42 protein-coding genes, 1 tRNA gene and 1 pseudogene (1 of these 44 running past the window's edge) are annotated in these 57671 nt (G+C 69.0%); 20 read left to right on the top strand and 24 right to left on the bottom strand.

Annotation, left to right across the window (positions count from 1 at the left end; translation table 11 throughout):
- From AB0I79_RS45805 to AB0I79_RS45765, 9 genes are all read left to right on the top strand, one after another.
- Positions 1–1053, top strand: the 3' portion of a protein-coding gene (locus AB0I79_RS45805; protein WP_357887388.1) for a nitroreductase family protein. It extends 324 nt beyond the left edge of the window; 1053 of the gene's 1377 nt are visible here — the last part of the coding sequence; the start codon falls outside the window, past its left edge; the stop codon is at positions 1051–1053.
- Between the two features lie 46 nt (positions 1054–1099).
- Positions 1100–3019: a TOMM precursor leader peptide-binding protein gene (locus AB0I79_RS45800; protein ID WP_357887385.1), complete on the top strand. Its 1920-nt coding sequence runs from the start codon at positions 1100–1102 to the stop codon at positions 3017–3019.
- Positions 3016–4932 carry a TOMM precursor leader peptide-binding protein gene (locus AB0I79_RS45795; RefSeq protein WP_357887382.1) on the top strand — a complete coding sequence of 639 codons (1917 nt, stop codon included), beginning with the start codon at positions 3016–3018 and terminating at the stop codon, positions 4930–4932. Before AB0I79_RS45800 ends, AB0I79_RS45795 begins: the two co-directional genes overlap by 4 nt.
- 110 nt (positions 4933–5042) lie before the next feature.
- Positions 5043–5228, top strand: coding sequence for a hypothetical protein (locus tag AB0I79_RS45790; protein WP_357887379.1), 186 nt, complete (start codon positions 5043–5045; stop codon positions 5226–5228).
- Between the two features lie 92 nt (positions 5229–5320).
- On the top strand, positions 5321–6676 hold the full coding sequence (locus tag AB0I79_RS45785) for a glycosyltransferase family 2 protein (RefSeq protein WP_357887376.1): 1356 nt from the start codon (positions 5321–5323) through the stop codon (positions 6674–6676).
- Positions 6667–7665: an ATP-binding cassette domain-containing protein gene (locus AB0I79_RS45780; RefSeq protein WP_357887373.1), complete on the top strand. Its 999-nt coding sequence runs from the start codon at positions 6667–6669 to the stop codon at positions 7663–7665. The genes AB0I79_RS45785 and AB0I79_RS45780 overlap by 10 nt, the downstream gene beginning before the upstream one ends.
- An 8-nt stretch (positions 7666–7673) precedes the next feature.
- Entirely contained in the window at positions 7674–8456 is a 783-nt protein-coding gene (locus AB0I79_RS45775) for an ABC-2 family transporter protein (RefSeq protein ID WP_357887370.1), read from the top strand.
- Positions 8457–8547: 91 nt separating this feature from the next.
- Positions 8548–9255, top strand: a complete 708-nt coding sequence (locus AB0I79_RS45770) for an ABC-2 family transporter protein (RefSeq protein ID WP_357887367.1) — start codon at positions 8548–8550, stop codon at positions 9253–9255.
- Positions 9256–9364: 109 nt separating this feature from the next.
- A complete protein-coding gene (locus AB0I79_RS45765; protein ID WP_357887364.1) occupies positions 9365–11275 on the top strand; it encodes an AfsR/SARP family transcriptional regulator in 1911 nt (636 codons plus the stop codon).
- On the opposite strand, the gene AB0I79_RS45760 is transcribed toward AB0I79_RS45765, so the two are convergent.
- A complete protein-coding gene (locus AB0I79_RS45760) occupies positions 11229–12596 on the bottom strand; it encodes a glycosyltransferase (protein WP_357887361.1) in 1368 nt (455 codons plus the stop codon). The genes AB0I79_RS45765 and AB0I79_RS45760 overlap by 47 nt on opposite strands.
- A 135-nt stretch (positions 12597–12731) precedes the next feature.
- Between AB0I79_RS45760 and AB0I79_RS45755 the strand changes: the two genes are divergently transcribed.
- On the top strand, positions 12732–13673 hold the full coding sequence (locus AB0I79_RS45755) for a class I SAM-dependent methyltransferase (RefSeq protein WP_357887358.1): 942 nt from the start codon (positions 12732–12734) through the stop codon (positions 13671–13673).
- 87 nt (positions 13674–13760) lie between these two features.
- Here AB0I79_RS45755 and AB0I79_RS45750 read toward each other — a convergent pair whose 3' ends face one another.
- The 4 genes from AB0I79_RS45750 to AB0I79_RS45735 are packed head-to-tail and all read right to left on the bottom strand — an operon-like array spanning position 13761 to position 18379.
- Positions 13761–14936: a DegT/DnrJ/EryC1/StrS family aminotransferase gene (locus tag AB0I79_RS45750; protein WP_357887355.1), complete on the bottom strand. Its 1176-nt coding sequence runs from the start codon at positions 14934–14936 to the stop codon at positions 13761–13763.
- Between the two features lie 40 nt (positions 14937–14976).
- Positions 14977–15720: an amidohydrolase family protein gene (locus AB0I79_RS45745; RefSeq protein ID WP_357887352.1), complete on the bottom strand. Its 744-nt coding sequence runs from the start codon at positions 15718–15720 to the stop codon at positions 14977–14979.
- Entirely contained in the window at positions 15717–16385 is a 669-nt protein-coding gene (locus AB0I79_RS45740) for an amidohydrolase family protein (RefSeq protein ID WP_357887349.1), read from the bottom strand. Before AB0I79_RS45740 ends, AB0I79_RS45745 begins: the two co-directional genes overlap by 4 nt.
- Positions 16385–18379, bottom strand: coding sequence for a hypothetical protein (locus tag AB0I79_RS45735; protein WP_357887346.1), 1995 nt, complete (start codon positions 18377–18379; stop codon positions 16385–16387). The genes AB0I79_RS45740 and AB0I79_RS45735 overlap by 1 nt, the downstream gene beginning before the upstream one ends.
- Before the next feature lie 82 nt (positions 18380–18461).
- Here AB0I79_RS45735 and AB0I79_RS45730 point away from each other — a divergent pair, with 82 nt between their 5' ends.
- The 3 genes from AB0I79_RS45730 to AB0I79_RS45720 are packed head-to-tail and all read left to right on the top strand — an operon-like array spanning position 18462 to position 21896.
- Positions 18462–19187, top strand: coding sequence for a hypothetical protein (locus AB0I79_RS45730; RefSeq protein WP_357887343.1), 726 nt, complete (start codon positions 18462–18464; stop codon positions 19185–19187).
- Complete coding sequence (locus AB0I79_RS45725; protein WP_357887340.1) at positions 19184–19912, top strand: amidohydrolase family protein; 729 nt, start codon at positions 19184–19186, stop codon at positions 19910–19912. Before AB0I79_RS45730 ends, AB0I79_RS45725 begins: the two co-directional genes overlap by 4 nt.
- A gap of 43 nt (positions 19913–19955) precedes the next feature.
- Positions 19956–21896 carry a hypothetical protein gene (locus AB0I79_RS45720; protein ID WP_357887337.1) on the top strand — a complete coding sequence of 647 codons (1941 nt, stop codon included), beginning with the start codon at positions 19956–19958 and terminating at the stop codon, positions 21894–21896.
- A gap of 1 nt (position 21897) precedes the next feature.
- Here the strand turns inward: AB0I79_RS45720 and AB0I79_RS45715 are convergent, their stop codons facing one another.
- The 5 genes from AB0I79_RS45715 to AB0I79_RS45695 form a co-directional block, all read right to left on the bottom strand.
- Positions 21898–22791 (bottom strand): dihydrodipicolinate synthase family protein, encoded by an 894-nt coding sequence (locus AB0I79_RS45715; RefSeq protein WP_357887334.1) that lies wholly within the window; start codon positions 22789–22791, stop codon positions 21898–21900.
- A 58-nt stretch (positions 22792–22849) separates the two neighbouring features.
- Entirely contained in the window at positions 22850–23713 is an 864-nt protein-coding gene (locus AB0I79_RS45710) for a carbohydrate ABC transporter permease (protein WP_357887331.1), read from the bottom strand.
- The gene (locus AB0I79_RS45705) at positions 23710–24576 is read right to left on the bottom strand and encodes a sugar ABC transporter permease (RefSeq protein ID WP_357887328.1); all 867 of its coding nucleotides are present in this window, start codon (positions 24574–24576) and stop codon (positions 23710–23712) included. The genes AB0I79_RS45710 and AB0I79_RS45705 overlap by 4 nt, the downstream gene beginning before the upstream one ends.
- Before the next feature lie 56 nt (positions 24577–24632).
- The gene (locus AB0I79_RS45700) at positions 24633–25880 is read right to left on the bottom strand and encodes a sugar ABC transporter substrate-binding protein (RefSeq protein ID WP_357887325.1); all 1248 of its coding nucleotides are present in this window, start codon (positions 25878–25880) and stop codon (positions 24633–24635) included.
- 86 nt (positions 25881–25966) lie between these two features.
- Complete coding sequence (locus AB0I79_RS45695; protein WP_357887322.1) at positions 25967–27127, bottom strand: DegT/DnrJ/EryC1/StrS family aminotransferase; 1161 nt, start codon at positions 27125–27127, stop codon at positions 25967–25969.
- Positions 27128–27174: 47 nt separating this feature from the next.
- Between AB0I79_RS45695 and AB0I79_RS45690 the strand changes: the two genes are divergently transcribed.
- On the top strand, positions 27175–28380 hold the full coding sequence (locus AB0I79_RS45690; RefSeq protein ID WP_357887319.1) for a hypothetical protein: 1206 nt from the start codon (positions 27175–27177) through the stop codon (positions 28378–28380).
- Between the two features lie 19 nt (positions 28381–28399).
- Here AB0I79_RS45690 and AB0I79_RS45685 read toward each other — a convergent pair whose 3' ends face one another.
- The 3 genes from AB0I79_RS45685 to AB0I79_RS45675 all read right to left on the bottom strand — a co-directional run bounded on the left by AB0I79_RS45685 (position 28400) and on the right by AB0I79_RS45675 (position 31576).
- Positions 28400–29470: a dihydrodipicolinate synthase family protein gene (locus AB0I79_RS45685; RefSeq protein WP_357887316.1), complete on the bottom strand. Its 1071-nt coding sequence runs from the start codon at positions 29468–29470 to the stop codon at positions 28400–28402.
- Between the two features lie 66 nt (positions 29471–29536).
- Positions 29537–30547, bottom strand: a complete 1011-nt coding sequence (locus AB0I79_RS45680; protein WP_357887313.1) for an NAD-dependent epimerase/dehydratase family protein — start codon at positions 30545–30547, stop codon at positions 29537–29539.
- Positions 30548–30691: 144 nt separating this feature from the next.
- The gene (locus tag AB0I79_RS45675) at positions 30692–31576 is read right to left on the bottom strand and encodes a Gfo/Idh/MocA family oxidoreductase (RefSeq protein ID WP_357887310.1); all 885 of its coding nucleotides are present in this window, start codon (positions 31574–31576) and stop codon (positions 30692–30694) included.
- Positions 31577–31853: 277 nt separating this feature from the next.
- Between AB0I79_RS45675 and AB0I79_RS45670 the strand changes: the two genes are divergently transcribed.
- Together AB0I79_RS45670 and AB0I79_RS45665 are read left to right on the top strand one after the other, a co-directional pair.
- The gene (locus AB0I79_RS45670) at positions 31854–32840 is read left to right on the top strand and encodes a hypothetical protein (protein WP_357887307.1); all 987 of its coding nucleotides are present in this window, start codon (positions 31854–31856) and stop codon (positions 32838–32840) included.
- 77 nt (positions 32841–32917) lie between these two features.
- Positions 32918–33574: pseudogene (locus tag AB0I79_RS45665) on the top strand (LysR family transcriptional regulator); the annotation flags it as partial.
- 302 nt (positions 33575–33876) lie between these two features.
- Here AB0I79_RS45665 and AB0I79_RS45660 read toward each other — a convergent pair.
- From AB0I79_RS45660 to AB0I79_RS45615, 10 genes are all read right to left on the bottom strand, one after another.
- Positions 33877–35346, bottom strand: coding sequence for an SDR family oxidoreductase (locus AB0I79_RS45660; protein WP_357887304.1), 1470 nt, complete (start codon positions 35344–35346; stop codon positions 33877–33879).
- Positions 35347–35471: 125 nt separating this feature from the next.
- Positions 35472–35783, bottom strand: coding sequence for a MazG-like family protein (locus AB0I79_RS45655; RefSeq protein ID WP_357887301.1), 312 nt, complete (start codon positions 35781–35783; stop codon positions 35472–35474).
- Between the two features lie 40 nt (positions 35784–35823).
- Positions 35824–37569, bottom strand: coding sequence for an ABC transporter ATP-binding protein (locus AB0I79_RS45650; protein ID WP_357887298.1), 1746 nt, complete (start codon positions 37567–37569; stop codon positions 35824–35826).
- Positions 37570–37649: 80 nt separating this feature from the next.
- A complete protein-coding gene (locus AB0I79_RS45645) occupies positions 37650–39449 on the bottom strand; it encodes an ABC transporter ATP-binding protein (RefSeq protein WP_357887295.1) in 1800 nt (599 codons plus the stop codon).
- 5 nt (positions 39450–39454) lie between these two features.
- A complete protein-coding gene (locus AB0I79_RS45640; protein ID WP_357887292.1) occupies positions 39455–41077 on the bottom strand; it encodes a glycosyl hydrolase family 28-related protein in 1623 nt (540 codons plus the stop codon).
- A complete protein-coding gene (locus tag AB0I79_RS45635) occupies positions 41074–42054 on the bottom strand; it encodes a hypothetical protein (RefSeq protein WP_357887289.1) in 981 nt (326 codons plus the stop codon). The genes AB0I79_RS45640 and AB0I79_RS45635 overlap by 4 nt, the downstream gene beginning before the upstream one ends.
- Before the next feature lie 168 nt (positions 42055–42222).
- Positions 42223–43146, bottom strand: coding sequence for a glycosyltransferase family 4 protein (locus tag AB0I79_RS45630; protein ID WP_357887288.1), 924 nt, complete (start codon positions 43144–43146; stop codon positions 42223–42225).
- Positions 43147–43302: 156 nt separating this feature from the next.
- Positions 43303–44010 (bottom strand): sulfotransferase family protein, encoded by a 708-nt coding sequence (locus AB0I79_RS45625; protein WP_357887285.1) that lies wholly within the window; start codon positions 44008–44010, stop codon positions 43303–43305.
- A gap of 24 nt (positions 44011–44034) precedes the next feature.
- Positions 44035–44829, bottom strand: coding sequence for a thymidylate synthase (locus AB0I79_RS45620; RefSeq protein ID WP_357887282.1), 795 nt, complete (start codon positions 44827–44829; stop codon positions 44035–44037).
- 321 nt (positions 44830–45150) lie between these two features.
- Positions 45151–45546: a hypothetical protein gene (locus AB0I79_RS45615; protein WP_357887279.1), complete on the bottom strand. Its 396-nt coding sequence runs from the start codon at positions 45544–45546 to the stop codon at positions 45151–45153.
- 1559 nt (positions 45547–47105) lie between these two features.
- On the opposite strand from AB0I79_RS45615, the gene AB0I79_RS45610 reads away from it, so the two are divergent.
- Positions 47106–47393 carry a tetratricopeptide repeat protein gene (locus AB0I79_RS45610; RefSeq protein WP_357887276.1) on the top strand — a complete coding sequence of 96 codons (288 nt, stop codon included), beginning with the start codon at positions 47106–47108 and terminating at the stop codon, positions 47391–47393.
- Positions 47394–47397: 4 nt separating this feature from the next.
- On the opposite strand, the gene AB0I79_RS45605 is transcribed toward AB0I79_RS45610, so the two are convergent.
- Entirely contained in the window at positions 47398–48288 is an 891-nt protein-coding gene (locus AB0I79_RS45605; RefSeq protein WP_357887273.1) for a hypothetical protein, read from the bottom strand.
- Between the two features lie 140 nt (positions 48289–48428).
- Between AB0I79_RS45605 and AB0I79_RS45600 the strand changes: the two genes are divergently transcribed.
- The 3 genes from AB0I79_RS45600 to AB0I79_RS45590 all read left to right on the top strand — a co-directional run bounded on the left by AB0I79_RS45600 (position 48429) and on the right by AB0I79_RS45590 (position 56700).
- On the top strand, positions 48429–54599 hold the full coding sequence (locus AB0I79_RS45600; protein WP_357887270.1) for a VWD domain-containing protein: 6171 nt from the start codon (positions 48429–48431) through the stop codon (positions 54597–54599).
- Positions 54600–55643: 1044 nt separating this feature from the next.
- Positions 55644–55712 (top strand) — tRNA-Arg (locus AB0I79_RS45595).
- 67 nt (positions 55713–55779) lie between these two features.
- Entirely contained in the window at positions 55780–56700 is a 921-nt protein-coding gene (locus tag AB0I79_RS45590) for a hypothetical protein (RefSeq protein WP_357887267.1), read from the top strand.
- Positions 56701–57671 lie beyond the last annotated feature (971 nt).

The following is a 57671-nucleotide window of genomic DNA, read 5'->3' as shown; positions in this document are numbered from 1 at the left end:
GCAGCGCCCTTGCCCGGCGGGAAACCCAGCTACCTGCTTGCGTGCCGGGTATGGAAGAACTCGGCGAAGTACGGGCCCGTGGGCTACCGGCTGGGTTGCCTGGACCTCGGTGCGCTCACCGGCCAGCTACTCGCCTTGGACGCCGCCGGCGACACGGTGAACTTCTTCTTCGACCAGGATGCGATCGACAGCGCTCTCGGCTTGGACTCCACGGTGCTCTCTGTGTACGCCATCCTTTCCGAGCCGCCCGATGGACGTGACTGGACCCGATGGATGGAGAACCGTGCGTGGGCAAGGCCCTGCCCGGCCGATCGCCTCCACGCCGATCAAGAGCTAGCCCGCCTCGCGGATCCGAAGGTACGGGAACTGCATCAGCTGGCGGGAATCGCCGAGCACTCCGGCCCCCTCCCGCCGGCCCAGAACGCTGTGCCTACGCAGGCGGCCGTCGCCCTGCCCGATGCGCCCCCGGTCGACGTGCTGGCCGAGGCATTTCACCGGCGCTCGGCAACCGCCTTCGTCCCTTGTCCCATCCGGCCGGACCAACTCGCCGCGGTGCTGGCACAGGCGGCCGCGGACATCCCGACGGATGTCATGGCCGCGACCGGTGAGGAGGCGGCACTCTCGCTCTACTGCGTGGTGAACAGAGTGACCGGGCTCGAGCCTGGCGCCTATCGCTACGATCCAGCGACGCACATTCTGATGCCTTGCGCCACCGTGGACGCGCCTGAGCGGCTTGCTGCGGCCATGTATGACCCGACGGAGCTCACGCCGATCGGCGCGGTTCACGTGTTCGTGGCAGGGCCGTTGGAAGGCGAGGCCAGATCGGTCGGGCCTCGCTGGTACCGAGTGCTCCACCTCCTGGCGGGTGTGATCGTCCAGCGCCTCTGCCTGGCCGCGCATCCCGTCGGGCTCGGGGCGAGGCCGATCCTGGGCTTCGACGCCCCCGCCGTGGATGCCCTTCTGGCCATGCCGTCCGACCACAACTCGTTGGTGCAAGTCGTGCTCGGTACGGCCGGAACCGGCTCCGGATTCTTGGAGCTGGAGCTCTGGTGACCGAGCCGAGCATGCCGACCGGAACCCCCCCTTCCAGGAGAACCTCATGACGAATCCGAGACCACGGCTGCGCGACGACTGCTGGTACGTGCCTGTGGAGGACGGGCTCTACCTGCGTACGCATACACACAGCCTGCGGTTGCAGGGCGGCGGTCTTCACTCGCTGCTGGAACGCCTTGCGCCACTCCTGGACGGCACGCGGAGCGTCGCCGAGCTCGTGGCCGGGCTACCACCGCGACCGGCCCAAGTGGTGACACAACTGACGCAGGAACTGCTCCGCCATGGGCTGGCCCGCGACGCGGCCACCGAGCTGCCTCATGAGCTGGAGCCATGGGAAGTGCGCCGCTACGCGAAGGAGATCGCGTTCGCCGAGGGCATGGGCGGCTCGGGAGCCCATCGATTCGAGCGCTTCCGCCTCGGCAAGGTTCTCCTCGTCGGCGCCGGCGGCACGATGACCGCCCTGGTCCGGAGCATCCTTCGGATCGGGGTGCGACACCCCGCCGTCTGGACCACCTCAGAGGTCCCCACCGAGACGGATCTCTACCAGACCATCCTTGCCGAACGCCGGGAGGACGATCCCGCCCAGCAGTTGACGATGGTGTCGGAGCCGGATCCCGGCTCCGACCTGCATAGGTTCGAGGCGGAGTTCGCTGGTTACGATGCCATCCTCCATTGCAGCGACAGGCCGATGCTGGGCAGAGCAGCGATCATCGCCCGGGCGGCCCGGTCCGCCGGCATCCCGTCGTTGCACGCTCTGCCGATCGCGGGCGCAGCCTGGGTCGGGCCGTCCGGGCCTGATACCGCGGGCGGCTGCATGGAATGCGCCGTACGCCGCGCCCGGGGTGCCGTATCCCGCGATCATGCTGAATGGGCGGCGCTGGACCTCTCTGACCGGCCGGACGCGGCCGAGCCCTATCTGTCGGGACCGCTGATCGGCATGGTCGCCGCCACGCTCGCGATGGGCTATTTCCGGCTCGTCGTTGACACCGAGGAGACCGCCGCCCGGATCACAGTGATCGATCTGGCGACCGCAACCGCGCAGGAGCATCGGCTGTATCCGCATCCGTCCTGCCGAGCCTGTGCGCCCCCCGAGCTGCCGCCGGTGGCGGACCGGATATCTCACCTGTCGGTTCGCCCCGCTGTGACGGCGGAAGTGCTCTTCCGGCGCGCAGCGGACCTGCTGGACCGGCGGTTCGGACCCCTGATCGAGGTGGGCGAGGCTGATCGAACGCAGGTTCCGCTCGCCGCAGTGGCTGCGACGGTGGCTGATCCGGCTGCCCTGGCGTCTGGACCGCTGGTCGCCATCGCGGTCGCCCCGGATCGGGCCCGTGCACGTCAGCGCGCTCTGCTCGGGGGACTCGAACTCGCTGCGCGCTGTGAACCGCCGGCGTGCGACGAACCGATGGAGGTCGCCGGCGGGTTCACCTGGAACGAGGCGGTCGGGCGGGCCTTACTGCGATGCCACGGACGGCGGCCGCTGGGTGACTGGCTGCCTTTGGACGCCGGCACCGCCGTACCGATGGAGCGGCCCGAGGAGAAGGGCTGGCGAAGGATCGAGCCGGATGAACCTGATACCGCGACCCGAAATCTCCTGAATTCCGCCGAGCTGCTGGGGACTCCGCTGGAGGTGTGGCTGCGTGCTGGACCGATAGCGGAGATCGCGGTACGGGCCGTGAACGGAGAACACCTGGTTCGCGGTTGCGCGTTGACGGTGTCCGCCGCGCTGGAAGCCGGGGTAGAAGGCGCCATCGCTGCGATCGTCGGCCATCCGATCTCCGAGGTGGCGATCCCGCAGGACCTGGGTGACGACGAGTGGGACAGACGCCTGGAACCCCTGCTGCGGCGCCTGGCGGAGGGTGGCCGCCAGGTTCTGGTGACACCCGTCGACAGATGCCAGGAGATCAATGACGTGCTGCCGTTCCTGGCGGCGGTCGCAGTCGTCCCCGGTCCGAGGAGAGCTCGATGACTGCAGGTCAGCCGCCGGCCGCTCGATGCAACGGCCCCCTGGCCCAGGCCATCGGAGCCGCCACGCTCGGCGAGCCGCTCGAGACCGTTGTCGCGGACGAACCCGGCGACGGCCTCACCGCGGAGGACATCGCTTCAGCCGCCCGCCGCGGCCGGCCGGTGCTCGTGGTCCGCGCCGCTCTTGGACAGGTCACGATCGGCCCGCTCGTCACGCCGGGAGAACCAGGGTGCGACACCTGCCGCGGGCGTCGCGAGGAGACCGCTCTTGCCGCCGCGCCCGAAGGGCAGCGCGACCTGTGTGAGGCAGTGTCGTCCGGCGCGATCCGCCTGACCCCGCCGCCGTTGACCGCTTCGACGCTGGAGGCCATCGCCGCCCTTGTCGCCGGGGAATGCGCCGCGCTGCGTGACGGCGCCACGCCGCGTACCTCTCAGGCAGTGCTGGAGTTGGACACCCGTACCCTTGCGGTACGGCGGCGCCGCTTCCTGCCGGATCCCCTGTGCCCGGACTGCGGCAACCTTCCCGACAACACGCCCGCGGACGGGACGCTGGTCCTTCCGCCCTCCCCCAAGCCGTCACGGACTTCCTACCGGGTTCGCGATCTGGTCGCCGAACATGAACAGCTCCTGGACGTCTATGTCGACTCCAGGTACGGGCTGATCCCGAGAGTGCCGTCCGGCGAGGCCGGGCCCTTGGCGGTGGCACAAGCGGTCGCCGGCCGTCCGGGGTTCCCTTCCGCGGCCGACGGATACGGGAGAACATCGAGCCACACCGCCAGCGCGGTGGTCGCGATAGCGGAAGCGCTGGAGAGGATGGGGGGACTGAACCCGCGCTCCCGCAAGGTCAGTGTCCGCGCTTCGTTCGACGAACTCGGCCCGGAGCGAGCCCTGGACCCTGTGCGGCTGGGACTGCCGGACCGGCCGGTGGCGGACCCGTGCACGCCGGATTTCGCCTACCGGTCCGACCTGCGACTGGGCTGGGTCTACGCCTACTCCTTCGCGCGTGGAGGGCCCCTGTTGGTGCCTGCGAGCGTCGCCTATTACGGCGAAGGGTGCGAGCACATCGTGTTCGAATGCTCCAACGGTTGTGCGCTCGGGGGAAGCTTGGCAGAGGCCATCCTGCACGGCGTCTTCGAGGTCGCCGAGCGAGACGCCTTCCTGATCACCTGGTACGCCCGTCTTCCACTGCCCAGGGTCGATCCTCGTACCTCGGCCGATCCCGTCAACCGACTGCTGGTGAACCAGATAGAAAGCGACAGCGGGTGCCGGCTGCACGTCTTCGACGCCACGATGCCGGAAGGTCTGCCCGCCATGATGGTGGCGCTGGTCGACGAGGAAGACCGGCCAGGCGTGCCAAAGGCGTACTTCAGCGCGGGCGCGCATCTGGACCCGGAGCAGGCGCTGCGCGGTGGGTTGTCGGAACTGGCGAGCACCTACCGGGCGGCCGCGGAGGAACTGCGTAGAGACCCTGAACGTGCGGAGAAGATGGCGGCTGATCCCGAGTTGGTCCGGACGATGGAGGACCACGCGATCGCCTACGCCTCACCCCTGGCGTGGCCGCGTCTCGAGTTCCTGTTCACGGGCTCGGGCATGCGGCACATGGCAGAGGCCTTCCCGCTCGATGCCCGGCACAGGCCTGCCGACGATCTACGCACTGACCTTGACCAGGTAGTGGACCGTTACCTGGCAGAAGGACTCGATGTGCTGGTGGTGGATCAGACGTCAAGCGAGCATCGTGCCGCTGACCTCCACTGCGTCAAGGTCATCATTCCCGGAACGCTGCCGATGACCTTCGGCCACCGTCACCGGCGCGCCAACGGGCTGCCACGGTTGCGGACGGCTCCGGTACGGCTCGGCTACCGGAGCCAGCCGTTGCCCGAAGCCGAAATCAATGCCTACCCGCACCCTTTCCCCTGAGTGTTAAGCCAACGATAACCACAGTGGATCAGCGAAAGCGTAGTTCGTACGGTCATTTCATGATTCGTGGCCTTCGTCGGTCACGAACAGTCGGGAATGGAGAAGAGATCATGACCATGGCGACCACCGTGCTCGACGTGTCGGACCTTGCTCTGGACGTCATCCGGGTGATCGAGGCACCCACCGCCCTGGAGGCGAACGACATGGCTCAGGCCGGAAGAGGCGGCGGCTGCGGCGGCTGCCAGACCACATGCTGCGGGTGCGGCTGCATCGTCAGCTGCCGGTGCCGCTCGTGAGGTAGGGCACGAAGGCCGCCGGGCGCGAGCCGCACAAGATGCGGCTCGCGCCCGGCTACCACCCGAGGCATCCGGCGATAGGAGAACCAACGATGGCGGCACCGGACGGCAACGACATCGAACTCAGCGTGATCATCCCAACCCACCGCGACCCCGAATGTCTTGAACTCGTGCTCCGCTCCCTCACCCGCCAGACCCTGGCGCCCGAGCGGTTCGAGGTGATCGTGGTTCGGGACGGCGACCATCCAGGATATGAGACCGTCGTGGAGGCAGGCAAACCGCTGGACCTGCAGCTGATCACGCTGCCTGAGCGGCGAGGCCGGTCCGCGGTCCGCAACCACGGCATCGCGCGTGCCCGCGGCCGGGTCATGCTGTTCCTGGACGCCGATTCCCACGCCTCACCGGAACTTCTCCAGCGTCATCTTGGCCATCACTCGGACGGCCCCCGGGTCGTGGTAGGCCGACGGTTGGAGATGGGTCCTCCGCAATTGCACGCCATCCTGCGCAGCGAGACGTCTGTGGACGATGTCGTGGACCCGCTCTGCGACGACACGCGCTTTCCCGGCGGCGACTCCCAGATCCCGATGGCGCTCCGGGTGCCTTGGATGATCGCCTGGGCCGCCAACGTGTCGGTCCCCCGAGCCCTGGTGGTGGCGGTCGACGGATTCGACGAGGCGTTCGGCACCACGTGGGGGTGGGAGGATCCTGAACTTTTCTACCGGATTTACGTGGAGCTGGACAGGGATGCGGAGGCTTTCACCTATGATCATGCGGCCCTCTGTCATCATTTGCCGCACTATCGGCGGCTAGGTGATTGGTACAGGGACTATGCGGACAACCTGTCCCGGGTTCAGCGCAAGCATCCGCACCTGGAATGGGAACTCACCGGATGGGGACCGGCCGCCGAAACCGCGCGCCTGCTCGGCCATTACCGAAAGGTGGTCACGCGGATCGCGGAGTCCGGTGCCGGCCGGACCGCGCCTGTGCTGCCCTGGATCAGCACCAGGCTCGAAGCCCTTGGCGCGACACGCGTGGTGTGGATGGGGAGCGGCACGGAGAACCTGCCGACCGGAGAGGGGACGGTGACGTTCGACTTCAGCCGTCCGCCATCAGCAACCAACTTCCATCTTCTCGGCGTCGCCATGCCGCTGGAGGACGCCGGCTTCGACGCGGTGGTGAACGTGGATGTCTGGCAGCATCTTGGCCGGCCGGAGTTCTACCACCTCGTGGACGAGTCTGTCCGGGTGGCGGGGACCTTGTTCCTGGTCATCGCCGATGCGCAGCCGGACGGCCGTGAGGCCGCCATGGAGAAGCTGGTCTTCCTCGCCCGCGGACTCGGCAACCACTTCCACACCGAACTGCTGGCTGGGGATGACGAACCGGGGCCCATGGCGCTGCGACTCCAGCCGGCAGTCGAGACGGCCGCCGGTGAAGCCGGATGGCGCTGATCGAGGCGCACGGCCTGACCAAGGTGTTCCGCCTCGCGGACAAATCTCCTGGCCTCACTGGTTCCCTGCGCCACCTGATCCGGCCGCGTTACCAGGAACATGCCGCGGTCAGGGACGTGGATCTGCGAATCGAGGCCGGCGAAGCGGTCGCCTACGTCGGGCCGAACGGGGCCGGGAAGTCGACGACCGTGAAGCTCCTCAGCGGCATCGTCGTTCCCACAGCGGGTGAGGTGCTGGTGGCCGGATGCGTACCACACCGGCAGCGGCGCGCCAACGCGCGCAGGATAGGGGTGCTCTTCGGACAGCGTTCGCAGTTGTGGTGGGACTTACCGGTTCGCGACTCCCTGGAGCTGCTGCGAGACATCTACGGCGTGCCTGAGCGGCTCTACCGCGCCCAGCTCGACAAATTCGATGCCTCATTCGCCCTCGGGGAACTCCTGCCGGTGATGGCACGCAAGCTCTCTCTCGGGCAGCGGATGCGCGCCGATCTCGCCGCGGCGTTGCTGCACGATCCGGCTGTGCTCTACCTGGACGAACCGACGATCGGTCTGGACATCACCGCGAAGGACCAGGTGCGCACCATGCTGAGGCGCCTGTGTGAGCAGGGTACGACCATCCTGCTCACCACCCACGACCTCGCCGACATCGAGGACTTGTGCCAGCGGATCGTCATCATCGATGCGGGCTCGATCGTCTTCGACGGGCCCATCGCCACGATCAAGGACTTGCTGGCCACGGACAGGACCGTTCATTTCGCACTCGCCGGCGCGGCGCCACCTGACCTCGTACGGTCGCTGCCGGGCGTCAGGGCGAGCCAAGGCGGCTCATCCCGCCACTTGTCGGTCACCTTCGACCGGCTGACGTTCACGGCCGGTCAGGTGACCAAGGCGGTGGCCGCGCAGGCGGACATCGTCGACATGTGGATCGACGAGCCCAGGATCGAGGACGTCGTACGCAGGATCTACGCACGCGATTACGAACTCCGATGAAGGGGTACGTGAGCCTCGCGCGCAACTCATGGAGATCGCTGCGCGTCTATCGGATGAACTTCCTGCTCATCCTGCTCGGAACCGTCGTGCAGGCAGTTGCGATGCTGGCGGTCTGGCAGGCGTTGCTGAGCGAGGCAAGCCCCTCCCGGCTCGCGGGTTTCACCTGGCATGAGATGAAGGGATACCTGTTGGTGGCATTCGCCGCCAACGCCTTGGTCTCGGGGTACACCGACCTGCTGCTGGCAGGCCGGGTGCTCTCCGGCATGGTCGCGCTCGACCTGACCAAGCCGGTGGACTTCCAGCTGGCGCGCTGGGCCGAGACCCTCGGTTTCCTGGGCGTGGAACTCCTGGCGGTCGGTTCCATCGGCGTGATGATGATCTCCGTGGTCGCCCCGGTGCCCCTGCCGACCGGCTGGCAGGGGCTGCTGTTCGTGGCCAGCCTGTGCGCGGTGGTGCCGCTCAAGTTCGGCATCGTCTATCTGACCGGCGTCGCCTGCTTCTGGACGCAGAACTACCAGGGTGTCAGCTGGGCCCGGGCAGGGATCGCCGGGGTTCTGTCCGGATCGCTGATACCTGTCGAGCTCTATCCGGCCTGGTTGCAATCTCTGTGCCAGATGTCCCCCTTTCCGAGCATGGTCTCCACACCCGCACTGATTTTCGTCGGCCGGGTCAGGGATGGGGAGGCGGCTCTCCTGTTCTGCTGGCAGGTCGTCTGGATCGCCGCCTTGTGGCTCATCGGACGGGTGGCCTGGTCACGGGGGCTGCGGCAGATCACGGTTCATGGGGGATGAGATGAGGTCGACGCGCCGGCTGCTGTGGCTGTACAGGCGATGTTTGGGGGTGCACCTGCGAGCCGTCCTCGAGTACAGGACTGACGCGATCTTGCTGGCCGCCGCGGCCGTCCTCACCCAGCTTGCCGGTTTGATCTTTCTGCTCACCGTGTTCTCGCACCTTCCCGTGCTGGCCGGATGGAAGCAATGGGAGGTCGTCTGCGTCTATGCCATGGTGATCAGCGCCGAAGGTGTCTGTTCCCTGTTGTTCGAGGGAACATGGCACTTGGCTTCGATGATCAACGGTGGTGAGCTCGACTACTTGCTGGTGCGGCCGATGCCTGTCGTCCTTCAGGTGATGAGTTCCGCCGTGGGGATGAACGGGCTCGGTAACCTCACGATGGGCGTTGTCCTGCTGAGTGCCGGCCTGGCCCATGTGGACACCAACTGGACAGGTCTTACGGTCATATGGGCGCTGATCCTCTTCGTGAGCGCCATTCTGGTCAGGCTGGGCATCAATCTGGCTGCCGGCGCAGCCTCCTTCTGGCTGTTGAGCCCATCGAGCGCCTTGGCCTATGCGACGCAGGCGCTCGGTGACCTTGCCCGCTATCCGATCAGCGTCTACGGACCCGACCTGCGCATCGTCTTGACGATCGTGCCGGTCGCATTCGTGGGGTTCTTTCCAGCCGCTCACCTTTTCGACCGAGGGCCGCACGGATGGCTGGGCGCGCTGACGCCGGTGGTGGCGATGGCCTGCTTGCTGATCGGCGGGCTGGCGTTCAGGGCAGGCGTGAGACGGTACGAGAGCACCGGGCACTGATCCTGTGAGCGAACCTGCCCGGTGAGCCGGACATACCGCCGCCATACCCGCGCTCGCTAACCTCGCCCTTGCTCCCCGAAGTCGTCGGGATAGCAAAGGGGAAACGCGGATGGAGTTCGTCATTCTGGGTGGTGTCGAAGCCCGGGTAGGGGGCAGACGCGTCGACCTCCACGCCAGGCAGCGGGGCGTGCTGGCGATTCTTCTCGTGGAGGCCGGCCGGAGGGTGACGGTGGACGATCTGGTCGACCGTCTCTGGGACGGTGCACCCCCACGAGCCTCCCGGGAGACCATCTACACCTATCTCTCCCGTTTACGTCACCTGTTGGGCGGTGTCCCCATCGTCCGTACAGGTGGCGGGTATGTGCTCGACATCGAGCCGACAGCGGTGGACATGCACCGGTTTCAGCACCTGGTGTCCGAGGCCAGAGCTGCGGACGACGCGGGGGCGTCCATCGGGCTGTGGAACCGGGCGCTGGCGCTGTGGCGCGGCGAGCCTTTCAAGGACCTGGATCTGCCGTGGCTGAACGGGGTCAGAGACACACTCGTCAACCAGCACCTGTCCGCGTTCCTCGATCGCAACGACCTGTGGCTGCGCCGCGGCGACCATGATCGTCTCCTGCCCGAGCTGGCGACCGCGGCAGCCGCACACCCGCTGAACGAACGGCTGGCCGGGCAGTTGATGCTGGCTCTCTACCGGTCCGGTCGGCAGGCAGATGCCCTTGCGCACTACACCCGATTACGCCAACGACTGGTCGAACAGCTCGGGTGCGATCCCAGCCCTGCTCTGCAGCACCTGCATCGCCGCCTGCTCGGCGCCGACAGCAGCCTTGCGCCGCCGGACGAGGCGATGTCGCCGCAGATGCTGTCGTCGGGCACGCACGTAGTGCCGGCGAACCTGCCCCTTGACCCGCCCGGATTCGTGGGTCGTCGCAACGAAATGGACCTGCTGGACCGGCTGCTCGCTGTACAGGCTCCGGTTGTCGCAGTGTCCGGCTCTGGCGGGGTGGGAAAGACGACGCTTGCCGTCCACTGGGCGCATCAGAATCGCGACGCTTTCCCCGATGGGCAGCTCTACCTGGACCTGCGTGGTTTCGATCCGGCGAGTCCGGCGCTCGATCCGTCGCAAGCCCTTCAGGCCCTGCTCGAGCTGCTGGGTGTTCCGGCCGAGCGGATCCCGACGAGCGTGGAGGCCCGGATGGGCCATTACCGTAGCAGGCTGGCCGGCAAGCGAGTGCTGGTGCTGCTGGACAACGCCCGCGACGCTGCTCAGGTGCGGCCGCTGTTGCCGAGCCGGTCAGGCAGCATGGCAGTGGTGACCAGCCGCAGCACCCTGACCGGATTGATCGTCGCCGAGGGAGCCCGGCCCGTGTCGCTGGATGTGCTCGATGAGGATGAGGCGCGCCAATTGCTGGCCGCCCGGCTCGGTGCCGAACGCCTTTCGAGCGAACCGAGGGCCGTGACGGAGATCCTGGCTGCCTGCGCGGGGCTGCCGTTGGCGTTGGCCATCGCGGCCGCCCGAGCCGCCACAAGTCCTGGGTTCCCCCTGCTCGCGATCGCCCGCGACCTGGCTGACACCCCGCGGCAGCTGGACACCCTGGCGACTCAGGACCTCACGACGGACATCCGCGCGGTCTTCTCCGCGTCCTACCAGGCGTTGCGCCCGCAGACAGCGCGACTGTTCCGAATCTTGGGACTGTGCCCAGGGCCGGACATCAGCCTGGACGCCGCAGCCTGCATGGCGGCAATGCCCGTGGAGCGCGTCGCCCGATTGTGCGCAGAATTGGCCGAAGCGCGGCTGCTCGCCGAGTCCGTACCGGGCCGGTACACCTTGCCTTACCTTGCCCGCTCCTATGCCGGTGAGCTGGCGCGGAGCGTGGATTCCGAGCCGGAGCTCCACGCAGTGAGAGCACGGATGATCGGCTACTACACCAGTATCGAGCACGGTGCCGCACCGCAGCATTCGGTGATGGCGGTCATCGGCACCGGATCAGCAACGCACCCGTTTCGCTGCGGTCAGTGATGACGGAGACGTGTGACCGCAGCGCACGCAGGAAGTACTCCAGGTCTCGATCGTCTGCGGCCGGGTCACCGTCGATCTCGATCCGGCGGTCGCCGGGTTGGGCCGTGCGGATGAGCAACAGCTCATCAGCGATCCGTAGGGCCTCGCTCACATGGGCGCAGAAGTCCTGCCAGTGGAGCAGACGCCAAAGATCCACATTGATGACGAGGTCGAAGGCCCGTTCGGGGTAACCCGTGGATAGACCGAGCACATGCTCATTCGACCGTGATGGCGGAGCGCCGTGGTCCACCGTGATCGTGCCTGATGGCAACGGAAGGTCGGCGGTCCCCAGCCCGGCGTACAGGACACGCGGGGTCGGCCAGGTGGACAGCAATTCTTCCACGCGGCGCCAGGTGGACTCGTCGGTGCGACCAGCCCCGGAGGCAGTGAATTGAGCCACTCGCTGCCGGTAGAGGCGGATCTGGTAGGCGGATATATCGGGCAGGTCGACACTCGGTTCAACCTCGAAATGAGCATGTTTCCGGCGAAAGTAGGGCTCGTTCCCCAGGAATTGGCCGATTTCCGAGCCCCGGTTGCGATAGTGCGGCAGATGGTACGCGACCATCGACTCGTCGTAGACGAAGGCATCTGGTAGACGGCCCATGCGCACATAGACGCGGTAGAACAGGTCGATGTCCTCCAGCCCCCACTGGAGACCGAACTGCTCGTCGAAACCTCCCACCGAGGTCACGAGCGCCCGCGGCACGGAGACGTTCGTGTACGCGTACAGCCAGGGGGTCTCCATGGCCAGCCGCACAGCCTCAGCCGGCAACCCGGCGGGGAACCTCATGTCGAAGCAGTGCCGGCCGCGTTCTTCCGCCGAGATCGCCTCGCCACGCATCAGTCGTCCAGCGAACCCCAGCGAGGTGATCTCGAGCCGAGAGCCCAGCGCCGCCCGTGGGCCGGGCGCGTCCTTGTGGAAGCGCCAGTGGCTTTCCAGCAGGCCAGGCTCTGCATAGCAGTCGCCGTCGAGGAAGAGCAGGACGTTGCCGTGAGCCAGGTTCACTGCATGGTTCCGGGTTGCGCTGCGACCCGCGCGGCCGGGAAGTGTCTCGAAGCGGAATCCGAGCTCCAAGGCCCTTTCGGCGGCCGCCTCGTAGGACACCTCACTGGGATCCTCCACCACCACGACCTCGAACGCTTCCTCGGGCAAGGTCTGGCGAGCGAGCGACTCCAAGACCGGTTCCAGGCAATGGGCCTGACGGTGCGTGGGGATCACAACGCTGAGATCGGGCCCGGGCCTCTGTCTCCCGTTCTGCATCACTTCGCCCACTCCTCGCATGCCGCCTCCTCGCGCCGTACGATGCGAGGCTGACCAACGCGGCTTGGGCAAGCCTTGGGCAAACCTAAACACCCTGGTCGGAGGGGTACGGCCGACATGGCCCGGGCGAGGGGACCGCCGATATCCTCGGGCGGCATGTTCTCCATCCACCGCCACCACAGACTTGTGGAACGCCTCACGCGGGCGCATGAGCCAGTAGCGCAAGCGGGACCGTTCACACTTCACTGGCTCAATCCGCCAGGAGGTGCCGATCGTGACATCGAGCCCGAATTGATGGTGGTCCACGATCTTCACCTGTCAGAGATCGACAACAATGTCGGCAAACACATTCGGCACTCGCTGATCCCGATGTTGGCCAGCACGCGGCATAGGTTCGGGATGGATCTGCCTGTGTGGGGCGTCTGGGAAAAGGAACCCCACGCGCTCTTCAACCAACTCATGACGATCACGCTCTACTCCGTGCACGCCGACCCTTACACCTGCTCGCGCTGGTTCTACCGGAACACCCTGAAGGCCCTGCGTGAGCCGCCCGGCGATATCGATCCGACGGACTTCATCCAACCGTTCAGCGTGATTTATCGACGAGTGCGCGAACTGCGGCTTGGAGAATCGCTACTGGATGCCGGAACGTGTCACGGATTCCTGCCGCTGCTGCTCAGCGCAGATCTGCCTGCCACCGGTCATCCAAGCCCCCAACTGGTCGGTCTGGACATCGAGGAATTCTTCATCCAGGCGGCGAGGAAGTACGCCGAGGACCAGGGCATTTCGGGCGCAGATTTCCTGGCGGCTGACCTGTTCGACCCGCGAGTCGAATTCCTGCCTCGCTTCGATACCGTTACCGCCATTCACCTGCTTGAACATCTCGACAGCGACACAGCCGCTCGCGCCCTCGACGTGCTGTGGAAGCGCACAGCACAACGGCTGATCATCAATGTCCCCATCGAGGAGACTCCTGACCCGTACTTCGGCCATTGCCAACGCTTCGATGTGGGCCGCCTGGCTGACATGGGCGAACGGTTGGGTGGCCACAGCACCACCTTCGAAGACCACGGTGCATGGTTGGTCGTGGACCGTTGACCTCTGTCGGTGAAGGTCCACTGACGCACGACAAGGAGGAACCGAGCCCCCTGGGCAGACCCGGCGCCCGGGCGAATGGCGTGCGAGCTATCCCGATCCGGGCTCGGGCATGCTCGCGAGAACCTTGGCCAGGGCCTCGGCGATGTGAGCGGCGCCGGCGGGGTCGTCCATGAGCATGGCCTGGCGGACCCAGAGCACGTCGCGAGCCGCCGCCTCCGCCGACGGGCAGGGCTCCGTGCGGGCGCCCGCCTCGGTCAGGGCGGGCATCGTGCCGAGCGGCGGATAGCCGCCGTCGAGGGGGACCCCTTCTGCGGCCATGGCCGCCAGCAGGAACGGCCGGTCGAAGGGGACGTGGACGCGCAGCATGAGCAGGTGGCGCGAGTCGCGCGTGGTGCCGGGCGGTTGCGGGACCACGCTCGCCCATGCCGCGGGCAGCTCGCGGGCGACGGCGGCGGCGAAGGTGTTCCTGCGGTCGATCTCGTCGTCGAGCCGGTCCAGCCAGGGCAGCAGCAGGGCGGCCTGGATCTCGGTCAGGCGCAGGTTCCAGCCGACGCGCGGATGGCCGTACCAGGCGCCGTCCAGGGTGCGGCCGACGTTGCAGACCGACCAGACGGCCTCGTGGACCTCGCCGTCGCGGCAGACGATGAGGCCGCCCTCCCCCGCCGTCATCGCCTTGCTGGACTGGAAGCTGTAGACCCCGGCGTCGCCCAGCCCGCCGACGGGGCGGTCGCGGTAGGTGGCGCCGTGCGCCTGGGCCGCGTCCTCGACGACGGCCAGGCCGTGCCGCGCCGCGATGGCGTTCAGGGGGTCCATGTCGGCCGGGCTCCCCGCGAGGTGCACCGGCACGAGCGCGGCGGTGCGGGGGGTGATTGCCGCTTGCACCGCGGGTGCGGACAGGTGGAGGTCGGTGGCGTCGACGTCCACGACAACCGGTGTGGCGCCGGCGAGCAGGACCGCCGTGGCGGTGGCGACGAACGTGTACGCCGGCACGATCACCTCGTCACCGGGCCCGACGCCGAGCCCGCGCAGCGCGGCGAACAGGCCGAGCGTGGCGTTTCCGACGGCGACGCCGTGCTCGACGCCGGAGCGGCGGGCGAACGCGGCGACCAGGTCGGAGCAGGCCCGGCCGCCCTGTGTGGCGCCCCACCGGCCGCTGTCCAGCACGGCGGTGACGAGCGCGCGCTGGGCGTCGTCCATCGGGGGCGGCCACGACGGCCAGGGGTCGGTGCGAACGGGGGTGCCGCCGTCGATGGCCAGGGTCATGGATGATGTCCTTCCGCGGGACCGCGGTCGGTGGCGAGCGTCATGGGCAAGGTCCTTCCAGCGGTGCGGAACGGGCCGCGCCCAGGATGCGGGCGAGGTTGCCGCCCTGGACGAGCGCACGGTCGGCGTCGTCGAGCGGGGCCAGGGCGACGCGGCCGAAGCCGATCCGCAGGTCGAGGAAGCAGGCGTCGGAGCCGTAGACGACACGATCGGCGCCGACCGCCTCCGCCAGCCGGGCGATCCATCGCCCGGTCATCTTGGACCCGCAGATCTCCAGGTACAGGCTCGGATGGTCGCGGACGAGCTCGGCGGCGCGGGCGAAGCCGTACGGCCAGAGTCCCGCGTGCCCGAGCAGCAGCGGAACCCCGGGGTGCCGGCGCGCCACGGTGACGAACCGCTCCGGATCGCTCCAGGGCGAGTCCGTCTGGCCGTGGGCGAGCACGGGCAGGCCCAGCTCCCAGACGGGGTCGTAGCGGCGGTCGTCGAGGGCGCACTGGTGCACGTCCGGGTGGATCTTGACCCCCCAGACGCCTTTCTCGACGAGCCGGTTGCGCTGGTGCGGGTTGTACACCTGCCACACCCCGAACCTGCCGGGGTGCCGCTCGGCGGCGGCGAAGGCGAGCCGGTTGCCCTCCTCGGCGCTGGGGCCGACGGCGAGCAGGTGGCTGATGCCGATGGCGTCGATGCCGAGGCGGTCCATGAGGGCGACCATGCCGCCGGCCGACGGGTCGGGGATGAGGAAGTCGGGCCACGGGCCGAGGTGCCCGTGCGCGTCGAGGATCACAGCAGGCCGCCTCCCGACGCGATCAGGGCGATGTCGGCCTCCGGCAGGTCGAGGTGGTCGAGCAGGAAGCGGGGGCCGCAGTCGTCCATGATGGGGGCGCCGGTGCCGAACACCAGCCGTCCGGCCCCGAAGTGCCCGGCGAGCCATTCGACCCCGCGCTGGGTGTTGACGGTGCCGATCTCCAGCCACAGGTTCGGGATGGCCGCCATGAGCTCGCCGATGGCGCGCAGCCGCCGGTAGCCGGGGTTGAGCAGCAGGATGCGCTGCCCGGGCAGCTCCCGCGCGAGGGTGAGGAGCTGCCCGGGGGAGGTCTCGTCGAGGTCGATGGCCGCCGTGACGTCGAGCTCCGCGAGCCGGCACAGGGCGGTCGGCCCGGTCAGTTCGAAGCGGTGCCGGGCCGGGCAGAGCCTGACCATGGGCACGTCCCAGTCGGGCGCGGGCTCGAACGGGTCGGGCAGCAGCACCGGCACCGGGACGAGCCGGGGGTCGTCGAGAGCGAGCAGCGCCTCGTTCCCGGCGCGGGCGTCGGAGTAGACGCTGAGGGTGTGGGTCACGTAGGCGCGGTCGATGCCCAGCCGTTCCATGTCCGGCCGCGGGTCCTGCGGCAGGTCGTCGAAGGGTACGGGGCCGATCAGCCGGTGGGCGTCCACGACGAGGGGCGGCATCAGGTCTGCGGCGGGGTGACGGTGAGCAGCGGGCAGCGCGGATCGAGGTCGATCCTGGCCAGGTGCCGGCCGCTCATGGCCCACGCCTTCCAGGAGCCGGGTTCGAAGTGGAGCTGCGGGTTGGTGTACCAGTCGTCTCCCAGGCCGGTGGCCAGGTGCGTGGCCTCGGCTCCGAGCTCGTAGACGTTCCCGCCGCCGAAGAACGTGCTGACGAACACCCGGCCGCGTTGCGTGGTCAGCTCGCCGTACCCGGACAGGGTGCCCTGGTGCTTGACGGTCCTGGTGGCCAGGTCGAGGGCGATCCAGGCGCCGGAGTTGCGCTTGTAGACGCCGTAGAGGAGCCCGTCGTGCACCTTGACGTCCTGGAAGGTGCGGTGGCCCGCGACCGGGTCCACCTGCCACAGCACCGTGCGGGTGCGCAGGTCGAAGGCCGCGACGGACGCCGAGGTGTGCACCGGCGGGGTGCCGCCGCCGCCGAGCACGTCGCCGCCCAGGTACACGACGCCCTTGCGGGCGTCCAGCGACAGGCTCATCAGGCTCTGGCCGGGGATGACGCCCTTGTGGACGTCGATCCGGCCGGTGTCGGGGTCCACGATCGACAGGGCGCCCTCCAGCTCGGCGCCGAGCGGGGCGGAGGCGACCAGCAGCTTGTCGCGCACCGGGTCGTACTCGAGGTCCCAGGGGCGCTGCTGGCCGTGCCCCAGGGAGCCGAGGCTGCGGACCTCGTCGGTGCGCAGGTCGATGGAGATGATCTTTCCGCTGGGGTAGATGGCGGCGTAGATCTTGTTGCCGCGGCGCACGAGGTCCTTGGGCTCTCCGGGGACGCGGAAGCGGCGCTGCTCGCCGGTACGCAGGTCGCGCACGTCCATGAAGAAGTGACCGCCCACGTAGACGGCTCGGCCGGGCACCAGCAGCATGCTCTGGGGCCGTTCGGCGCCGGCCGGCAGGCCCGCCTCGATCAGGTCGGTGAACTGCGACTGCCCCGAGCTCAGGTCCAGCGACCACATGCCGCCGCTGCCGGAGAAGCCGACCAGCGTGCCGTCGCCGGTCAGCGCGAGCCGCCTGGTCTCGTCGTCCGGCGACGGCGCGTCGGCGATCCTGGTGGGCGCGCTGTCGCCGGTGCGGTAGCGGTGGACGGCGCCGTCGGGGCGCGAGGTGGCGTAGACGGTGCCGTCGGCGGCCACGACCAGGGCGTCGAAGCTGTTCCCGCCGAGCGGGACGCGCCGGGCGTCGGTGCCGTCCTTGCGCACGTCGATGAGGGTCTGGCCGCTCGTCGCGAGGATCCGGTCGCCGTGCTCGGCGACCACTCCGATGCCCGTCGTGCCCTGGGCCAGCTCGGTGACGGCGCCGCTCGCGCGGTTGATCGCGACGAGCTTGCCCTTGTCGAGCAGGCCCGCGTAGACGTTCTCGGCGTCGGCGGCGAGCGCCCTGACGTACCGCTCGCCGGGGGCCAGCACGCCGAAGTCGCGCACGGCGCCGGTGGCGGGGACGTACTGCTTGACCCGGCCGTCGGGGTAGGTGCCGGCGAAGACGGTGCCGTCGGGGGCGGCGGTCAGCGCCCAGATGTAGCCGCCGTTCCTGCCGAAGGAGGCCAGGTGCGCGACCTCGCCGGTGGCCGGGTCGAAGCGGTAGAGGTCGGGGACGGGGTAGGTGCCGACGTAGATCTTGCCGCCCGCCACGGTGGTGGCCCAGCCGCCTTCCGGCTCCCCGGTGGCGGGGCCGTCGGGCAGGCGCACGCTCCTGACGACCTTGCGGCTGCTCAGGTCGATCTCGGCCAGTACGGGCGGCTTCTGGCCGCGCGTGACGACGTAGGCCTTGCCCTCGTGGACCGTGGCGCCCACGATGGCGCCGGTCATCGACGCCGGCCCGAACGTCTCCACCCGCGGCCCGGCGCACGCAGGCGCCTTCGGCGGTGTGGCCGCCCGGGCCGGGAGCACCGGCAGTAACAGGCCCGCGGCCAGGGCCGCGAGGACTGCGAGGGGTTTCCGCGGCATGGCCGCACCTCCACGAGAGCATGTTGCCCAATTTTGGCCCAGACCGTAATGTGCGGAGCTGAATAAGTCAATGGAGGCGGTTGTGACGGCGTTCGACGCGAGCAGGCTGATCGGTGACCTCGAGGTGAGCTTGGATGTGGATGTCCTGGTCGGCGCCTATCCCGACCGCGACGGCCCGCCGGGCACGCCCCGGGCGGTGCTGGGCACGCTGGCCGCGCACCGCATCCGGGCGGGCGCGGTCGCGTCCTTGCGTGCCGCCCTGTTCGACGTGCGCAGCGGGAACGACGAGGTCCTGGCGCTGGAGCCGCCGGCGGTCCCGGTCGGGACCGTGGACCTGCGCGACCCCATCGGCGCCGTACGGGAGCTCGACCGGCTGGCCGGGCTGGGTGTCAGGGCCGTCAGGCTCTTCCCCGACGAGCAGGGGGTGGAGGCGGGCTTCCCCTCGGTCCGCCACGTGGCCAGGAAGTCCGCGGAGCTCGGGCTCGTGGTGCTGACCGGCGGTGACGTACGGCGCTTCTGGCAGCCGTTCTCCGGCCTGGACGCCACGGTGGTCTTTCTCGACACGCACTTCTACCACCTGGGCGACTTCCTCGTCGTGGCGGCCGACGAGCCGGGCTTCCACACCTCGACCCGCCTGCTGAACTCGCCCGACGCGCTGGAGACCGTACCGGCCGACCGGCTCCTGTACGGCTCCCGCACCCCCCACTACGAGCCGGTCGTCCCCCTGCTGCGCCTGGCGACCAGCGGGCTGAAGCCGGAGGAGATCGCCGCCGTGGCGGGCGGCAACGCGAGGAGGCTGCTCGGATGATCATCGACGTGCACGCGCACTGGGGCCCGTGGTTCTTCACCATGGACGTGGCCGGCGCCAATCTGAGCGCCATGGACCGGTTCGGCATCGACCTGTCGATCGTCTCGGCCACCGAGGCGGTGATCTACGACGCCCCCGCCGGCAACCGGGCCCTGGCCTCCTGGCTGGAGGGCCAGGACCGCCACCTCGGCTACGTCACCGTCAATCCCCGCAGGCAGGCGGACGCCGAGCGGGACCTGCGGGCGTACCTGCCCACCGGCAGGTTCGTCGGGGTCAAGATCCACACCGACTACACCCGCTCCCCCGTCTCCTCGCCCCAGACGCGTGAGGCGCTGGCCATGGTCGCGGAGGCGGGCGTGCCCGCGCTCGTGCACACGTGGGGCGCCACGGTGCTGGACCTGGCGCAGGCCTGCCTGGACACGCCCGGCCTGCGGGTCATCGCCGGGCACATGGGCGCCGACGGCCACGCCCACGCCATCGAGGCGGCCGGCGCCTGCGACCGCCTCTACCTCGAACCGTGCTACTCGCACGCCCCCGCCGGCCGCATCGCGCAGGTGGCGGCGGCGGTGGACCGCACGCGGCTGCTCTTCGGCACCGACTCGACCCTCATCGACCCGGCCTCGGCGTTCGGCGCGGTGGCGGCGGCGGGCCTGGACGCGGAGACGGCCGAGCTGGTCGCGTGGCGGAACGCCGCACGGCTCTTCGATCTGGACATTACGGCCTAGTCCGTTATACCGTGCGGCCACCCTCACAAGGAGTGACCAGCGAATGATCCCCCGCCGCCGTTTCCTCCAAGCCGCAGCCGCCTCCGCAGCCGCCTCCGCGGCCGCCGTCACCCTCCCTGCCGCTCCCGCGCAGGCCGCCACCCGTGAGCCGAAGGGCACGATCACCGACCTGGGCCCGGCCAGCGTGGCCAGCCCCCTGGGCAACGCCGAGTTCGTCGGCGACGTACTCTACCTCGGCTCGCGCGGCCTGGCGCCGAACGTGGTGGGCGCCTGGGACCTGGCCCAGGACCGGGTCACGGCGCACTTCGACATCCCCACCGGCGTGGGCATCTGGGCGATGTGCAAGGTGGGCACCGACGTCTACGTCGGCACCCACAGCCGCTCCGACCTCTACAAGATCGACACGCTCACCGGCAGGACGACCCTGCTGGCCCAGTACCCCGACCCCTACATCTGGACCATGGCCGCCTCCCCCGACGGCAAGGTGTACCTGGGCACGTCGCAACCCGGCCGCGTGCTGGAGTACGACCCCGCCACCGGCGCCACCCGCGACCTGGGCCAGCCCGCTCCCGGCGAGGCGTACGTCCGCAGCATCCAGGCCGACGACACCCACGTCTACGCCGGCGTCGGCGCCAACGCCCACCTGATCGCGATCGACCGGCGGACCGGCGACAAGCGCGAACTGCTGCCGGCCGAGGTGGCCGACCGCGACTGGGTGTCGAGCATGGCGATCAGCGACACGCACGTGGCGGGCGGCATGAACTCGCTGGCGGAGCTGCTCGTGGTGGACAAGGCGGACCCGGCCGCCTACAAGGTGGTCAAGGCCACCGCCCCGGGGGAGAAGTACGTCGTCTCGGTGCTGATCCACGACGGCTGGGTCTACTTCGCCGGCCGCCCCTCCGGGACCTTCTATCGCTACGAGATCGCGACCGGCGCGTACGAGGTGCTCGGCGTGCCGTTCCCGGAGGCGCAGACCGTCCGCATCCTGGAGCACGGCGGCCGCGTCTACGGCGTCCAGGAGCCGGGCATCTTCGTCTACGACCCCGCCACCGGCGACCTGGCCTACGTCAGCCACGTGCAGAAGGGGTTCCGGGCGGCCCCCGAGGAGCCCATGTCCGTGCACTGCGACGGCGAGCGGGTCTACGTGGGCGGCAAGGGCGGCTGCGACCTGCACGACCTGGCCACGGGCCAGGTCACCCGGCTGCCCATCCCCGGCGAGCCGAAGACCATCATGACGGCGGGGACGACCACCTACCTCGGGGTCTACACCCAGGCCGCCCTCTACTCCCACCGCGCGGGCGATCCGGAGGCCAAGCTGCTCCTGCGCACCGGCCACAACCAGGACCGGCCGAAGGACCTCGTCCACGACAGGCTGACCGGCCTGATCGTGATGTCCACCCAGCCGGAGCCGGGGCACCAGAACGGCGCGCTCGACGTCTACGACCCGAGGACCGGCCGGGTGGACACCTACCGCCCGGTCGTCGAACGCCAGACGGTGTTCTCGCTGGCCGCCCGGCTGGGCACCGTCTACCTGGGCACCAGCACGCAGGAGGGCCTCGGATCGCCGCCGGTGACGTCCACGGCCCGGCTGGCGGCCTTCGACCTGCGTACTCGCGAGGTGAGGTGGGAGGTCGAGCCGGTGGCCGGCGCGAAGGCCGTCACCAGCCTCAAGCACGGCGCGCTCGCCCTGTACGGGATCACCGACGCGGGCGTGCTGTTCGAGTACGACCCGCTCCGGCGCAAGGTCACGCGCACCCTGAAGGTGTGCGACCGGGGCGGCGACCTGGTGCTCGCCGGCAGGCACGCCTACACCGGCGACGAGGACGCGATCTACGAGATCGACCTGGTCAGGCTCACCTCGCGCAAGCTGGTGGAGGGGCTGGCGAGCGACTGGTTCGGCGGCGGCTCCCGGCTCAACATCGACCCGTCCCGCAAGGCGCTCTACGCGCTCAAGGGGCGCAACCTGATCCGGGTGGCCCTCTGAGCTACCAGGCCAGCACCTTGGCACGCTCGCCGTCAGGAAGCGCGGGACCGTACGGGTCGTGGGCGCGGTCCTCGGGGATGAGCCCCTCCGCGGCGGCGAGCCAGGACATGCGCTGGACGTAGCCCTCCATGGGAGCGGTGAACGTGGCCGCCGCCAGCCGGTCCAGGCGCGCGGCGGCCTTCTCGAAAGCGCGCAGGTCCTCGCCCTCGTACGCGCGCAGCACCGCCGCCGTCGTCCCCACCGACGCGGCCGCGATGCCCACGAGCGCCGCCTGCGCGCCCCACAGCAGCGAGGCGGCGAACATGCGGTCCTCCCCCGTGATCGCCAGCCTGCCGGCCTCGCGGGTCAGGGCGATCGTCTCCTGGCACGCCATCGCGTCCGACAGCAGCGCCGTCTTCAGGCCGGCGACACCGGGCAGGCTCAGGATCCGGCGCAGCGTGGCGGGCGGGCACGGGTTCGTGTAGAGGTCGAAGGCGATCATCGGCAGCCCGGCGGCCGACCACACGGCCTCGTGCAGCGCCACCCGGTCCCCCGGCTCGGGGAACACCAGCACCCCGTCGGCCCCCAGTTCGGCCGCCATCCGGGCGTCCGCGACCGCGCCGGCCTCGCCGCCGTCCCGCGTGCCACCGATGCCGACGATGACGGGGACGCCCGCGCGGCGGGCGCGGGCGATCACGCCGGCCCGGACCCGCGCGGGCAGGAACGGCCCGCGCCCGGTGTGCGCGAGGACGGCCAGGGCGTCGGCGCCCGAGGCGGCCAGCCGCCGGAAGTACGTCTCCGCGACGTCGAGATCCACCTCTCCGGCCCTGGTCATCGGCGTCAGCGCGGCGGCGGCCAGGCTCCCGCGCAGGCGGTCGCGCAGCCCGGCGGCCCGTGCGTCGATCGGCGTGCTCATCCTCGCTCCCCTCACCGGACGTTCCGGGCGACAAGCGTAGGCCGTCCCGATCAGCCGGTCACTTCAGGCCCGTCATCGCGATGCTGTTGACCAGGTAGCGCTGCAGCAGGAAGAAGACGACCAGGCACGGCACCGCCGACACGGCCGCGGAGGACATCAGCAGCGACCACTGCATCTCCTCCGTCTTCAGCACGGTGAGCCCGACCGTCAGCGTCCGTGTGGCGTCGCTCTGCGAGATCACCAGGGGCCACAGGAAGTCGTTCCAGTGCCACAGGAAGACGAACACGCCGAGGGTGGCCAGGATCGGCTTGGTCAGCGGCACCACGATCGTCCAGTAGACGCGCAGCTCGGAGGCCCCGTCGACCTTGGCGGCGTCGAACAGCTCGTCGGGCAGCCCCAGGATGAACTGGCGCATCAGGAAGACCGCCTGGGAGTTGGCCAGCGTCGGCACGATCAGGCCCCAGAAGGTGTCGGCGCCGTCGAGGTCGGAGACGAGCACGTACAGCGGGATGAGCGTGGCCTGGAACGGCACCATCATGGTGGCCAGGAACGTCCACAACATGGTGTCGCGCCCGGGGAAGCGTTTCTTGGCGAACGCGTAGCCGGCCATCGACGCGGTGAGCAGGATGATCACCACGGAGACGCCCGAGTAGATCAGCGAGTTGAGCGTCCACTCGGCGAACCCCGACGCCCTCAGGACCTGCATGACGTTGTCGAGGGTGAGCGAGCCGGGCCACTGCGCCGGCACGGTCGGCTCACCGCGGGGCGACAGCGCCACGACGACCATGGCGGCGAACGGGCCGAGCGTCAGCAGCGACATGACCGCGAGCAGCGTGTAGAGCGGCCACCGCCGGCCGTGGCGGCGAGGCCTGGTGGCCTGCCGGTCGCGGACGGCGGCGGGGCGCGTGGCCGTCATCGTCATGTGTTCTCCTTGCCGATGAACCGGCGCTGGATCAGCGAGACGACCAGCACGATGGCGAACAGCACCATCCCCCAGGTGGCCGCGTAGCCGAACTCCCAGAACCTGAAGCCGCGTTCGAAGATGCCGTAGATGAGGGTGTAGCTGGCCTTGGCGGGCCCGCCGCCGGTCATCACGTAGATCGTGTCGAAGACCTGGAACGAGGAGATGGTCTCGATCACCAGCACGAAGAAGATCGCCGGCTTCAGCAGGGGCAGGGTGATGCCGCGGAAGCGCTGCCACGGGCCGGCCCCGTCGACCTTGGCCGCCTCCAGGTAGGAGCCGGGGATGGCCTTCAGCCCCGCCAGCAGGATCAGCATCGAGTAGCCGAAGCCCTTCCAGCAGGAGACGACGGCCAGGGCGGGCAGCACCAGCTCCGCCCGCTCCATGAAGCCGACGGGCCCCAGGTCCAGCTTGGCGAGCAGCCCGTTGATCAGGCCGTCGAACTCGTAGATCCAGCGCCAGATGAGGCCGGCGAACACGAAGCTGGTCACGTACGGCAGGAAGAGGATGCCGCGGAACAGCCCGCGCAGGAAGACGATCGAGTTGAGCAGCAGGGCGGTGGCCAGCGAGACGGCCATGACGAGCGGCACGTAGATGACGGTGTAGACCAGCGTGGCCTGCAGGCTGGACCAGAAGTTCGGGTCGTTCACGAGCCGGGTGTAGTTGTCGACGCCGACGAAGCTCCACTCGCCGCCGATGTTCCAGTTCGTCAGGCTCATGCCCGCCGCCCCGAGCGTGGGGAAGATCCTGAAGATCAGGAACAGCACGAGCATCGGGAGCACGAACAGCAGCCCCGTGATCGGGTCGCGCAGGCGATCACGCACCGGACCTCACACCCTTCCGAGCAGGCGGGCCGCCCCCGAAGCGGCCCGGGATCGTGTCAGCCACCGCTGGCCAGCAGGTCGTTGCCCTCCTTGGCGGCGGCGTCGAGGGCCGTCTTGGCGTCCTCCTTGCCGATCAGCGCCGCCTGGACGTGGGCCGCGACCATCGCCATGACCTGGCGGGCCTTGGGGTGGGTGTCGCCGGGGAAGGCGTACTGCAGCGACTTGGCGAACTCCTTGGACGTGGCCGACTGGTCGGGGATCGTCACGTCCGTACGCGCGGAGAAGAAGCCGGACTCCTTGGCCAGCGGGCCGGCGACCTCGGGTGAGGCGATGTAGGCGGCGAGCTTCCTGGCCGCGTCCTTGTTCTCGGAGTGCTTGGCCAGGACCAGGCCGCCGGGGATGCCGAACGCGACCCGCTTGGTGCCTTCCAGCGGCAGGCCGATGCCGACGTTCTCCGCGCCGATGGCGGCGCCGAGCTGGTCGGCGTTGAGCGCCGTGGCGGCGTGGTACATCGCGCTCCTGCCGGCGGCCAGCGCGCCGCCCTCGATGTCGTTGCCCTTGCTGGCGGCGTTCTCCGGCAGACCGCCGAGCGCCTTGAGGTCGAGCAGGAGCTGCAGGCTGGCGATGCCCTCCTGGCTGTTGACGGTCACGCTCTTGCCGTCGGGGGAGAACACCGAGCCGCCGTTGGCCCACAGGATCGGGTAGAAGCTCTGGTTGAGCGAGACCTCCGGCTTGCCGGGGTAGTCGAGCACCGCGACCTTCTTGGCGGCCAGCTTGGGTGCGGCCTCCTTCAGCTCGGCCAGCGTCTCGGGCACCTTGGAGACTCCCGCGTCGGCGAAGAGCTTCTTGTTGTAGATGGGGGCGGTGATCGTCTGGTAGACGGGCACGCCGTAGAGCTTGCCGTTCACGGTCAGCGCGGTGAGGGCGTTGGGCAGGTAGCCGCTCTTGTCGGCCGCGATCACGTCGTCCACGGGCTCCAGGGTGCCCTGCTCGGCGTACTGGGGGATCTGGTCCGGGCCGAGCACGACCAGGTCGAAACCCTTCCTGGAGGCCAGCGCCGTGGTGATCTTCTCCTGGCGGCCGTCCCAGGGCTGCTGGTCGATCGTGACGTCGATCGCCGGGTTCTTGGCCTCGAAGTCCTTCTCGACCTTGTCCCAGAAGGCCTTGTTCTTGGCCTGGTCCGAGATGACGGGGTACATCCAGAGAGTCACCGCGCTCTTGTCCGAGCCCGAGCCACCGGAACCGCACCCGCCGATCACGACGCTGAGGGCGACCGCGATGCCTGCTGCCGCTATGTTTCTCATCGGCGGCGTTCCTTTCCTGAATACCGGTCCTGACCGAAACCTAGTGACCGGGGATGGTCCGGTCAATGCCTGAGACATGAACGTGACTACGACCGGCCGGGGTAGCTCGCGATCGCCTCGGCGACGGCCTTGACGTGCTCCGACGTGTAGTGCTCGTTCCAGTCGACGACGAGCAGGGTGGTGGCGACCAGCCGTTCGGCCTCCGGGCAGGGGGCGGGGCGGTAGCCCTCCAGGGGGTAGCGGGAGGAGCCGTAGACGGGCCCGTCCCAGAGGGGAGCCCGGTTGAGGGGTTCCTTCAGGTAACCGGCCCGTGCCGGAATTCCGGCCGCGTTCAGGTGCTCGGCCAGCTCGGGGGCGTCGCCGCGGGGCAGGAAGAGCGGGAACAGCCACCACGCGTGCCCGTCCGGCCGCGGCAGCCCGAGATCTCCGCCGATCTCGCGCAGGGCGTCGACGAGCAGGCCGGCGGTGCGGCGCCTGGACTCGACGACCCCGGGCAGCTTCGCGAGCTGGGCGCGGGCCACCGCCGCCTGCAGCTCGGTCATCCGGTAGTTCAGGCCCAGGCTCTCGTGCGAACGCCCCGCCGCCCGGTCCCACCCCTTGTCCGCGAACAGCCGCATGCGCCTGGCCAGCTCGTCGTCGTCGGTGACGGCCAGCCCGCCGTCACCGCACGTGATGTGCTTCCACTGCTGCAGGCTCAGGGTGCCGACGTGACCGGCCGTGCCCGCGTACCGGCCGCCGGGCAACTCGGTCAGCCACGCCTGCGCGCAGTCCTCGATGAGCGTGAGGCCGTGCCGGTCGGCCAGCCGGCGCAGCTCGCCGGCCCTGGCGGGCGCGCCGAACAGGTGCACCGCCATGATGGCGCGCGTGCGCGGCCCGATGAGCGCGGCCACGGCGTCCGGATCGAGGTTTCCGTCGGACGGGTCCACGTCGGCGAAGACAGGAACCGCGTTCTGCGCCAAGATGGGGGCCACGGTCCCGAAGTCCGTGATCGGCGTCGTGATGATCTCGTCACCGGGGTCCGGCGCCGCCGCCACGACCGACAGGTGGAGGGCCGCGGTGCCGGACGCGCACGCGATCGCGTGGCGGGAGCCGTACAGCTCCGCCACCTCGCGTTCGAGCGCCCGCGCCTCGGTCCCCCACACGGAGTTGAGCATGCCGGAGCGGATGACGCGGTCCAGCGCGGCCACCTCCTCGTCGCCGAGGGTGCGGCCCGCGGGCTCGGCCATGTTGGGAAAGTGCAGGGTCACCGGATAGCCTTTCGGTCTAGACCGTAAGTAAGGGGAAGGAGACGCGGGTGGGTTTCGTCATCGGAGTCGTCGGCCCGCACGATCTGGTCGACGACGTCGCGGCCACCTGCGAGGAGCAACCCGGGGTGAGCGCGCTGCGGCTCGACTACGACCACGAGTCGCAGGCGCCCGCCATCGTCGAGGCGCACGCGAGCTCGGTCGAGGGCTGGCTGTTCACCGGCATCGTGCCGTACATGCTGGCGCGCGGCGCCGACGTGCTCACCCGGCCCGCCGTGTTCGTCGACTACTCGGGCGCGACGCTGCTGAGCGCCCTGGTACGGCTCCAGCACGAGGGTCAGGACATCACCCGGCTGTCCATCGACACCATCTCGCCCGCCGACGTCACCGCCACGTTCGACGAGGCCGGGCTGCCCACCGGCGAGCTGCGCACGCTCGGCTACCGCCCGGAGACGACGTCCAAGAAGATCATCGCCTTCCACCGCCGCTCCCCCGACCACCCCGTCATCACCTGCCTCAGCTCCGTGCACGAGGCGTTGCGCGATGAGATGCAGGTGCTGCGGCTGGCGCCGTCCGAGCACTCCGTGCGCACGGCGCTGCGCCAGCTGCTGCTCACCGCAGAGGGGCAGGCTCAGGAGGACGCGCAGATCGCGCTCGGCCTGGTGGAGGTGGACAGCGACGAGGGCCTGCTGCGCGAGGCCGGCGCGCTGGCCGGCACGCTGGCCGGGTTCCGCGGGGGCAAGCACCTGCTGGTGACCACCCGCGGGCCGCTCTACGAGGCCACGGGCGGCTTCACGGGGCTGCCCATGCTGGCGCGGCTGGCCAATCACAGCAGCGTGGCGCGGGTGGGTTTCGGCCTCGGGCGCAGCGCCGCCGAGGCCGAGAGCCTGTCCCGCCGCGCCCTGGCCAGGGCCAGGCGGATCGGGAACGTGGCCGCCGTGCTGTCCCTGCGCGCCGACACCGACATCGTGCTGGAGTCGGTGATCAGCGCGCCCGCCGGCGGGCAGAACCTGCCGCTGCTCGCGCGCCGCGTGGGGCTGTCGGTGCCGACGCTGGAGAAGCTGCTGGAGGCCCGCGACGCGGCCGGCGGCGAGGCGCTGACCACCCGCGAGATCGCCGAGCGGCTCGCCGTCCAGCAGCGCACCGCCCGGCGCATGCTGCACCGGCTGGAGCTGGCCGGGCTGGCCGAACGCACCGGCAACCTGACCAGCGGATCCAGCGGCCGTCCGCTCACTCTCTACCGCCTGACCCTGTAGCCTCCGCCGGACCCGTCGCTCAGGCCAGCCATCGGTCCAGCCCCTGGGCGACGAAGTCGTCGTCGCGCAGCCACGGGTAGGCGGCCCAGACGCGGTCGATCTCGGCGAGCTGCCCCGGCGACAGGTCCTCCTCCGGGTCCAGGCACCAGCGGCCCGCCAGCAGCCCCTGGCGGCGCAGCACCTCGTGGATGCCCGGGATGCAGCCGTGGAAGCCGTTCGCCGAGTCGAAGATGGCCGCGTTGGCGTCGGTGAGGTGACCGTCCAGGCCGAGCAGCCGGCGTACGGCGGCGTCGTCGCCCGAACGCGCCCGCGTGGCCTCCTCCAGCAGCTCCACCGCCCGCCGGACCCAGACCGCCCACTGCCCGAGCAGGCCGCCCACGAACTCGACGTCCACCTGCCGCCCGTCCACGACCACCCGGTGGGAGGTGATGAGGTCGGCGAGGATGTGGTCGTCGTTGCCCGTGTAGAGCGCCACCTCCCCCGCCCGGCCCGCCCGCACGACGCCGTGCAGCACGTCGAGGGTGCGGTACCGGTCGAAGGGCGCGACCTTGACGCCCACGACGGACTCGATGCCCGCCAGCCGCGTCCAGAAGTCGCGCGACAGGGGCCGCCCGCCGACCGCGGGCTGCAGGTAGAAGCCGATCACGGGCAGCACCTCGCCCACGGCCCTGGCCCGCTCGATCAGCCCGTCCTCGTCGAACTCCCGGTACGGGCTCAGCAACACCATGTGGTAGCCGAGCGACCGGGCCAGCTCCGCCTCGGCCACCGCCTGGTCGGTGGGCCCGGTCACGCCGGCGACCAGCACCACCTCGCGCTCGAACTCCTTCGCCGTTCCTGCGGCCAGTTCGAGCACGGGCGCGAGCAGGCCGGTGCCGTGGATGGCGAACTGCGTGGTGTGCACGCCCACCGCCAGCCCGCCCGCGCCGGCCTCGACGTAGTAGCGCGTCAGGGCGCGCTGGCGGCGCTCGTCCAGCCTCCTGTCCGCGGTCAGGGCCAGCGGATGCGCCGGGATCACCAGGCCGCGCCTGAACAGGTCGCGTACGGACTCCTGTGCCTGTGGAGCCTGCGCCTCTGAAGCCGTGCCGAGCACGTGAGGTCCCCCTTCGCCGTGTGAGATGAGCACGCCCGCCTGCCTGGTACGCGGCGGGCACGTGCGTCAGAAACGCCCGTCGCGGCGTTCGAACTTGGTGGGCTTGCCCAGCAGCGGCCCGCCGTCGGCGACCCAGCGCGCCGTGTGCTCGATCAGCTCGGCGGGGGTCAGCTCGGGGTAGCCGAACAGGCGGTGGCAGCGGGAGGCGTTCGACAGCAGCGCCATCGGCGCCTCCTCGCCGGTGAACACCGGCTCCTTGCCCAGCGCCTCGCCGAGCGCCGACGCCGCCTGCCGCACCGAGATCAGCTCGGGGCCGGTGACGTTGAGCACGAACGGCGGCACGCCGGCGTGCAGCAGCGACCGCAGCGTCACCTCGTTGGCGTAGCCCTGCCAGACCACGTTCACCTGGCCCGTGGTCAGGTCGACGGGCTCCCCGGCGAGCACCTTCTGGGCGAGGTCGACCAGCACGCCGTAGCGCAGCTCGACCGCGTAGTTGAGGCGCAGCAGCGCCGTGGGGGTGCGGTTCTTCCCGGCGAAGTGCGTCAGCACGCGCTCCCTGCCCAGGCAGCTCATCGCGTAGTCGCCGACGGGCCCGGTGGGCGAGCTCTCGGTGCTGCCGCCGCCGGTGACGGGGACGAGGGGATAGACGTTCCCGGTGGACAGCGCGGCGATCCTGCTCCCCGCGAACCGGTCGGCGACGCGGCCCGGCAGGTAGGTGTTGGTGAACCAGGCGGCGTGCTCCTGGCCGCTGCTCGTGCCGAACTTGGCTCCGACCAGGAACACCACGTTCGGCGCGTCCGGCAGCTCGTGCAGGGCCCGCTCGTCGGCTACGTCGGCCGTGACCACCGTGGCGCCCTCGTCCTGGAGCGCCCGGGCCAGGCCCGGCTCGGAGAAGCGGGACACCGCGATGATCCGCCTGTCTCCGCCGGTGGCCCTCAGGGCCAGGCGTACGAGGCTCGGGCCGAGCTTGCCGCCGGCGCCCAGGATCATGATGTCGCCGTCGAGCTTGCCCAGATCGTCGACGAGCCCGGGGCTCGGCCGCGCGAGCCGCTCCTCGAGTTCCGCTGTCGTCCGCACGCGGTCTCCTCCGTCCATGATTTACGGTCCAGACCGTAACTTGGCGAAGCTCCGGCTGTCAACGGGAGGGGCGGCCGGGGCATGGGTGAACGCCGGACGCCGCTCGTCCAGGAGCACGCGCCCAGGCGTCAGACCCTCAGTCGTTCAGAAGTCCTCGCGCGCGCGGACCAGCACGTCGAGAACGGCCCTGGTCTCCGCCCACGGCACGGGACTCGGCGCGCCGCCCACCATCGCGAGGAACGCCTCGATCGTCCCCTCGTACCCGAGACCGCGGACCACGTCGTCCCCGCCCTCGATCACGATCGTCTCGCTGCCGTCGCGCGTGTGCAGCGTGACGCTGTAGGACTCCGACTCTGACACGCCGAGGACTTCGACGGTGCCGGTGATGCCGTCGTCCCAGCGCAGCGCCATCACCCCGGTGTCCTCCGAGCGGAGCGTCGCGTAGTGCCGCCTCGCCCCCGCCGCGCCCACCAGCCGTACCTCGGGCCCGAGCAGCGCCACCAGCAGCTCCACCCCGTGGATGCCCATGGTGACCATCGTGCCGCCGCCCTCCCCCGGCGTGTCCTGCCAGGCGTTGTAGCCGGTCGCCCACATGCCCACGTCGTGCCGCACGGTGGCCCGCACCGCCAGCACCCGGTCACGATCGATCCGGGCCCCCGCGAACGCGGGCGCGAACCGCAGCACCGAACTGGACAGCACGCGGTCGTGGATCGGCAACCGGTCGAGCTGCTCCAGCTGCGCCCGGCTGGCGGCGGCGGGCTTGTTCACGAAGCAGGGCAGCCCGGTCTCCAGCACCTCGGCCAGCGCCTGCGGGACCTGCGGGTTGGGCACGGTCAGCACCACCCCGTCGAGCCGGCCCGCCAGCACCTCCGCCAGGCTGCCCGCCACCTTGGCCTGCGGGTGCTCGGCGGTGAACCGGCCGAGCCGCTCTGGATCCTGCTCCCACACCACGAGTTCGGCATGGCGGGACAGGGTGCGGGCGTCGGTGTAGGGGTGGCTGGTGGCGAGCCCAGCGAGTGCGATGCGCACGGTTCGACCTTCCATGTCCGGTAACGGCTGCGGAAAGCGTAGCCATCCCCTGGCTTGTCATCGCCCCGCCCCGCTCATCGCTTCAGCGAGGAGCCTCACCACCACCCGGGTTCTCGGCGGACGTGTCCGGTGGTCGCAGGCCGTCCGGCGTTGCCCTCGGCCTTCCTTGATCGGAACTTCCCCATACCGATTCGAGGTCCCCTTGATGGACGGCTGGGAGGCTGCGCACGATCCGGCCGCTCGTCCTGGAGCCGGGAATCGACCCGTGAGGAGTTCCATGCGTAAGCACGTGCGCACAATACTGGTCAGCGCGTTGGCCGCCGCCGGGCTCTTGGTGCCGGCGAACACCGCGTCCGCCGCGACGGCCTGCACCTACCTGGGCAACCTCCCGGACCAGAACGGCGACGACTACGCCTCGATCGTGGGCGCGAGCGCCAGCGGTGAGTACGCCGTAGGCGCCAGCGAAAACAACGGCCGCTTCTTATGGCGAAACGGCCAGACAGTGGCGAACTGGCCGACCATGGACGGCAACAAGCGGGACACCCCGCAGGACGTCAACAGCAGCGGCACGGTGATCGGCAGCCTCACCCCGTGGGGAGGACCGTCAGAGCCGTACGTCTGGCGGCCGGGCTCGGGATCCAAGGTGCGACTGGCCAAGGTGTCCGGCTCCAGCTACACAGAGGAGATCGCGATCAACGACAAGGGGGACGTCGTCGGCCTGGCCAGCCTCAGCTCCGGGAACTCCGTGGTGGTGTGGCCGGGGACCAACTACTCGACGTACCGCGTCGTCGGGCAGGGCCGGCCGGTGAGCATCGACAAGGACGGCCGCATCCTGCTCACGTCGAAGAAGATGTTGTACCCGGACGGCACCCTGCATGACCTGCAGACGCCGGCCGGAGTCAGCAGCTTCTCCATCACGGAGAGCGACAACAGCGGCCGGCCGGTGGGATACGGCACGGCCGCTGCGGGTGGCGAGGTCTCCATCGTGTGGAACAGCGACGGCTCGGTGCTGCACACTCGCCCGGACGCGCGTCCGGTGGCGGCGAACACGGTCGGTGACACCGTCGGCCTGGTCAAGCGAACGAGCACCACCGGTTATGATTCGGGGTTCTGGGGAGCCTCCGGGGCGCCGGTGATCTTCCCGTATCCGGATCCGCTCGCCTGGCCGGGCGACATCTATCTCGGCGACAACAACATCGTCCACGCGCTGTGGGTCACGGACGACTACCAGAACACCTACTGGGCTCGGTGGAGCTGCAGCTGACGCCGGACGCTCGGATGCCGGTCAGGCCGTTCGCGGTTTCGTCAGGGACGGCCTGACCGGCGACGGATGCGATCACTATGCTGATGGCCAGGAGAACGATCGCGGCGATGAAGCCGCTCGCCGCGTTGCCGGTCAGCTCCTTCATCCAGGCGAGCGCATGGGTGGCGACGAACCCGCCCAGAGAGAGCGCCATCAGCCGGCAGTTGCGCCTGCTGGAGGAACATCTCGGTGCCGAGCTGTTCAGCCGCGGGCCCAAGGGCATGGCGCTCACCTCCGCAGGGGAGCTGCTGCTCGGGTTCGCCGACGAGCAACTGACGACGGCCGAACGGCTGCACGCGAAGCTGGGCTCGGGCCGTCACAAGACCAGTGGCCAGGTCACCGTGGCGACGGTCGAGGCGCCGCTCAGCAGCTTCATCCCGCAGGCGCTGGCCGAGGTCGCCGCCACCCATCCGGACATCGTGGTCAACGTCCTGGCGGCCGGGTCCAACGACGTGGCGGCCCTCGTCGCCGAGAACCGGGCCGATCTGGGCCTGGTCTTCGGCCCGGTTCCCCGCTCTGATGTGACGGAGCTGGTGACCCGGCCCTCGCCGCTGTTCGTCATGGTCGCCCCCGATCATCCGCTGTCGGCCCGGCCGCGATGCGACCTGACCGATCTCCTCGGCGTACGGCTCGCGCTCCCGGACAAGGCCTTCGGCATCCGCCAGGAGGTCGAGCGAGCCGCCGCCGAACACCGCGTCCGCCCCGAACTGGACGCGGGTCTGCTCGCCGCTGTCGCCGTCGACGACCGGCGGCTGACGAGCACCCGGATCACTTTGATCAGCAGGCTGACAGCAAGTGGTTCCCCGGTGCTGACAGTGGTGGGCGACGCCTTGGCGGTCGCGATGCACGGGTCGCCGCGGGGACCGAGACCCCGCCCGGGTCCTGCAGCCCGCCGACCGCCACCGGTGGGCCTTGTCGTCATGCGTCCGGCTCTGCGCGGAACTCGCGGACGCATGTGCCCGTGGCGTGCCAGGCGAGCCTCATGGCCGTGCTGGCATCAGGAGGAGTCGCGTTCCCGTCGCCGGGCCGCCGCGGCCACGTTCACCGGCATCCGGCCGAAAATCAGGCCGTGGAAGGGCGCGATCGCCCACCAGTACAGGTGGCCGAGCAGCCCATGCGGGTGGAAGATCGCCCGCTGCGTGTAGACCGTACGGCCGCCGGAGCGAGTGACACCGAGCTCCAGCCAGGCCAGGCCGGGCAGCCGCATCTCGGCCCGCAGCCGCAGCAACTCGCCCGGGACCACCTCCTCCACCCGCCAGAAGTCGATCGAGTCGCCCACCCGCAGCCGGGCCGGATCGCGCCGGCCGCGCCGCAGGCCCACGCCGCCGACGAGCCGGTCGGCCAGCCCGCGTAGCTGCCAGGCGACCGGCAGGGAGTACCAGCCGTTGCGGCCGCCGATGCTCTCGATGACCTGCCACAGCGCCTGCGGGCTCGCGGGTACGGCCAGGCGCCGGTCGTCCACGAAGAGGCTGCCGCCCGCCCAGTCGGGGTCGGTGGGCAGCGGATCGCTCGGCGCGCCCGGTGTGGACGCCGAGGACCACCGGGTGGCGACGTCGGCCTCCTTGATCTTCATGAGCGCCAGGGCCACGGCCCGGCGGAACCCGACCAGCCCGCCCTCGGGGTCGGGCACGTGGCGCGCGATGTCGTGCTCGCCGCACACCGCCTCGTTGCGCAGCGACTCCACCAGCGGACGCGCGATGCTCGCCGGGACCGGCGTGACCAGCCCCACCCACAGACTCGACAGCCGGGGGCTGAGCAGCGGCACCGGGATGATCACTCGGGACGGCAGCCCAGCCACGGCGGCGTAGCCCTGCATCATGTCGGCGTAGGTCAGGACATCCGGGCCGCCGATGTCGAACCCCCGGTTCACCGTTCCCGGCACCTGCGCCCAGGCGACCAGGTAGCGCAGCACGTCCCGCACCGCGATGGGCTGGGTACGGCTGCGCACCCAGCGCGGCGTCGTCATGACCGGCAACCGCTCGGTCAGGTGGCGCAGCATCTCGAACGAGGCGGACCCCGACCCGATGATCACCGCGGCGCGCAGCACCACCGCCGGCACAGCTCCGCGCAGGAAGATCTCCCCCACCTCGGCCCGCGACCGCAGATGCGGCGAGAGCCGCTCATCCCCAGCGGGACCGCCCAGATAGACGATCCGCCGTACCCTCGCCTCGGCCGCCGCCGCCGCGAACATGCGCGCCGCCAGACGGTCCCGCTCGGCGAACCGGCCGCTCGCGCCCATCGTGTGGATCAGGTAGTACGCGACGTCCACCCCGGCCAGCGCCCGGCGCGTCCGCTCCAGGTCGGTGGCGTCGGCCTCGGCGACCTCCGTGCGCGCAGCCCAGGGCAGGTCGCGCAACTTCCCGGCCGAACGCACCATGCAGCGAACGTCGTGGCCGGCGGAGAGCAGCTCGGGGACCAGCCGCCCGCCGATGTAGCCGGTCGCCCCCGTGACCAGGCACAATGGCATGGCTCTTGACGTTCCCGCTCCCGCGCGGGTCATGCCTGGCCGGCGTGCGGCCGGCCGGGGCCATCGAGTTCCTCGACGGAGACCCGGCATCGGACCGGAGCTCCGGCATGCGAGAAAGGGCCGGGCTAATCGCCGTCATAGACGCGTAGATGTGAGCCGGTTCGCGGGTCGGTGATGTAGCGCCTCTTGGCATTCTTGGCTATCTTCTGCCGCACCGCCTCCGCCAGATCCACGTTCGTCATGGTCGCCAGGCCCAAGGTGTAGATCAGGACGTCAGCGAGCTCTTCGGACAGGCTGTCGCTCTTCGTGCGCCATGCTTCGAATGCCTCCGCCAGCTCGCCTTGTATGTAACAGAACTCGGTCGGCACGTCGCTCTTGTCGAAGCCTTTGGCGACCTTGTTCTCCCAGACGAGCTTCTGCGCCTCTTCGATGTTCACCGATGTTTTCCTCCACAACAGTGCCTAGGGTAGATGCGGATCATTGCATGCGGGTGGTCCGCGCGCCTCCCTCCGAAGTGGCCTCGGCCTTGTCCTGCCGGACCCTCCAGCTCGCCTGCAAGCGCTGATAGACCCCGCAGCGGACCACCAGGTCCGCGTGCCTGCCGATATCGACGACTCGCCCGTTGTCCACCACCACGACGAGCTCGGCCGCCTCGGCGGTCGACAAGCGGTGGGCGATGACGATCAGCGTCCTGGACCGTGCGACGTGATCCATCGCCTGCCGCAGTCTCGTCTCCAGCACGGGGTCGACCGAGGAAGTGGCCTCGTCCAGCACGAGCAGATCGGGGTTGGAGAGGTAGGCGCGGGCCAGGGAGACCAGTTGTCGTTCACCGGCTGAGAGGTTCTCCCCCCGGGGACCGACCGGTGTGTCGAGACCGTGCGGAAGTCCCCGGACCCACTCTCCGAGTGCCAGCTCATCCAGGACGCGCCACAGGTCTCCGGTCGTCACCCGCGGACGTCCCCATGCGATGTTCGTGCCGAGTGCGTCGTCGAAGAGGAACCCGTCCTGAGGCACCAGGGTGACCCGTTCGCGGACGTCCGCCAGGGCGACCTCGCGCAGGTCCACGTCGTTCAGCAGGATCCGGCCGGCGGCCGGGTCGATCACCCGGCTCATCAGCTTCCCCATGGTCGACTTGCCTGAGCCGGTCTCGCCCACGACCGCCACCTTGCTCCCCGCCGGGAGCGTCAGGTTGACGTCCCACAGCACGGTGGGGCTGTCCGGATAGGCGTACGAGACGTTGTCGAACCTCACTTCGACAGGACCGGGCGGCAGCGGCTTCCCCCGGGGCCCCGGGTCGTCGACATAGGCGGGAGCCTCGAGGACGGCGACCACCCGCCGCCACCCGGAAACGGCGTTCTGCAGCTCGTTCAGCCTCTCCGTGCCGGTCTGGAGCGGCACCGTGAACAGCTGCACGAGGAAGACGAAGGCGAAGATCTCACCCACGGTCATGCCGTTGTCCATCCCCCACCAGCTGCCCACGGTGACCACGAGCACCACCACCAGGCCCGACAGGAGAACGCCCGGGGCGAAGCTGGTGGCACTGACCATGAGGGCCCGGGTCGCCTCTTCCTGGTGGCGCCGCACGATGGCGTCCAGCTTGGCCAGGGCGAGCCGGCCTGCTCCGTACATCCGGATCGTGGCGACGCCGTTGACCGATTCCAAGATCGCAGACATCAGCTCGGCGACGCGCCGGCGCACCGCGCCGTAGGCCCCGGCCGCGCGCCGCTGCAGCGCCGGCATCGACAGGAACAGCGGCGCGAAGCACAACCAGACGAGAAGGGTGAGCTGCCAGGAGTAGACGAGCATCAGCGCGGTGGCCACGGTCATCTGGCTGATCGAGAGCACCAGGAGGAGACCGCCGGTCTGAAGGAACGCCGACATGGTGTCGACGTCCGTCGTGACCCGGGACACCTGCGCCCCGCGGCGTTCAGAATCCTCGCTGAGCATGGGCAGGCCGTGCGTACGGCGGAAGGCCGCGGTGCGAAGGTTCGCCAGCCCCGATTCCGCGGCGCTCAGCATGCGGAAGTTCATCAGGCAGGCCGCGACCCCGGTCAGGCAGATCGCCAGCGCGGCGAGCCCGGCCATCTCCATCACATAGTCCAGCCGTGGCCCGGAATCGCTCCGCAGCCCGGTGTCGATGGTCTGCTGCACCACGTACGGAACCACCACCCGGCCTGCCGCCGCCACGACACCCAGCGCCAGGGTCGCGCCCAGCCCGCGCACGATGCCCGGGTAGACCGCCAGAGCCTGCCGAAGAGCCGCGAATGCACCCCCGCGTGCTTCGGGTTGTCTCTCGGGCGCCCTCATGACTGTCCGTCCCGGGCCGCGCTCCGGGCATAAGCACTCACCAGCCGCCGGTACGAGGCACTGCGCGCGAGGACCTCGGCGTGGCCTCCCCGATCGTGAACGGAGCCGGACTCGAGGTGGACGATCTCGTCCGCGACCAGGATGGCCGCCATCCTGTTACTGATCAGCACAAGTGAGGTGTCCTGGAACGCTTCGCATACCCGATGGAGGATCTCCCCCTCGACATGAGGGTCGACGGCCGAGGTGGCGTCGTCCAGCACCAGGAGGCGAGGAGAGCGGATCACTGCTCGGGCCAGGCCCAGTCGCTGACGTTGGCCACCCGACAGGATGGCGCCCTGCTCGCCCACCGGCGTATCGAGCCCCGAGGGGAGGCCGGACACGAAGTCGGCAAGGCGGACGACTTCCAGGGCCTCCCACACCGCGCCGTCGCTCAGATCCGCCCCGAACAACACGTTGTTACGAACCGTGTCGTCCAGGACGAAGGTCTCCTGTGTGACGAGGAGGGCGCAGTCGGCCAGTGCCCGCTGGCTGAGCTCCCGCACGTCGACGCCGTCGAACAGCACGCTGCCTTCCGTGGGGTCGGTGAGCCGTACGAGCAAGGAGGCGAAGGTCGACTTGCCGGAGCCGGTGGAGCCGACGACCGCGACCGTCCGGCCGCCTGGTATCTCCAGGTTGACGTCCCGCAGCACGGGCGGGGCAGATCCGTCGGCGTCCGGGTACCGGTAGCCGACCGCCCGCAGGGAGATCGCCACGCCGCCGGAGCCGTCCGCTCGCCTGTCGCCGTACCCCATCGCGTCGTCGTCATGGAGCACCGCGCTCAGCCGCTCCCATCCGGCCGCCGCCCGGATGAGCTCTCCCAGGACCGGCCCGAGTGACCGCACCGGGAGGGCCAACATACCGATCAGATAGGCCACTTCGACCACGTCACCGACGTCGGCGTCCCCACCGGCGACGCGGACGGCTCCCACGGCCAGCGCTGCCAGGACGCAGAGGGGCGCCAGGCCTTCGATGACCGTGTCGAAGAGGACGCGCGCCCGTCCGACGGTGATGCTGGCGTCTCGGAGCGTGCCGACGCTGCGCTGGAACCGCTCCGCTTCGAAGTCCTCGAGACCGAGGCTCTTGACGACGTGCGAGCCCGCGAAACTCTCCTGCGCGACGGACGCGACCTCGCCGCGCAACGCCTGGACGCGAGCGGCGAGCGGGGCGGCGCGTCGCTGGTAGCCCCAGTTCAGGACGACGAGGGCGGGCAGCAGGGCCAGGCCGATCGCGCCGAGTTGCAGGTCCGCCGCGAGCAGCGCCGCCCCGCCCGTGACGATCATCGCCAGGACGCTCACCCCCATCGGAAGGGGCGCGAAAACCTGCCAGGTCGCCTCGATGTCCGACGTGGCCACGGCGAGCAGCTGCCCGGCTGGACGGCGATGGTGCCAGGAGGGCGGCATGTCCAGGTACTTGCGGATCAGCAGGCGCCGATACCGCGCCTGGAGCCGGTGCATCACCTTGCCCGCGACAGCACGACGTGCCAGCACCCCGCCGGCCGTCACAACGGCGATGCCGCACAACACACCGGCCCACCGCGCGAGTTCGGCTCCGTCGAGGTGCCCGGCCGCGAACGCGGGCATCAGGACCTCGTGCGTGAGCCGGCCGAGTACCCAGCCCGATGCCGCCATGCCGACGCCGTAGGCGATTCCGCCCAGCACCGCGACACTGAAGAGGCGAGGTTCGAGGCGCATCCCGATCCACACCACGTGGAAGCCGTTCCCGAGGCGGCTCGCCTTGCTGCTGAAAGGAACAGACAAACCCATCATTCCTGCCCGTGGTCGCTGTCGAACGGCAGAGTCGCCTTCTTGGCCAGGGTTCCTCGGTCTCCTGGCGCGCATCCAGCGATCAATCCGCGCTGGGCGTCGTACAGATCCGGGACGGTGCCGCCGCCCGGACCGGGCGGCTCGTAGACGGCGGCAAGGTCGCCCTCGAAGTCGGATTCCGGTTCGCCGTCCGCGTGCAGACCGGAGATCTCCGCGGTCGTGCTGTACGGGGCGCTTCTGTCGATGCGAATCCCCTTGGCGTGGCCGTTCGTCACGGAGATGTTCCAGTGCACGAATCTGGCCCCGTACCTCGGGCCGGCGTCGCGGCTGCCGCTCATCCAGCCGTCGTTGTGTATCTCGATCCGGGTCCGGACGTTGGCGAACGGCAGGCCCCGGTGGCTGTCGAAGGCGCCGGCCTGCATGCGGCCGCGCCGCCAGACGTTCCCGCTGGACAGGCCCTCGACGTTGATCCCGTGATGGAACCTGCACTCCTCGTCCGACTCGCCGGCACGAGTGATGCGGAAGTCGGAGAAGAGGTTGTCGTGAGACTGCTCACGGCAGACGTAGGAATGGTGACGGTTCGCCCCGACGATCTGCGTGTCCGAGACGGTGACGCCTTTGCTGGAGACCAGCAGCAGACCGTTCTCGCCGCCCTTGATGACGATGTCACGGCACCAGCAGTCCCAGGCGCATTGGAAGGCGATTCCGTTGAACCCCCTGTCGCGCAGGTGTTCCGTCATCCGGGCAGCGGGCAGCTCCATGGTCAAGCCCTCGACCCCCGCTTCGCAGATCGGATCTTCGGCGGCCACCAGCCGCACCTTCCACCCGGTGTCGACGTCCAGCGGAAGCGGCTGCCGGAGCAGGACCCGGTCCCCTTCGACGCGATCGATGCGCACGGGCCAGGCATAGGGGAGATAGGACAGGAGCTTCCGCATCCGGTGCCATGGATAGGACTCTGCTCCCGCTATGTCACCGCACATGTGGCGCAGCAACGCGAAGGTCCCGCCGTCGTCCCAGAGCATGATCGCGCGTTGTCCGGCGTGCAGTGCGCCGGAAGAGTCGACAGTGACGGTGAAGTCGCCGCGCCGGGCGGGCACCGTCACCGAGCCGAGCAGCTCGGGGAACTCCTCGACCCGGTCCAGCCACCCCTCGCGCGGCCAGGAGCCGCGACGGATGTTGTCGAGGATCCTGTCGAGCCGGGGTGACGAACAGACCCACACCAGGCCACCCGACCAACTCCACGCCGACTTCTCGCCGCCGAATCGGCTACCGCTGACACCGACCAGCTCTTCGAGTGGAGTCCGGCAGACCAGCGTGGTCCTCCCGCTACCGGCACCCTTAACGACCACGTTGCTGTGCGAGACCCGGATGAGGTCGTCGACCACGTACCTGCCCTCCGGGATGTGGACGACGCCGCCCCCGGACGCGCCCACCGAGGTGATGGCACGATTGATGGCGTCCGCACTGTCGTGGCGGCCCTCGGCCGAGGCGCCGAAGTCGAGCACGTTGACGCCCGCTACGAGGTCGGGTGGAGTGGCACCGAGCCGGTATCCCGCCGACGCGATGTAGGGGATGGTGGGATGCGTCAGCGGCTGCCGCTCGTAGGCCTGCCAGACATTCACGTACGCCCCGCTCGGGAACGGGTTCCGACGATGTCCTGGGCGATCTCGAAGGCCCCCCTGGGCTGCGTCCCGGACACCGGGGCGCCCGCCGGGGACAGCAACAGCTTCGCCAGGGATGCGCTGATCTGGCCGGCATCCGCGCTGGACACGGCCACACTGTCGTGGACGTCCAGCTCGGAGAGACGCGCATGCTGATCGTCCCGCAGGCGCTCCCCGGGCACCGCGACGGCACGGACCCCGGAGAGTTTGAGCTCTTGAACGGTGTTGTAGCCGCCTTGCGAGACGACGGCATCCGTGCCCTCGTACGGGGAGTACTCAGGGCCGAGGTAGGACTGCACACGGACCTTCACATGAGGCGCAGGAGGCACCCGAACCGTTCCCCGGAAGTACGGTCCGGTGATCACGGACAGCGTCGCGCGCAGATCCTGCGCCGCACACGCGTGGAGCACTCCGGACACCGCGGCGTCGATGAACGCCTCGGCGTCCGCATGCCCTCCACCACCAGCCATGACCACGACCTTGATGCCGTCGTCATCGCTGCCCCAGATCGGCTTCTCGCCCCTTCTGCGGCGCACCACGTCGGCTACCCCCAGCAGCCGGATGCCATGCCGGTGATCCGTCTCGCCGGCCTTGCCCAGGACGTAGACGACGTCGACGTCAGGCGCCCGGTCAGCGATGAAACGCGCCGGATCGGACTGGTCCTTGCGCGCCCGATAGATGTAGCCCTGGAAAAGCCCCTGGACCACGCCGAGTTCGTAGAGCTCCGCGTGTATCGCCACATCGTGCAGGATGACATCGTGCGGCTCCATGACCTCCTGGATGACCGCCTTGCGGATCGCGGCCTTCTTGAGCTCGGCCTCCGGTGAGTCGGCCGCGGACCTCTCCGGGATCACGATCTGGTCGAATCCGTAGTCGGAGATGAGGCGATGCTCGTGACTGACGAAGAAGGCGGAATCCACGCCCAGGTCACGCAGCACCGAGTGGACGGCGACGAGCCTGGAAGCGTGCCCCATGCCCCGGTGGTTCACTGCGAAGGAAAGGACTCTGCCGCGCATGACTACCTTTCAACGGCGGGCGGGCCCGCCAAGTCGTCCGATGGACTCGTTCACCGGCTGCCGTCGATCGCCGGGCCCCCGGCAGGTGAATCACCACTGCCGTTGTGGCAGGACGCCGTCCAGCTGCTGCAGGAACTCGTCCACCTGTGTCTCGACGTCGAAATCCCGGGCCCGGCGCAGGGCGTTCTTGGCCGCGTTCCGGTACTTGCCAGGATCGGCGTAGCTGAGAATCTCCCGCACCCAGACCTCTGGGTCTCTGGTGGTGAGTACCGTGCCGGCATCGCCGACCACCTCTGGCAGCGCTCCGCGATCGCTGGAGATGACAGGTATGCCGTTCATCATGGCTTCGACCGCGACTCGCCCGAAAGCCTCCTCCCACTGAGAAGGCATCAGGAACAGGCGAGTGGCGGCGTAGACGGAACCCATCCTGTCGAACGGCCCGCACACCGTCACGTTGTCGAGGTCCAGGTCGGCGTACTGGATCTTGCCGACCTTCCAGCCGCGCACCGCGAGGAACAGATGATCCGGCATCCGCTCGGCGATACTGCGGAACAGTTCGCCGCCTTTCTCTGCGACCGGATTCACCATCGTGATGTATCGCGCCTTCTCCTGCGGTTCTTCCTCGACGCAGTGCTCGGGGGAGATCAGCGGATGCAGGATCAGAGACTCTCTGCTCCAGGTGTCCTGTACGTATCCGGCGGTCGCCTGGGAATTGGCGACGATCACATCCGTACTTCGCGGATCCCATTCCAGGCCGATCCGGCGCGGAAACCAGGCCGACGGGATTCTCCGGAGCGAGGCGAACCTTTCCACCAGCGGAAACCATCGGCTCTGACTGAAGATCGCCTCGGCCTTGAGGTCGTCGTCGATGGCGCAGAGAACTGCCGCCAGGTCTTCTTCGCGTGTGTAGTGGAAGTCCAGACCTGACTTCCAGTCCTCGGTCACCGAGTCTCTGAGCGCCACATCCGTGACCACTTTGATGGTCCAGCCCCGCCGGCGCAGTGCGAGCAGCAACGCCCGTGCGCTGATGTCCCCACCGCTTGGACCCGGTCCGAACTGCGAGGACACGAATATTATCCGCAAGCCTTGCTCACCGTATCTCTCTCATAGGCGTCACTCCGCCGCCGCCGCCGGCCGGTGCGGTGCACCGACGTCCGGCCGCCCGCCGGCTCAACGGGTCGTCGCCTCGTGCTGATCTCCGGACCATCTGTTCAGGCTCTCCAGCGACAGCCGGCAGGTTCGCTGCTGGAACATGGACTCGGTGTTGACCGGCGGGATCGAGGGCTCCTCGAAGGGAATCTCCAGGAACTTGGCGAGCGTCTCCCATCCGTCCTCGGGAGACCAGACGAGCAGCCGGTCCTCGGGGACCGTCTCCCGGACCTCTTCGTTGTATTCCGCCATGGCCTTCGAGGCGGCACGAGAATCGAACTCTCCTTCGCACGGGCCGAGCAGTCCGCTCTTCCGCCACATGGCTTGAACCATGCGGCGGTACTGCGCCCATACCGGCTCCACCTTCGCCCGCCCGGCGGACAGGTCGCGCATGAGGGTGTCGTCGAAGAGGTGGCTCCATATGGTGCTTCGCATACTGGCGGCCCACGATTCACCGTCACGGACGCTGAGGACCACCTTCGCCTCCGGAAAGGCCACCATCAATTCCCGCCAGTAGAACGCACCAGGCCAGTCGACCGTGGCCTGGTAGCCACGGAACACCGCTGACCAGTCCGGCCGGCCTTCGAAGGCGTCCACCCAGTACTGAACCTGTGTGAGGTCGTCCCAGACCCGGGTCATGTGATAGCACTCGCCCACTCCCGCCCCTTCCAGGAACACCCGCTGAGCAAGGGTCGCGGTTCGCGGCAGTCCTGCACCAATGACCTTCATGGTGACTCCCTTCGATCGAATGACCTAGACGGCGATCTGAGCCGGTATCGCTGGTTCCGGGTTGTATTCGGCAATACTGATGTCCTCGAAAGTGAACGCGTCTATGGAGCGACACCTCGGAGACAGGTGAAGGACCGGCATCGGGCGCGGATCGCGCGTGAGCTGTAGGTTTGCCTGCTCGATATGGTTCGTGTAGAGGTGCAGATCCCCGAAGGAGTAGACGAGCTCTCCCGGCTCGAGGTCGCACACCTGCGCGATCATGGACAGCAGCAGGGCATAGGACGCGATGTCGAACGGCACTCCCAGGAATATGTCGCCCGAACGCTGGTAGACGTGGCACGACAATGTGCCGTTGAGCACATAGAACTGCACAAGAATGGGGCACGGGGGAAGTGCCATCTTGGGCAGGTCCGCGACATTCCATGCGCTCACGACATGTCTTCGAGAATCGGGATCGTTCTTGATGGAATTGATCACCGACTGTATCTGGTCCACCACTCGGCCTTCGGGAGTGCCCCATTTCCGCCATTGGTGCCCGTAGATCGGCCCCAGTTCGCCGTCCGGATCCGCCCAGCTGTCCCAGATGTAGACCTTGTGATCGTGCAGCCACTTGATGTTCGTCTCTCCGCGCAGGAACCAGAGCAGCTCCCCGATCACGGCTTTGAGATTCAGCCGCTTGGTGGTGACTGCCGGAAATCCGTCACGGAGGTCGAAGCGCAGTTGTGACCCGAAAACGCTCAACGTGCCGGTTCCGGTGCGGTCGGACTTCGCCGCGCCGTGGTCCAGCACGTGGCGCAGGAGTTCAAGGTACTGTCTCATTCGAGGGGCCTTTCGGATGTCCGAAGCATCTGAATGATGACCGAATTATTCGCTGCCGTCCACCTTTAACGAAGGAAGGCGTGGTGTCAAGGCTTCGATCCGGGCCGTGATCGGCATCGGTCAAGTCGCGGCAGACGACCTCGCGGCATATCTCAGGCCGCTCGCATATTTGCTTGCGGAGTCTGAGCTGGGATCATGCGCGGTCCACGGCATGGGTCCGCACCCGGTGGCGGACGGCTTTCGCTCGGTATATCCGAAGTATGCAGAGGGCGATTCCGGAGGCAGCACCAGGAGACCTGCCAAGACGAGCCTGGGCGGATGTCAGCGTGTCCAGATGGGCGGGGCGAAGTAGCCGTCGCACTCGTCCATGCCCGTCCATTCGCGCTTGCAGGGTTGCGCCTTCAATTCCCGCGGGTCCGTCCCCTCGGTGAAGTCGTGCGAGAACGGCCCTTCGGACGAGGTGGGGGACACGTAATACTCCATCTCCCCGTCGCCGAAGCGCATGCTGAACACGCACGAAGCCGGCTCCCCGTCGTTCGCATTCAGATCGATCGCCCGGCCGTCAACTGAGACTGTTGATCCGTCGAACGTCCACGTCCCCTGGCACGAGGAGGACGCATTCCAGGTCCGCTCAAACGTTCCCGAAAGATCGTGGGGTGTGGACGGATTGGCGGAGAACAGCAGGGCACCGGCAATGCTATACGCGATAAGGGACATGTGCGACCTCCAGGAGAGTTGTCGAAAAGTTGCAGCGAGATCGATGACCCGGCAGACGTTCGCGAACTGAGCCTGCGGTGCATGACGCGCGACGCGGGGGTTACTCGCGATCGGCCTGAGCAGGCATTCGACAGTACGCGACAAAGAGCTCCCCGAAAATGCGTCCGGTCGGGCCGCTAGAGGCAACCGAGAACAGCGATACGCAAGGTCTTGTCTCAGACGTGATGCAAGATCTGTGGTAGTGAATCATCGGGTGGCTGGGCAGTCAAGAGGTAAGTCAACTGCATGACCCGGTCGGCCTGCTTCGCGGCGACAGCAGACCAGCCATTGGCAATGTCATTCCCCTCGGCACGGTGGTATTTCGGGGAGCCGAGAGGGGCTCTGCAAAGAGCCGACGAGTTCGCGTTTTTCGATGTCCTGGCAGAGGCTCGTGGCCTGTCCCGACGCGCGACGCCCGTTGCGCTGTGCCAGCCGGTCCGGCATGCGCTCGCTGGGCGCGGCAGCGATCACCACGGACGTCAGCGAGGAAACCGCATACGGCCTGGTTGATCCTGGCGGAAGAACACGACCACGCTGTTCTGGCAATGCAAGTGGTACGTGTGGAACACCACCGGAGGCACGCCAGCATCTACCGGGCCAGTGACTTGAGGCGGATCGACCTCTGTTCGTGGGGCCGCCGCGGCGACTACATCTACTGCAGGCAGAGGCTCCGGCAACACCTCCCGCTGCCGGATCCTGTGGTTCACCGGCAACAACACCCGAGGCGGCTGCCCTGGAGGTAACATCTTCGATGGCGGACACCACTTCGTCGGAATCGACTGGGTCGTGAAAACTGTCGAGGACGGCGGTGCCGGGCAGCACGACTGGCGATGGTGTGCACTATGCCAGGCGATGTTCTTCCTCGGAGGCAGCGGCGGAAGAGCCTGCCCGTCCTCCTCTACGGGTTCCCACTCCCCGATCGGACCCGTGATAGTAGGCCAGCCGACTCCGACATCTGGCGAATACGTACTGGAGGACGTCGGCAATCGGGACCGGCCCGGCGGGAACTCCGACTTCCGGTGGTGCTTCAAGTGTTCAGGGCTGTGGGACTCCGGCAGCCCCAGCCTGTACAGCCGCAACGACTGCCCGCGCGACCGTCAGCCCCACAGCCTGTCTGGGAGCGGACACTACGTCCTGCACCAATTCGTGAGCGGCTAATGACCGCTTCCGCCTGCGGGCGATCATGTACCGAGCCGGAGATGTCGCCAGGGACCCGCAGGAGGCCGACGAACTCATGGCGGCAGCGAGGCTACGGGCCGACCTGGTGCACAGCGGGGCTTCTGCGGGACGGGCCGGTTCAGGGCCGCGTCGGCTCTCCCGGGTCGGCGGCAGCCCCTGTGGCGACCTCGGCCTGGCAGACGGCGAGAGCTCGCCCGTGTTCCTCGGACGCCGTCGAGGCGTGGAGTTACAGCGGCCTGGGCCGATGCGGATCTCCGTTCCGTGGCGGACAGCCGCTTCCACGTCTCAAACTGTGCTACGCCGATGAAGATTTTGACGACCGGCACTGCGGCGCGTACGCGATGCAGTGCCTCGGCGGGCTGCAGGTGGCCAACGGCGAGCGCGCCGAGGGCTCCGGCCGCCTCCAGGCGTCCCTGGCGATCTTCCAGCAGCCCGGCGACCGCAGCGGCGAAGCGGCCACGTTCCGGACGCTCGGCGAGCTGTACCGCTCGGCCGGGCGGACCGCGCCGGCCTCGCACTACCTGCACCGGGCCGTCGAACTGCACCGGGCCGTCGAGCTGGGGCGGGAGCTGCACGACGACCGGTCGGCGGGCTACGCGGTCCCCGGGCAGCGGCGCCTGCGGGGCTGAACCGTCAGGCGACGATGTCGAGGGCGTCGATCGAGACGGCCGGGCTGATCGTCAGGAAGGGGCGCTCGTCGCCGTCGTCGAGGTCGGTGGTCACGAGCCGCCCGGGCGCGGAGCCGGGGCGGACGACACGGCCGGCGCTGACGGCGAGGTAGCCGTCGAAGGTGCGCCGGGTGAAGCGGCGCTCGCCGCCCGTCCGCACGTCGATCAGGATCAGCGGGCTCTCGTCGTCGGGCTCCGGGTAGACGACCAGCTCGTGGCCGGAGGCCCAGACGGAGTGCGGGCCGGGCAGGGCCACGCGTTCGGCGTAGGCGGCGAGCTCCTTGCCGGTGCGGTCGAGGACGACGGTCGTCAGGACGTCGTCCAGCGTGAGGTACGTCGCGGCGAGCAGCAGCCCGTCGGGCGACCAGCTGATCGAGGCCTCCTCCCAGTAGCCCTCGGCCCACCAGAGCCGCTGCCGGGAGCCGGTGCCGGTGTCGATCAGCTCGATGCCGGCGAGCTCGTCGCCGACGCCGGGGATGCCGGGGCCGTCGGACAGGTCGGACAGGACGGCCAGGCGGGTGCCGTCCGGCGAGAGCGCCGCGCGCAGGTAGTCGTCGGAGGTGAACTCCTGGCGAGCCCCGGTGGCGAGCGTGTGCAGCACGACGCGCGGCGGGCCGGCGCCGTCGTCCTGGCGCGCGGTGAGCACCAGCCGGGTGCCGTCGGACGACAGCGACACCGTCTCCGGCGCGAGGTGCGCCGGCAGGCCGGGAACGGCCGCGAACGTGTCGCTGTCGGCGTCCAGCACGATCACGGCGGCCCCGCCTGGCCCGGTGGCCGCGAGCACCATCCGGGCCGCGCGCACCAGCCGCGCAGCCGGCGCATCGAATGCGATCTCCCATGACCGGTCGACGACCACGACACCTCCTGTTACTGATCCGGTGCGCAGCCTAGTCAAAGATCACCCCAAAGGGGAGCTGGTGATCTCTATCGCGCAATGATCTTTTGGGTGTACGGTCCCGCTGCCAGTCTTATGTCCTCTTTATTCGGGGTGAACGCGTGCGGCGTCTTCGTCTGTTCATGGTGGCCGTGCTCGTGGCCGGGTTCCTCGTTCCCGTGCCCGAGTTCTTGTTAGCCAGGTGGGCGGAGGCGGCCACCGCCTGCTCCCCCAACAGCAGCGACTGGTCCAACGGCCGCAGCGGCCAGAAACGCTGCGTCTTCAACCACATGTACTCCACGCGCCGCCGCATCAACGAGGCGTGCCTGCGCGACCGTCCGGTGCTCGGCACCCACATCTACCAGCAGCCCAACGAGTGCAGCCCGTCCGGCGGCATCGAGGCCATCGGGCAGGCCCGGGCCATCAAGTACCTGAGCGACCAGATCGGCGGGAGCGGCGGGCTCATCAACCCCGAGATCCAGTGGGAGCCGACCCTCAGCGGCGGCAGCGACCGGCCCGACATCGTCTACTACGACCGCGCCGGCAACAACTGGGGCCAGGTGATCGAGGCCAAGGTCGACGGCAACCCCGACTACTCCGGCTGGGGCGGGCAGGTCGTCCGGTACGTCGGCGTGCTGACCAATGACGGTGTCAAGAACGTCACCGCCGGCACGGTGCTCAACCGCTGGGGCACCTACGACGACTGGTTCCAGGTCTACAGCAAGAACCCCTCCTGCAAGGTGGACGGCAAGGACGGCTACCAGCTCTCCACGTACCGGGCGCTGTCGCCCGTTCCCGGACTGCTGCACATCGAGGAGGTGAAGAAGGAACGCAAGTGCGAGGAGAGCAAGCGGCAGCCCCCGCCGGGCAGCCCGCCCGCCGACATTCCCGAGCTGGACGAGAACGACGACGACCGCGACTGGCCGATCCCGCAGGGCCTGCGTCAGCTCATCGACCGCCTCACCACCCCCAGCAACGACTCCAACGACTCGCAGAACAACGACGTGGCCAAGTACGGCAGCGCCGCGGCGGCCGCGGCCGCGCTGACCGCCTCCGTCATGGTGTTCCTCCGCACGCCGCAGGGCGCGCTCTTCCTGCGCGCGGCCGGCTTCGCCACCATCGAGATGGCGCTGGCGCTCGGCGTGGGCGCGCTGGTCGTCCTCATCCTGTTGTGGTACTTCTCCGAGCACGGCGGCCTGGTCAAGGGCGAGCCGCACTTCACCACCCTGGACGGCCTGGGCTACGACCTGCAGTCCGTCGGCGAGTTCGTCCTCGCCAACAGCGACAAGCACGGCCTGGAGATCCACGGCCGGCTCAGCCCCGCCAGCGGCGGCCGGGACGTGTCGGTGATGTTCGACGCCGCGATGGAGGCCGGTGACCACAAGGTCGAGTTCCACGAGGACGACCTCTACATCGACGGCCAGAAGTTCACGCTCGGCACCGACAAGATCCTCTACCTGGGCAAGGAAGCGTTCGTCCTGCGCAAGGACGGCAAGTGGCTGGTCATGTTCGACGGCCTGGAAGGGCCCGTCCTGTCCTGGAGGCGGGGCGCCGCCGGCCTCTACCTGCCGCCGTCCGCCGACAGCGACCTGGAGGGCCTGCTCGGCAACGCCGACGGCGACCCGAAGAACGACCTGAAGCTGCGTGACGGCACCCAGCTGCCCGCCAACGCCAGCCCCGCCCAGCTGCACACCGACTACGCCAACTCCTGGCGGCTGGACGACACCGAGTCGCTGTTCACCTACGGCCCGGGCCAGAGCACCGCGACGTTCACGAACCTGCAGTTCCCCTCCCGCATCGTCACGATCCACGACCTGACGCCCGAGCAGATGCAGCTCGCGACGGCGCAGTGCGAGGAGAGCGGCGTCGCGCCGGGCGTGCCGTTCAACGACTGCGTCCTGGACATCGCGCTGACCGCGGACACCTCGTTCGCCGAGGCCGCCGCCGAGCAGAAGACGGTGGCCCTCGACCCGGCGGCGCAGGCCGTGGACGCCAGCGGCGACCTGACGATCGACTTCGAGGGCACGCTGGGCAAGAACACGCTGCCCTCGCGGGTGTCGGCCGACCCCGCGGTGACCTCGTTCGCCGGGCCGTTCAGCGGCAGCGACTCCTACCGGTTCTTCGTGCAGTCGTTGCCGCTGCACAAGGCCGGCACGCTGAGCTTCGACCTGCTGGCCGTCGGCGACTGGACGTCCGACTCCGACAACGAGACGATCAAGGTCGAGACCGACCGCGACGACCCGCACACGATCACGCCGGGCGAGCTGACGCCCGTCGCGTCCGGGACGCTGGCGAACGGCCTGCCGTGGGCGAAGTACCGCGTCACGATGCCGATCACGCACAAGAACAGCCAGATCGAGGTCAAGGTCTCGGCCACCGGCACGGCGGGCCTGTCCAACCAGGCGTACGGGCTCGACAACGTGGCGCTCGACCTGGAGGTCACCCCGCCGCAGACATTCCCGGTCTCGCTGCCGTTCACGGCCTCGGACGGCGTGCCCGGCGAGGGCGCGGGCAACCTGGAGGGCGAGGTCGCGGTCGATGAGTACCGGTTCACGCTGGACCAGCCGGCCTCGGTCTTCGTCAACGCGCAGGAGTGCCCCGGGTCCGGGTTCGGGCTCCGGTGGGAGCTGGCCGACGCCGCGGGCGCGAGCGTCGCCACCTCCTACCTGTGCGGCGCCAAGCGCGTGGACGCGCTGCCCGCCGGCGCCTACCGGCTGCGCGTGTGGCCGTGGAACGACGTGTTCGGCCCCTACAAGCTGAGCGTGAACACCCTGGGGGCCGACGTCACCGCCACCGCGGCGATCGACGGGCCGAAGGTGCCGCTGCAGATCACCGACCCCGGCCAGCGGGGCACCTGGACATTCGCGGGCACCGCGGGCCAGAAGGTCTCCGCCGTGCTCAGCGACTCGACCCTGACCGCCCTCGGCGACGCCACCCTGCAACTGCGCGGCCCCGACGGGAAGATCCTCGATCAGGGGTCGTGCGGCGAGGGCTGCTTCATGGACACCGAGACGCTGCCGGTCACCGGCACGTACTCGATGGTGTGGGACCCGGAGGACGCCAAGACCGGCTCGATCGCGCTGCGCCTGCACGCGGTGCCCGCGGCCGTCACCGGGACGGTCGCGATCGGCGCGCCGTCCACGCTGACCACCACCGTCCCCGGTCAGACGGCCTCCTGGTCGTTCACCGGCACGCAGGGCCAGCGGGTCGCCTTCTCGGTCAGCGGCGCCGGCGCGGCCAGCGCCTCGATCACCAACCCGGACGGGACGCGGCTGTTCGGCTCCACCTACTGCCCGGCGGCCTGCGCCTTCGACACCACCACGCTGCCGGCGACCGGCACGTACACGCTGCTCGTCGACCCCAGCGACCTGCACACGGGGCCGATCACCGCGAGCGTGATCGAGGGTGACGTCACCGGCGTCCTGACCGTCGGCGGCGGGCCGGTGAAGCTGACCACGACCGGGCCGGGCCAGCGGGCGTACTGGACGTTCGCCGGCACGGCGGGGCAGCGTGTCGCGTTCTCCCTGGCGGACGGCACGTTCAGCGGCGCGTACGCGTCGCTGCGCAAGCCGGACGGCACGGACCTGTACAGGTCCACCTGGTGCAAGACGTCGTGCGCGTTCGACACGGTCGCGCTGCCGGTGGACGGCACCTACACGCTCGTCCTGGACCCGTCCAAGACGGCGGTGGGCTCCATGTCCGCGCAGGTCGCCGAGGGCGACGTCACGGGCACGCTGACCGCCGGCGGCGACCCGGTCGAGCTGACCACGACCGGCGCCGGACAGGCCGCCACCTGGTCGTTCGACGGCACGGCGGGGCAGCGCGTGGCGTTCGCCCTGACGGGCGGCACGTTCAGCAGCGCGTACGCGCTGGTCCGCAAGCCGGACGGCACCGAGCTGTTCGACTCCGTATTCTGCAAGGCGTCGTGCGCCTTCGACACGGCCACACTGCCGGCGGACGGCACCTACACGGTGGTGCTGGACCCCTCCGGCACGGCGGTGGGCTCCATCTCCGCGCAGGTCACCGAGGGCGACGTCACAGGCACGCTGACCGCCGGCGGCGACCCGGTCGAGCTGACCACGAAGGGTCCGGGCCAGAACCCGACCTGGACGTACGCCGGGACGGCCGGGCAGCGGATCTCGGTCACCTTCTCGGGCGGCACGTTCTCCAGCGCGAACGCCTCCATGCGCAAGCCGGACGGCTCGGTCCTGGTGCCGTCCACGTTCTGCGCGAGCTCCTGCTACTTCGACACGACGGTGCTGCCGGTGGACGGCACCTACCAGGTGGTGGCCGACCCGGCCGGCATCCAGACCGGCTCGATCTCGGCCCAGCTCAACCTCGTGCCGCCGGACGTGACCGCGCAGATCACCGTGGGCGGGCCGGCGTCCACGCTGACGACCACCATCCCCGGGCAGCGCGGCCTGTGGACCTTCGCCGGGACGGCGGGGCAGCGGGTGTCGTTCGACTTCACCGGCTCGACGTTCACCTACGCCTCGGACGCCACCGTCAAGGTCAGGAAGCCGGACGGCACCGACCTGATCGCCGACACCAACTGCGGCACCGGGTGCCTGCTGGAGCCGGTCACCCTGCCGGCGACCGGCACGTACCAGGTGGACCTGCGGCCCAAGGGCGCCAAGACGGGCGCGCTGACGCTGCGGGCGTACCTGGTGAACGACGTCACCGCCACGATCGCGGTGGACGGCGTCACCTCGACGCTGACCACCACGATCCCGGGACAGAACGGCACCTGGACCTTCACCGGGACCGAGGGCCGCTACGTCAACCTCGCGTTCATGAACGGGACGTTCTCCAGCGCCTCCGACGCCGCGGTCTCGGTGCGCGGCCCGGACGGCACCGTCCTGCGGGAGGACACCTCCTGCGGCAAGCTGTGCGTGCTGGACCCGATCACGCTGCCCGCGTCCGGCACGTACACGATCCTGTTCGACCCGCGCAAGGCTTTCGCCGGCTCGCTGACCGCGCAGCTCACCGAGGGCGACGTCACCGGGACGACCTCGGTCGGCGGCCCGGCGTCCACGCTGACCACCGTCGGCGCCGGGCAGAAGGCCGTCTGGACGTTCACGGGGACGGCGGGCCGGCGGGTGTCGTTCAACTTCACCGGCTCGACGCTCACCAGCACCTACGACGCCTACGTCGCGGTACGCAAGCCGGACGGCACCGTCCTGATCGACGACACCGCGTGCGGGAAGAACTGCCTGCTGGACCCGGCCGTGCTGCCGGTGGACGGCGCCTACACGGTCGAGTTCAGGCCGCAGAACGCCAAGACGGGCTCGATCACCCTGCAGCTGCACGAGGTCACCCACCTGAGCGCGAACGTCACGCTCGGCGGCCCCGCCTCCACGCTGACCACCACCACTCCGGGCCAGAACGGCACCTGGTCGTTCGCCGGGACGGCCGGGCAGCTCGTGTCGTTCAACCTCACCGACGCGAGCTTCGCCAGCTCGGTGGACGCCCAGGTGTCGGTGAAGAAGCCGGACGGCACCACGCTGGTGTCGGCCACCTACTGCGGCAAGAACTGCTTCCTGGAGCCGGTGGCACTGCCCGCGACCGGCACCTACACGGTGGAGTTCAACCCGAAGGACGACAAGACCGGCAAGCTGACCCTGGCGGCGTACGCGGTCACCCACCTGCTCGGCGCGGTCACCGTCGGCGGCGCCGCCTCGACGATCACCACGACGGCCCCCGGCCAGAACGGCACCTGGTCGCTCGCCGGGACGGCGGGGCAGGTGGTGTCGTTCAACCTCACCGACGCGAACTTCACCGCCACCACCGGTGCGCGGGTGTCGGTGAAGAAGCCGGACGGCACCACGCTGGTGTCAGCCACCTACTGCGGCAAGAACTGCTTCCTGGAGCCGGTGGCACTGCCCGCGACCGGCACCTACACGGTGGAGTTCGACCCGCAGGACGAGAAGGTGGGCAAGCTGACCCTCAAGGTCCAAGCGGTCCGCGACCTCGCCCCGGCCGCGGTCACCATCGGCGGCACGGCGGTCACGCTGACCACCACGACCCCGGGCCAGAACGGGAGCTGGACCTTCAGCGGCACCGCCGGGCAGCAGGTAGCCGTCACCTTCACCGGCACCAGCTTCGCCGCCTCCACCGATGTCCGGGTCGGCCTGCTGAAGCCCGACGGCACGGCGCTGGGCAGCTCGCCCTACTGCGGCCGCAACTGCACCATCGCGGCGACCACGCTGCCCGCCACGGGCACGTACACGATCGTCTTCAACCCGCAGGCCGACAAGGTCGGCTCGCTGACCGCGAAGGTGGCGGTGCCGTGACGAGCTGAAACGCGAACGGGCACGGCCGGAACCGCTTCGGCCGTGCCCTTTCCAGTAGTAGCCCTCCAGCGGGACGCGGGCCTCCTCGGACAGCGCCGGTCCCTCCTGCGGCACCGGGGCCGGCCGCCACCGGCTTGAGCCCGGCGAGCTGCTCGTTGAACAGCGCGTACACCACGCGCCCGAGCCCGGACCGCTCCATCCTGCCGCGGCACATGTCGCACGGCTGGCAGCTGGTGTGGTGCTGACCGCCGACGCCTACGTCTCGGTGCTACCGGAGGTGGCCCACGAAGCCGCCCGGGAAACGGCCCCGCTGGTGCTGCGAGCAGCGTCCGCGATGGGGCGGCCGCTCAGCGCGTGACGCAGCTTTGCCCCATATTTGCCCCATGCCGTCCCAGCGCGGCCCCCGCTGCAGTTCCGCAGATGGAGTGGCGCGCCCTGCAGGATTCGAACCTGCGACCGTCGGATTAGAAGCAAGATCTTTCAATACCGGCCTGTGCCTTTGGGTGATGGTTCGTGCCGCCTCAGCACGTTTTGCGCGTCAGGCACTGCCGGGTCCTGACGACGTGTGACGGGGCGTGCGAGCACGCACCGAGCACGACGGTATGCTAACGGGCCGCCATACCTATGGTTACCTCAGTGGCGCTTGGACTTGCCCTGCCGATGAAGACCCTTGTCGGCAGAGCTTGTGACGCGGTGATCGGTTCACGGGGTGAGATTGAGCGGGACGGTGGCCATCAGCAACCATCCGCCATCCGGACAGCAGGAGCCCTGTCGTCCATCCCGACGATTACCAGCCTCCCGTCCGGTCGAGCGTCCCGGCCAAGCCGTCGCCCGAGCCGTTGCCCATGTCGCAGCCCTGCTGATCGTTCGCTTATTCTCCGGAGGAAAGGTCTGGCGGGTCGCGGCCCTGCGCCCGCGGGGGCCGGCGAATCGTACGCCACCGGCACGTCCCACGGCAGCACGGGCATGTATGGTATCGACAGTCGGAAGGCGAACGGCTGTGCTCGAACCACGATCTCACTGGCCTGCCACAGCGTCATCGAGGCGCCCGGCTTCTACAGGAACACCAGCATCCGAAGAGCGGGTGCCGCAGGTTCGAATCCTGCCGGGGCACTCAGCTCCACCAGGCATTCGCCGCAGGTCATTTGTATCCCAGGCCCCTGGTTCCTTCGAGAGGTACATGGCCGATGTCATGCTCATCGGCTACACATTCAATGGCGTCGATGGGCGAGATCAAAGCAAAGGCGACACGGCCCGCGACATCGTGATCGAGGCGTACGTGTACAACCACAATCCCTACTCGTTGCCGCCTGGCAGGACGATGACTCTCGGGATGGACATCGGCAACAAGACCCGGTGCGAACACGTCACATCCCGGGGCGGCCAGACGGTTGATAATCGTCAAACCCGTATCATCAGCAGTTGGATCGTCGATGGACACGCAACCTTCCGGTTCAGATGCCCACACGACAAGGCATCAAAGAAGCGCGTAACCGAATGGCTTGATGGAGCCAACGGAGCCAAGGAATATGTATCCAATGACGAACTGGTGAGCTTCACCAGCATCAAGGCGTATGCCAACTTCCCGAACTGGCCCACAACCATCCGCTACAAGTACGTCACGAATGCAGATCGATGGATAACCGGCACTATTATCCGTTGCGATAGTGCATCAGACAACGACTACGAAGCAGGCGGTTGCGTATTTTACAAAACCAAATCCGCCGTCAAGTGGCAACCAAAGGTCACGAATAAGACCGGGAGAAAAGAATGGGATATCACACAGGCCTATCAGCACTACTGGAACGCCTGCGTAGATCCCGACGGACAGACTTGGCCGGATAACCCAGGAAAGAGCCTCGGCGGGTGCGATATCAGTGGTTCACCCAACACCGGATATCTACACAAAGAAGCCAAGAAACAGGCAGCCCTGAATCAGGACACCACGAACACGAAATGCAATCGGATGTGGCCTGGATATGCGTCATCAGGCGACTATCCGAAGCAGTGCGACGAGTATCCATTCGCATCAACTCGCGAACGCACCGGTGCACCAAACTCAAATATGTGGTCATTCTGCCCCCATCCGGGACACCAATAACGGCCTAGCCGGCCTCTACCTCAACCGCTACTTTCATGCCGACAGAGTATTGTTCGGCGATAAATTCTCCAACAGGTTCGTACCTCCGTCGTCCAGCGATCCGAAGCCAACTCGGGAGCAGCTCTGCAGCATCCCTTCTGTGGCCAACTAACTAGCTGAGACCACAATGCCGCCCGGCCAGGATGTTCTCAATTCATTTACGGTAGTCCTGCCGGGCGGCACAACTTCCCGCCCGCTACGAAAGTATGCAAGGATAAGGCCATGTCTCTCCAATTAATCAACCACTATGAGCGACTATTGGACGAGCACGCGTGGATGCAGGACGGATTCCACTGGACGGCGGCCCGCACCGGCACTCTGCCTCCCTCCGCAGAGGAGATCGGCGCGAGGCTGTCGCGATCCGCCGAAGCCAGCATCGAGGAAGAGGTTAACGTCGCGTCAGGCGCAGACCTATTTATTCCCAGATCCCAGATCGGTAGCGTCGATAGACAGACAAAAAGAAGGGTATTTCCTCTTCCAAAGCCAGGAAGGCGGGGTCGACGAGCCTTCGGTCCTGCGAGAGCTCTGCGAGAAGGATGAACGAGTATGGAGCATTACCTCTATACTCTATAAGCACAAGCTCACATATGCCGTCGACGGTGAAATCCGACTGACGTGGAGGGAATTCCCCCACGGCGACCGGCCAACCGCGCACGACCCCATCGATGAAGATCTCCTGTTCGTCGAGGATGCATGCAGGGAAGCCGGCATCCGCTTCAGCCTTGCCGCGCTTATGGCTGTGGTGGACATCGGTAGTGGCGTCCGCATGGATATTAACTGGCCGCACGCACCGAGCCCGGCTGTCATCATCGACGACCCCGTCTGGTAACAGTCACTGAACCTTTTCCAGGCTCCGCGGCGAGGTCCTGGTCACAGGATGATCGCAACGCCGTGGTTCGGCCGGTGACAGCAAGAAGCTCCTGGTAGACGGG

The organism is Nonomuraea sp. NPDC050202 (assembly GCF_040656115.1).
Lineage (GTDB): Bacteria > Actinomycetota > Actinomycetes > Streptosporangiales > Streptosporangiaceae > Nonomuraea.
This window is presented reverse-complemented; position numbering and strand designations above follow the sequence as displayed.

Bases quoted from the DNA above. Each gene is read 5' to 3' on its own strand.
- AB0I79_RS45750 (WP_357887355.1), bottom strand. From the start codon at position 14,936: ATGACCCTGGCCATCGACGGCGGCACCCCCGTTCGCACCGACCCCTGG.
- AB0I79_RS45760 (WP_357887361.1), bottom strand. From the start codon at position 12,596: ATGCGAGGAGTGGGCGAAGTGATGCAGAACGGGAGACAGAGGCCCGGG.
- AB0I79_RS45660 (WP_357887304.1), bottom strand. From the start codon at position 35,346: ATGCCATTGTGCCTGGTCACGGGGGCGACCGGCTACATCGGCGGGCGG.
- AB0I79_RS45725 (WP_357887340.1), top strand. From the start codon at position 19,184: ATGATCATCGACGTGCACGCGCACTGGGGCCCGTGGTTCTTCACCATG.
- AB0I79_RS45670 (WP_357887307.1), top strand. From the start codon at position 31,854: ATGCGTAAGCACGTGCGCACAATACTGGTCAGCGCGTTGGCCGCCGCC.
- AB0I79_RS45615 (WP_357887279.1), bottom strand. From the start codon at position 45,546: ATGTCCCTTATCGCGTATAGCATTGCCGGTGCCCTGCTGTTCTCCGCC.
- AB0I79_RS45790 (WP_357887379.1), top strand. From the start codon at position 5,043: ATGACCATGGCGACCACCGTGCTCGACGTGTCGGACCTTGCTCTGGAC.
- AB0I79_RS45590 (WP_357887267.1), top strand. From the start codon at position 55,780: ATGGCCGATGTCATGCTCATCGGCTACACATTCAATGGCGTCGATGGG.
- AB0I79_RS45610 (WP_357887276.1), top strand. From the start codon at position 47,106: ATGCAGTGCCTCGGCGGGCTGCAGGTGGCCAACGGCGAGCGCGCCGAG.
- AB0I79_RS45780 (WP_357887373.1), top strand. From the start codon at position 6,667: ATGGCGCTGATCGAGGCGCACGGCCTGACCAAGGTGTTCCGCCTCGCG.
- AB0I79_RS45715 (WP_357887334.1), bottom strand. From the start codon at position 22,791: ATGAGCACGCCGATCGACGCACGGGCCGCCGGGCTGCGCGACCGCCTG.
- AB0I79_RS45720 (WP_357887337.1), top strand. From the start codon at position 19,956: ATGATCCCCCGCCGCCGTTTCCTCCAAGCCGCAGCCGCCTCCGCAGCC.
- AB0I79_RS45795 (WP_357887382.1), top strand. From the start codon at position 3,016: ATGACTGCAGGTCAGCCGCCGGCCGCTCGATGCAACGGCCCCCTGGCC.
- AB0I79_RS45755 (WP_357887358.1), top strand. From the start codon at position 12,732: ATGTTCTCCATCCACCGCCACCACAGACTTGTGGAACGCCTCACGCGG.
- AB0I79_RS45740 (WP_357887349.1), bottom strand. From the start codon at position 16,385: ATGCCGCCCCTCGTCGTGGACGCCCACCGGCTGATCGGCCCCGTACCC.
- AB0I79_RS45785 (WP_357887376.1), top strand. From the start codon at position 5,321: ATGGCGGCACCGGACGGCAACGACATCGAACTCAGCGTGATCATCCCA.
- AB0I79_RS45765 (WP_357887364.1), top strand. From the start codon at position 9,365: ATGGAGTTCGTCATTCTGGGTGGTGTCGAAGCCCGGGTAGGGGGCAGA.
- AB0I79_RS45625 (WP_357887285.1), bottom strand. From the start codon at position 44,010: ATGAAGGTCATTGGTGCAGGACTGCCGCGAACCGCGACCCTTGCTCAG.
- AB0I79_RS45800 (WP_357887385.1), top strand. From the start codon at position 1,100: ATGACGAATCCGAGACCACGGCTGCGCGACGACTGCTGGTACGTGCCT.
- AB0I79_RS45710 (WP_357887331.1), bottom strand. From the start codon at position 23,713: ATGACGATGACGGCCACGCGCCCCGCCGCCGTCCGCGACCGGCAGGCC.
- AB0I79_RS45620 (WP_357887282.1), bottom strand. From the start codon at position 44,829: ATGAGACAGTACCTTGAACTCCTGCGCCACGTGCTGGACCACGGCGCG.
- AB0I79_RS45735 (WP_357887346.1), bottom strand. From the start codon at position 18,379: ATGCCGCGGAAACCCCTCGCAGTCCTCGCGGCCCTGGCCGCGGGCCTG.
- AB0I79_RS45700 (WP_357887325.1), bottom strand. From the start codon at position 25,880: ATGAGAAACATAGCGGCAGCAGGCATCGCGGTCGCCCTCAGCGTCGTG.